The organism is Microbacterium oxydans (assembly GCF_006540085.1).
Taxonomy (GTDB): Bacteria; Actinomycetota; Actinomycetes; order Actinomycetales; family Microbacteriaceae; genus Microbacterium; species Microbacterium oxydans.
This window is the reverse complement of sequence record NZ_BJOG01000007.1, coordinates 1-55468: the sequence shown is the minus strand read 5'-3', so window position 1 is coordinate 55468 and position 55468 is coordinate 1. Positions and strand designations below refer to the sequence as shown.

General features: G+C 68.7%; 60 protein-coding genes, 1 tRNA gene and 1 riboswitch (1 of these 62 cut by a window edge). Of the genes, 47 read left to right on the top strand and 14 right to left on the bottom strand.

The features are described from left to right. A protein-coding gene (gene ligD / locus MOX01_RS13445; protein ID WP_141370119.1) for a non-homologous end-joining DNA ligase crosses the window boundary here: on the bottom strand, positions 1–164 show its beginning. Its footprint begins 1837 nt before the window's first position; the window shows 164 of its 2001 coding nt (coding positions 1–164); the start codon lies at positions 162–164; the stop codon falls past the left edge of the window. Positions 165–221: 57 nt separating this feature from the next. Here ligD and ku point away from each other — a divergent pair, with 57 nt between their 5' ends. Further along, entirely contained in the window at positions 222–1031 is an 810-nt protein-coding gene (gene ku, locus MOX01_RS13440; protein ID WP_046748976.1) for a non-homologous end joining protein Ku, read from the top strand. A gap of 10 nt (positions 1032–1041) precedes the next feature. Here the strand turns inward: ku and MOX01_RS13435 are convergent, their stop codons facing one another. Both MOX01_RS13435 and MOX01_RS13430 read right to left on the bottom strand, forming a co-directional pair. Further along, a complete protein-coding gene (locus MOX01_RS13435; RefSeq protein ID WP_058631818.1) occupies positions 1042–1821 on the bottom strand; it encodes a DedA family protein in 780 nt (259 codons plus the stop codon). Between the two features lie 96 nt (positions 1822–1917). Next, a tRNA-Leu gene (locus tag MOX01_RS13430) sits at positions 1918–1999 on the bottom strand. Between the two features lie 153 nt (positions 2000–2152). Here MOX01_RS13430 and MOX01_RS13425 point away from each other — a divergent pair. Genes MOX01_RS13425 through MOX01_RS13395 form a run of 7 tightly spaced genes read left to right on the top strand, consistent with a single transcriptional unit; the run spans position 2153 to position 6631 of the window. Further along, a complete protein-coding gene (locus MOX01_RS13425) occupies positions 2153–3343 on the top strand; it encodes a TadA family conjugal transfer-associated ATPase (protein ID WP_170224272.1) in 1191 nt (396 codons plus the stop codon). Further along, the gene (locus MOX01_RS13420; protein WP_058631823.1) at positions 3340–4197 is read left to right on the top strand and encodes a type II secretion system F family protein; all 858 of its coding nucleotides are present in this window, start codon (positions 3340–3342) and stop codon (positions 4195–4197) included. The genes MOX01_RS13425 and MOX01_RS13420 overlap by 4 nt, the downstream gene beginning before the upstream one ends. 5 nt (positions 4198–4202) lie before the next feature. Further along, on the top strand, positions 4203–5132 hold the full coding sequence (locus tag MOX01_RS13415) for a type II secretion system F family protein (protein WP_230977936.1): 930 nt from the start codon (positions 4203–4205) through the stop codon (positions 5130–5132). A 22-nt stretch (positions 5133–5154) separates the two neighbouring features. Continuing rightward, positions 5155–5367: a hypothetical protein gene (locus tag MOX01_RS13410; RefSeq protein ID WP_141370117.1), complete on the top strand. Its 213-nt coding sequence runs from the start codon at positions 5155–5157 to the stop codon at positions 5365–5367. Position 5368: 1 nt separating this feature from the next. After that, the gene (locus MOX01_RS13405) at positions 5369–5770 is read left to right on the top strand and encodes a TadE/TadG family type IV pilus assembly protein (protein ID WP_046748999.1); all 402 of its coding nucleotides are present in this window, start codon (positions 5369–5371) and stop codon (positions 5768–5770) included. Further along, complete coding sequence (locus tag MOX01_RS13400) at positions 5739–6197, top strand: TadE family protein (protein WP_113682009.1); 459 nt, start codon at positions 5739–5741, stop codon at positions 6195–6197. Before MOX01_RS13405 ends, MOX01_RS13400 begins: the two co-directional genes overlap by 32 nt. 50 nt (positions 6198–6247) lie before the next feature. Further along, a complete protein-coding gene (locus MOX01_RS13395) occupies positions 6248–6631 on the top strand; it encodes a hypothetical protein (RefSeq protein WP_174799787.1) in 384 nt (127 codons plus the stop codon). Positions 6632–6640: 9 nt separating this feature from the next. Here MOX01_RS13395 and MOX01_RS13390 read toward each other — a convergent pair whose 3' ends face one another. Further along, positions 6641–7201 (bottom strand): NUDIX hydrolase, encoded by a 561-nt coding sequence (locus MOX01_RS13390; protein ID WP_058632203.1) that lies wholly within the window; start codon positions 7199–7201, stop codon positions 6641–6643. Continuing rightward, positions 7198–8457 (bottom strand): MFS transporter, encoded by a 1260-nt coding sequence (locus MOX01_RS13385; protein WP_141370265.1) that lies wholly within the window; start codon positions 8455–8457, stop codon positions 7198–7200. The genes MOX01_RS13390 and MOX01_RS13385 overlap by 4 nt, the downstream gene beginning before the upstream one ends. Before the next feature lie 121 nt (positions 8458–8578). Between MOX01_RS13385 and prfB the strand changes: the two genes are divergently transcribed. Then, a complete protein-coding gene (prfB, locus tag MOX01_RS13380) occupies positions 8579–9688 on the top strand; it encodes a peptide chain release factor 2 (protein WP_046749003.1) in 1110 nt (369 codons plus the stop codon). Positions 9689–9740: 52 nt separating this feature from the next. Here the strand turns inward: prfB and MOX01_RS19325 are convergent, their stop codons facing one another. Together MOX01_RS19325 and MOX01_RS13370 are read right to left on the bottom strand one after the other, a co-directional pair. Then, entirely contained in the window at positions 9741–10835 is a 1095-nt protein-coding gene (locus MOX01_RS19325) for a septum formation family protein (protein ID WP_170224269.1), read from the bottom strand. 198 nt (positions 10836–11033) lie between these two features. Then, positions 11034–12095, bottom strand: coding sequence for a DUF2510 domain-containing protein (locus MOX01_RS13370; RefSeq protein ID WP_061017517.1), 1062 nt, complete (start codon positions 12093–12095; stop codon positions 11034–11036). Between the two features lie 184 nt (positions 12096–12279). Here MOX01_RS13370 and ftsE point away from each other — a divergent pair, with 184 nt between their 5' ends. From ftsE to smpB, 3 genes are all read left to right on the top strand, one after another. Next, entirely contained in the window at positions 12280–13428 is a 1149-nt protein-coding gene (gene ftsE / locus MOX01_RS13365) for a cell division ATP-binding protein FtsE (protein WP_046749006.1), read from the top strand. After that, a complete protein-coding gene (gene ftsX, locus MOX01_RS13360; protein WP_046749007.1) occupies positions 13425–14339 on the top strand; it encodes a permease-like cell division protein FtsX in 915 nt (304 codons plus the stop codon). The genes ftsE and ftsX overlap by 4 nt, the downstream gene beginning before the upstream one ends. A gap of 63 nt (positions 14340–14402) precedes the next feature. Beyond that, positions 14403–14879 carry an SsrA-binding protein SmpB gene (smpB, locus tag MOX01_RS13355; RefSeq protein WP_046749008.1) on the top strand — a complete coding sequence of 159 codons (477 nt, stop codon included), beginning with the start codon at positions 14403–14405 and terminating at the stop codon, positions 14877–14879. Between the two features lie 21 nt (positions 14880–14900). Here smpB and MOX01_RS13350 read toward each other — a convergent pair whose 3' ends face one another. Both MOX01_RS13350 and lexA read right to left on the bottom strand, forming a co-directional pair. Next, the gene (locus MOX01_RS13350; RefSeq protein WP_141370113.1) at positions 14901–16781 is read right to left on the bottom strand and encodes a S9 family peptidase; all 1881 of its coding nucleotides are present in this window, start codon (positions 16779–16781) and stop codon (positions 14901–14903) included. 127 nt (positions 16782–16908) lie between these two features. Beyond that, on the bottom strand, positions 16909–17595 hold the full coding sequence (lexA, locus tag MOX01_RS13345; protein ID WP_046749010.1) for a transcriptional repressor LexA: 687 nt from the start codon (positions 17593–17595) through the stop codon (positions 16909–16911). Positions 17596–17885: 290 nt separating this feature from the next. Between lexA and MOX01_RS13340 the strand changes: the two genes are divergently transcribed. The 7 genes from MOX01_RS13340 to MOX01_RS13310 all read left to right on the top strand — a co-directional run bounded on the left by MOX01_RS13340 (position 17886) and on the right by MOX01_RS13310 (position 22750). Then, positions 17886–18254 carry a LysM peptidoglycan-binding domain-containing protein gene (locus MOX01_RS13340; RefSeq protein ID WP_046749011.1) on the top strand — a complete coding sequence of 123 codons (369 nt, stop codon included), beginning with the start codon at positions 17886–17888 and terminating at the stop codon, positions 18252–18254. Positions 18255–18335: 81 nt separating this feature from the next. After that, positions 18336–19421, top strand: coding sequence for a histidinol-phosphate transaminase (locus MOX01_RS13335; protein ID WP_141370111.1), 1086 nt, complete (start codon positions 18336–18338; stop codon positions 19419–19421). Then, positions 19418–20035: an imidazoleglycerol-phosphate dehydratase HisB gene (gene hisB, locus MOX01_RS13330; RefSeq protein WP_046749013.1), complete on the top strand. Its 618-nt coding sequence runs from the start codon at positions 19418–19420 to the stop codon at positions 20033–20035. Before MOX01_RS13335 ends, hisB begins: the two co-directional genes overlap by 4 nt. Continuing rightward, a complete protein-coding gene (hisH, locus tag MOX01_RS13325; protein WP_058632209.1) occupies positions 20032–20667 on the top strand; it encodes an imidazole glycerol phosphate synthase subunit HisH in 636 nt (211 codons plus the stop codon). Before hisB ends, hisH begins: the two co-directional genes overlap by 4 nt. Before the next feature lie 103 nt (positions 20668–20770). Further along, positions 20771–21517, top strand: coding sequence for a bifunctional 1-(5-phosphoribosyl)-5-((5-phosphoribosylamino)methylideneamino)imidazole-4-carboxamide isomerase/phosphoribosylanthranilate isomerase PriA (gene priA / locus MOX01_RS13320; protein ID WP_046749015.1), 747 nt, complete (start codon positions 20771–20773; stop codon positions 21515–21517). Beyond that, complete coding sequence (locus tag MOX01_RS13315) at positions 21501–22298, top strand: SseB family protein (protein WP_141370109.1); 798 nt, start codon at positions 21501–21503, stop codon at positions 22296–22298. The genes priA and MOX01_RS13315 overlap by 17 nt, the downstream gene beginning before the upstream one ends. 23 nt (positions 22299–22321) lie before the next feature. Further along, the gene (locus MOX01_RS13310) at positions 22322–22750 is read left to right on the top strand and encodes a hypothetical protein (protein WP_141370107.1); all 429 of its coding nucleotides are present in this window, start codon (positions 22322–22324) and stop codon (positions 22748–22750) included. On the opposite strand, the gene MOX01_RS13305 is transcribed toward MOX01_RS13310, so the two are convergent. Beyond that, positions 22743–23141, bottom strand: a complete 399-nt coding sequence (locus tag MOX01_RS13305) for a DUF1844 domain-containing protein (protein ID WP_046749018.1) — start codon at positions 23139–23141, stop codon at positions 22743–22745. The two genes, MOX01_RS13310 and MOX01_RS13305, sit on opposite strands and share 8 nt — an antisense overlap. A 231-nt stretch (positions 23142–23372) precedes the next feature. Between MOX01_RS13305 and infC the strand changes: the two genes are divergently transcribed. From infC to rplT, 3 genes are all read left to right on the top strand, one after another. Continuing rightward, on the top strand, positions 23373–24014 hold the full coding sequence (gene infC, locus MOX01_RS13300; protein WP_082108707.1) for a translation initiation factor IF-3: 642 nt from the start codon (positions 23373–23375) through the stop codon (positions 24012–24014). 72 nt (positions 24015–24086) lie between these two features. Then, complete coding sequence (gene rpmI / locus MOX01_RS13295) at positions 24087–24281, top strand: 50S ribosomal protein L35 (RefSeq protein ID WP_017828564.1); 195 nt, start codon at positions 24087–24089, stop codon at positions 24279–24281. 34 nt (positions 24282–24315) lie between these two features. Further along, complete coding sequence (gene rplT, locus MOX01_RS13290) at positions 24316–24702, top strand: 50S ribosomal protein L20 (RefSeq protein ID WP_017202428.1); 387 nt, start codon at positions 24316–24318, stop codon at positions 24700–24702. Between the two features lie 8 nt (positions 24703–24710). Here rplT and MOX01_RS13285 read toward each other — a convergent pair whose 3' ends face one another. Then, positions 24711–25163, bottom strand: a complete 453-nt coding sequence (locus tag MOX01_RS13285; RefSeq protein WP_141370105.1) for a ribosomal maturation YjgA family protein — start codon at positions 25161–25163, stop codon at positions 24711–24713. Between the two features lie 57 nt (positions 25164–25220). Between MOX01_RS13285 and MOX01_RS13280 the strand changes: the two genes are divergently transcribed. From MOX01_RS13280 to argH, 20 genes are all read left to right on the top strand, one after another. Next, positions 25221–26033, top strand: a complete 813-nt coding sequence (locus tag MOX01_RS13280) for a TrmH family RNA methyltransferase (protein WP_045263330.1) — start codon at positions 25221–25223, stop codon at positions 26031–26033. A gap of 36 nt (positions 26034–26069) precedes the next feature. Beyond that, entirely contained in the window at positions 26070–26741 is a 672-nt protein-coding gene (locus tag MOX01_RS13275) for a response regulator transcription factor (RefSeq protein ID WP_046749021.1), read from the top strand. Between the two features lie 3 nt (positions 26742–26744). After that, positions 26745–28121, top strand: coding sequence for a sensor histidine kinase (locus MOX01_RS13270; protein WP_141370103.1), 1377 nt, complete (start codon positions 26745–26747; stop codon positions 28119–28121). Further along, positions 28118–29080, top strand: a complete 963-nt coding sequence (locus tag MOX01_RS13265; RefSeq protein ID WP_046749023.1) for a TAXI family TRAP transporter solute-binding subunit — start codon at positions 28118–28120, stop codon at positions 29078–29080. The genes MOX01_RS13270 and MOX01_RS13265 overlap by 4 nt, the downstream gene beginning before the upstream one ends. Before the next feature lie 251 nt (positions 29081–29331). Next, the gene (locus MOX01_RS13260) at positions 29332–30081 is read left to right on the top strand and encodes an amino acid ABC transporter ATP-binding protein (protein WP_082108708.1); all 750 of its coding nucleotides are present in this window, start codon (positions 29332–29334) and stop codon (positions 30079–30081) included. A 64-nt stretch (positions 30082–30145) separates the two neighbouring features. Beyond that, positions 30146–31063: a glutamate ABC transporter substrate-binding protein gene (locus MOX01_RS13255; RefSeq protein WP_046749024.1), complete on the top strand. Its 918-nt coding sequence runs from the start codon at positions 30146–30148 to the stop codon at positions 31061–31063. A 79-nt stretch (positions 31064–31142) separates the two neighbouring features. Further along, positions 31143–31790 (top strand): amino acid ABC transporter permease, encoded by a 648-nt coding sequence (locus MOX01_RS13250; protein ID WP_046749025.1) that lies wholly within the window; start codon positions 31143–31145, stop codon positions 31788–31790. After that, positions 31787–32689, top strand: coding sequence for an amino acid ABC transporter permease (locus MOX01_RS13245; RefSeq protein ID WP_141370101.1), 903 nt, complete (start codon positions 31787–31789; stop codon positions 32687–32689). The genes MOX01_RS13250 and MOX01_RS13245 overlap by 4 nt, the downstream gene beginning before the upstream one ends. Positions 32690–32731: 42 nt before the next feature. After that, positions 32732–33772, top strand: a complete 1041-nt coding sequence (gene pheS / locus MOX01_RS13240) for a phenylalanine--tRNA ligase subunit alpha (protein WP_141370099.1) — start codon at positions 32732–32734, stop codon at positions 33770–33772. Continuing rightward, positions 33772–36291 (top strand): phenylalanine--tRNA ligase subunit beta, encoded by a 2520-nt coding sequence (pheT, locus tag MOX01_RS13235; RefSeq protein WP_141370097.1) that lies wholly within the window; start codon positions 33772–33774, stop codon positions 36289–36291. The genes pheS and pheT overlap by 1 nt, the downstream gene beginning before the upstream one ends. A 75-nt stretch (positions 36292–36366) precedes the next feature. Then, positions 36367–37089: a ribonuclease FAU-1 family protein gene (locus MOX01_RS13230; protein WP_052748799.1), complete on the top strand. Its 723-nt coding sequence runs from the start codon at positions 36367–36369 to the stop codon at positions 37087–37089. After that, a complete protein-coding gene (locus MOX01_RS13225) occupies positions 37086–38048 on the top strand; it encodes an NAD-dependent epimerase/dehydratase family protein (RefSeq protein WP_141370095.1) in 963 nt (320 codons plus the stop codon). The genes MOX01_RS13230 and MOX01_RS13225 overlap by 4 nt, the downstream gene beginning before the upstream one ends. A gap of 6 nt (positions 38049–38054) precedes the next feature. Next, a riboswitch (TPP riboswitch) is annotated at positions 38055–38149 on the top strand. Then, complete coding sequence (thiM, locus tag MOX01_RS13220; RefSeq protein WP_141370093.1) at positions 38140–38988, top strand: hydroxyethylthiazole kinase; 849 nt, start codon at positions 38140–38142, stop codon at positions 38986–38988. Its footprint overlaps the riboswitch before it by 10 nt. Next, positions 38985–41135, top strand: a complete 2151-nt coding sequence (locus tag MOX01_RS13215; RefSeq protein ID WP_141370091.1) for a bifunctional hydroxymethylpyrimidine kinase/phosphomethylpyrimidine kinase — start codon at positions 38985–38987, stop codon at positions 41133–41135. The genes thiM and MOX01_RS13215 overlap by 4 nt, the downstream gene beginning before the upstream one ends. A 239-nt stretch (positions 41136–41374) precedes the next feature. Then, the gene (gene argC, locus MOX01_RS13210; protein WP_058632221.1) at positions 41375–42427 is read left to right on the top strand and encodes an N-acetyl-gamma-glutamyl-phosphate reductase; all 1053 of its coding nucleotides are present in this window, start codon (positions 41375–41377) and stop codon (positions 42425–42427) included. Next, positions 42424–43581, top strand: a complete 1158-nt coding sequence (gene argJ, locus MOX01_RS13205; protein ID WP_113681465.1) for a bifunctional glutamate N-acetyltransferase/amino-acid acetyltransferase ArgJ — start codon at positions 42424–42426, stop codon at positions 43579–43581. The genes argC and argJ overlap by 4 nt, the downstream gene beginning before the upstream one ends. Then, a complete protein-coding gene (argB, locus tag MOX01_RS13200) occupies positions 43578–44495 on the top strand; it encodes an acetylglutamate kinase (RefSeq protein WP_045263191.1) in 918 nt (305 codons plus the stop codon). Before argJ ends, argB begins: the two co-directional genes overlap by 4 nt. Beyond that, positions 44492–45697 carry an acetylornithine transaminase gene (locus tag MOX01_RS13195; RefSeq protein ID WP_141370089.1) on the top strand — a complete coding sequence of 402 codons (1206 nt, stop codon included), beginning with the start codon at positions 44492–44494 and terminating at the stop codon, positions 45695–45697. Before argB ends, MOX01_RS13195 begins: the two co-directional genes overlap by 4 nt. Further along, on the top strand, positions 45694–46623 hold the full coding sequence (gene argF / locus MOX01_RS13190; RefSeq protein ID WP_058632223.1) for an ornithine carbamoyltransferase: 930 nt from the start codon (positions 45694–45696) through the stop codon (positions 46621–46623). Before MOX01_RS13195 ends, argF begins: the two co-directional genes overlap by 4 nt. Beyond that, on the top strand, positions 46623–48053 hold the full coding sequence (gene argH, locus MOX01_RS13185; RefSeq protein WP_046749036.1) for an argininosuccinate lyase: 1431 nt from the start codon (positions 46623–46625) through the stop codon (positions 48051–48053). Before argF ends, argH begins: the two co-directional genes overlap by 1 nt. Before the next feature lie 47 nt (positions 48054–48100). On the opposite strand, the gene MOX01_RS13180 is transcribed toward argH, so the two are convergent. Further along, positions 48101–48697, bottom strand: coding sequence for a DUF1349 domain-containing protein (locus MOX01_RS13180; protein WP_141370087.1), 597 nt, complete (start codon positions 48695–48697; stop codon positions 48101–48103). A 60-nt stretch (positions 48698–48757) separates the two neighbouring features. Between MOX01_RS13180 and MOX01_RS13175 the strand changes: the two genes are divergently transcribed. Then, entirely contained in the window at positions 48758–49402 is a 645-nt protein-coding gene (locus tag MOX01_RS13175) for a SatD family protein (RefSeq protein ID WP_141370085.1), read from the top strand. After that, positions 49399–50241, top strand: coding sequence for a hypothetical protein (locus MOX01_RS13170; protein WP_141370083.1), 843 nt, complete (start codon positions 49399–49401; stop codon positions 50239–50241). Before MOX01_RS13175 ends, MOX01_RS13170 begins: the two co-directional genes overlap by 4 nt. A 6-nt stretch (positions 50242–50247) precedes the next feature. On the opposite strand, the gene MOX01_RS13165 is transcribed toward MOX01_RS13170, so the two are convergent. Next, on the bottom strand, positions 50248–50604 hold the full coding sequence (locus tag MOX01_RS13165) for a MerR family transcriptional regulator (protein ID WP_058632227.1): 357 nt from the start codon (positions 50602–50604) through the stop codon (positions 50248–50250). Between the two features lie 53 nt (positions 50605–50657). On the opposite strand from MOX01_RS13165, the gene MOX01_RS13160 reads away from it, so the two are divergent. Genes MOX01_RS13160 through MOX01_RS13150 form a run of 3 tightly spaced genes read left to right on the top strand, consistent with a single transcriptional unit; the run spans position 50658 to position 53759 of the window. Beyond that, entirely contained in the window at positions 50658–51611 is a 954-nt protein-coding gene (locus tag MOX01_RS13160; protein ID WP_141370081.1) for an aldo/keto reductase, read from the top strand. Positions 51612–51651: 40 nt separating this feature from the next. After that, a complete protein-coding gene (gene tyrS / locus MOX01_RS13155; RefSeq protein WP_174799785.1) occupies positions 51652–52953 on the top strand; it encodes a tyrosine--tRNA ligase in 1302 nt (433 codons plus the stop codon). A gap of 11 nt (positions 52954–52964) precedes the next feature. Further along, positions 52965–53759: a DUF4184 family protein gene (locus MOX01_RS13150; RefSeq protein WP_141370079.1), complete on the top strand. Its 795-nt coding sequence runs from the start codon at positions 52965–52967 to the stop codon at positions 53757–53759. Here the strand turns inward: MOX01_RS13150 and MOX01_RS13145 are convergent. Then, complete coding sequence (locus MOX01_RS13145) at positions 53744–55132, bottom strand: CoA transferase (RefSeq protein WP_141370076.1); 1389 nt, start codon at positions 55130–55132, stop codon at positions 53744–53746. The genes MOX01_RS13150 and MOX01_RS13145 overlap by 16 nt on opposite strands. Positions 55133–55468 lie beyond the last annotated feature (336 nt).

The window sequence follows — 55468 nt, the reverse complement described above, 5'->3', positions numbered from 1 at the left end:
ACGGGGCGGCCGTCGAGGAGGGGGAGCAGCAGAGGTGCGATGGCCGTGTAGTACGCGATGACCTCGCCCTTGGTGGTGCCGGTCTCGGGGTAGACGACCTTGTCGAGGTTCGTCACGCGCAGGCGGCGGCCGTCGACCTGGACGATCTGCGCATCTCCCACCATGGAGCCAGCGTAGTCAAGGGCTGGTCGTGACGGCTGTGGCTGGTGTCTACTGGTGTGATGAGGACGATCTGGAAGGGCGCACTGACGTTCGGGCTCGTGAACGTCCCGGTCAAGGTGTACTCCGCGACCGAGGACCACGACGTGCCGCTGCATCAGGTGCATGAGAAAGACGGCGGTCGCATCCGCTACCAGCGCACCTGCGAGGTCTGCGGAGAGACCGTCGCCTACGCCGACATCGACCGCGCGTACGTCGAGGAGGGCCAGACCGTCGTCCTCACGAAGGACGACCTCGCCGCGCTCCCCGCCGAGAAGAGCAGGGAGATCGACGTCGTGGAGTTCGTGCCTTCCGACCAGGTCGATCTGCTCACGCTCGACAAGCCGTACTACCTCGAACCCGATTCCAAGTCACCGAAGGCGTACGTCCTCCTGCGCAAGACGCTCGAGCAGACCGACCGCACGGCGATCGTGCGGTTCACCCTGCGGCAGAAGACGAGGCTCGCCGCGCTGCGCGTGCGGGGGAAGGTGCTCGTGCTGCAGACGCTGCTCTGGGCCGACGAGGTGCGCGAAGCCGCGTTCCCCGCGCTGGACGAGGATGTGCGGATCTCGAAGAAGGAGTTGGAGCTCTCGGCGTCGCTCGTGGACAGCTACTCGGCGGACTTCGATCCCGAGGAGTTCGTCGACGAGTACCAGAAGGAGCTCCGCACGCTGATCGACGCGAAGATCGAGGCAGGCGAGACGTTCGACGTCGCGGAGACCTTCGGCGAAGCCGAGAAGGCGGCCGAGGGCGGCGAGGTCATCGATCTCATGGAGGCTCTGCGTGCGAGTGTCGCCCGCTCGAAGGAGGAGCGCGCCAAGAACGCGGGCTGACCGACCGCGGTCAGTGCTTGCCGTCGCCGTCCAGGTCGGGAGCGCGGTCGAACACGTCGGCGTCGAGCACGAGCTCCTGCGCCTCCTCAGCGTCGGTGACGACGTCTTCCCCTGCCGCGGCAGCCTTCTTCGCCTTGTGGCGCTCCGACAGGTAGTGCCACAGCGTCACCAGCGCCGTGCCGCCGACGGCCGCGAGCAGGATGAGGTCGATGTAGTTCTCCACGAACGTCGCGACCGGCGGGATGAACCCGATGAGGTAGCCGAACATGGTGAGCCCGAAGCCCCACAGGATCGCACCGATCAGGTTGTAGAGCGTGTACTTGCGCCACGGCATGTGACCGACACCGGCGGCGACCGGGGCGAACGTGCGCACGATCGGCACGAAGCGCGCGAGGATCACGGTGATGCCTCCGAAGCGCTCGAAGAACGCGTTCGTGCGCTCGACGTTCTTCTTGCTGAAGAGTCCCGACTCCTTGCGCTCGAACACGGCCGGTCCGCCCTTGTGCCCGATCACATAGCCGACCTCGCCGCCGACGAAGGCCGCGAGGCCGATGAGCAGGGCGACCCACCAGACGTTGATGCCGAAGACACCGTGCTCGGAACCCGCGATCGGGTGTGAGAGAAGGCCCGCGATCACGAGCAGCGTGTCGCCGGGAAGCAGGAAACCGACGAGCAGACCGGTCTCCGCGAAGACGATGAAGCACACCACGAGGAGCGCCCACGGCCCGGCGGTCCCGATGATGGTGGCGGGGTCCAGCCAGGGGATGAGAGCGGTCGGTGCGTGCAGCATGGTTTCGAGCACTGGGAGAGTCCCGTCGGTCGTTATTGGTCGGCGGTGTAGCAGAGCGATGTCATGGCGACCGGAGAAGGCTGCCGTCGTCTCTCGTGCGGAAGGTGGGACTTGAACCCACACGCCCTGGGGCACAGGAACCTAAATCCTGCGTGTCTGCCAATTCCACCACTCCCGCGCGGTGGGATAAGTCTACTGATCGCCGAAACCGGGTATCTGGGGATCCGCCCGCAGTCCGAGCCGGGCCGGGACTCTGCGGAGGGGATGGGACTCCAGGTCGGCTTGTGGATAACTTCGGAGGCCGCGCGTCGAATATTGCGAGGATGCCTGAGTGATTCGTCCGTCCGCCCTCGTCGCCGAGCGTGTGCGTTCGCGTCTGCGCGCCGAGGGCATCGACCCGTCGATCGATCCGGACGGGGCCTGGCGCATCGCCCACGCCGAGGTCCGCCGACACGACGATCTCGCCCTCGCCCGCGGTGAGGCGTTGATCGACGATGAGGCCGCATGCGTGCGGGAGGTCCTGGCGACCTTAAGCGGATTCGGCGCGCTGCAGCCGCTGCTCGACGATCCACAGGTCGAGGAGATCTGGCTGAACGGCGCAGGGCACGTGCACGTCGCGCGCGAGGGCACGGCCGAGCGGACCGACGTCGTGCTCGATGAGGTGTCGGTGCGCGACCTCGTCGAGAGGATGCTCCAGTCAACGGGGCGGCGCGTCGACATCAGCCAGCCGTTCGTCGACGCTTCGCTGCCGGACGGGTCCCGTCTGCACGTGGCCATCGCCGATGTAGTGCGCGGTTCGTGGGCTGTCAACATCCGCAAGTTCCTCCCGAAGTACCGATCCCTCGCATCGCTGACGGATCAGGGCATGATGCCTCGCGGTGTCGCGGATCAGCTGCGCGTGGCGATGGACGCCGGCCGCAGCGTGATCGTCTCCGGAGCGACGCACGCAGGCAAGACGACGATGCTCGCCGCGCTGCTGGCTTCCTGCGCCGACACCCAGCGCATCGTGACAGTCGAGGAGACGTTCGAGCTGGCCGTTCACGGACCCGATCTCGTCTCACTCCAGGGACGCCAGGCGAGCCTGGAGGGTACGGGGGAGATCACGTTGCGGCGACTGGTGAAGGAGGCGCTGCGTATGCGACCGGACCGTCTCGTCGTCGGCGAGGTCCGGGACGCGGAAGCCCTGGACCTCGTGCTCGCCCTCAACACGGGGGTTCCCGGCGCCTGCACCGTGCATGCGAACTCCGCGGCGGAGGCGATCGAGAAGCTGACGATCCTCCCGCTCCTGGCCGGGCGCAACATCGACCGCGCGTTCATCGCGCCCGCGCTCGCCGCGTCGATCGACCTGGTCGTGCACTGCGTTCGAGACCGGGCAGGTCGGCGATACGTCCAAGAGGTCATCGCACCGACCGGTGACGTCGACGAAGGCAGAGTCCGGACCGAGCAGGTGTACCGGGTGGTAGACCGCGGGGATGTCGTCGTGGAGCGCATCGCCGCTCGCCGGGTCGGAGCCTCACCGTGACGGTCTTCGTCGGTGCCCTCCTCGCGGCGGGGGTGCTGCTGTGCGTCTCCCCGTGGATGTGGCCGCCTTCCGACGATGCCGTGATGACGATGAGGCAGGGGCGACTCGCCCGTCTGATCGAGGAAGCGGGCATGGAGGGGCTGTCGCAACGTGGACTCCTCGCCATCGTCGTCGCAACCGGACTGATGACGGCATCGGGTGCATGGCTGCTGACGGGGATCCCCGTGCTCTCCGTGCTGGCCGGTCTTGCAGGCGCGACTGCGCCGATCGTGTTCCTGCGAGGGCGACGGATGCGCCTGCGACGGTTGCGTCGCCAGCTCTGGCCGGACGTGTGCGATCTGCTGATCGCGTCGATCCGCGTTGGCTTGTCGCTTCCCGACGCGGTGGCCGGTCTGGCGGAGTCCGCGCCGAAGATGCTGCGGCCGGCGTTCATCGTGTTCGCGCGGGACCTGCGGGCGAGCGGCAGGTTCGAGACCAGCCTCGATCGACTCAAGACGACGCTGTCCGACCCCATCGGCGACCGCATCGCCGAGACGCTGCGGATGGCGCGTCAGGTGGGCGGCACCGAGCTCATCAGCGTATTGCGGGCACTCTCCAGCTCGGTGCGGGCGGACGCGGCTCTCCGTGGGGAGGTCGAGGCGCGGCAATCCTGGATCCGCGGTGCCGCCGTCCTCGGTGCCGTCGCCCCGTGGGTGATCCTCGGCCTGCTCGTGCTCCGACCGGAAGGGGCGGCGGCGTACGGCACTCCCGAAGGCGTGCTCGTGATCTGTCTGGGCGCGGCCGTCTCTGTGGTCGCCTTCCACATCATGGTCCGCATCGGTCGACTCCCCGAGCCTCGGCGGTGGTTCGGATGAGCGGGATGACGGCTCTCGCGAGCGCCGTCCTGATCGGGTGCGGCTTCGCCGCCGGGGTGCTGAGCGCGCTTTCCGCGCTTCCACGGTGGAGGGCGGCATCGCTGGCCGTAAGGATCGGTCCTTACGTGCGCGACGTCGTCGCCGATGATCGTCTGCCACGAGGTGTCCTCCCGGCCGCGGGCGCGCTGCCCGCGAGTTCGCGGACGCTGTGGGAACGCGCACGAAATGCGTTCGAGAGTCTGCTCGGCGGGGGAGAGCCCCTCCGCCGGCGTCTGGCACAAGCCGGCGTGCGGACCGACCCTGCGGCGTTCCGCGGCAGGCAGCTCGGGTGGGGCCTCGCCGGGATAGGGGTGGGGGCGATCGGGGTGACCGTGCTCGCACTCACGGGCCGCCTCTCCTTGCCGACGGGCGTGCTGCCTCTGCTGTGCGGGGCGGCGGCGGCCGCCGCCTACGACCTGCAGCTCTCCGCGCGGGCCAAGGCGCGACGGGTGCGGCTCACGGATGAACTGCCGACGACACTCGAGTTCCTGGCCCTCTGTCTTTCCGCGGGGGAGGGGTTCCTCGATTCGCTGCGCCGGGTGTCCGAGGTGGGCTCCGGCGAACTGACCGCCGAACTGCGTCACGTGGTGCTCGCCGTGGGCACCGGGTCGCCGCTGGCCGACGCGCTGAACGAGATGGCGCGACGTCTGCAGCTTCCCGGCCTGTCACGTGTCGTGGATCAGGTGATCGCCGCACTCGAGCACGGTGCACCGCTCGCCGCAGTGCTGCATGCCCAGGCGTCGGATGCACGGGAAGACGCGAAGCGTGTGCTGATCGAGCAGGCGGGGCGCAAGGAGATCCTGATGCTCCTCCCGCTCGTCTTCCTGATACTTCCGCTCTCCGTGCTCTTCGCCGTCTACCCCGGGCTCTTCATCCTCCGTCTCGGCATCGGCTGACCCCTCAACGAAAGGATCCACCATGACGACACCCACCTGTGACCGCGGGCGACTCACATCGACGGGAACCACTGCTCGGCTCCGCGCATTCATCGCGGATGAAACCGGGGACGTCCCCGGCTGGGTCCTCGTCACGTTGATGACCGCCGGGTTGGTGGTGCTCATCTGGGCCGTCGCGGGCCCCGCGCTCACGTCGCTGTTCGAGCAGGCGATCCAGCGGGTGTCGGGACTCTGAGATGGACGACCGGCGTGTGTGCGCGGATGATCGCGGGTCGGCTCCGGTGGAGTTCGTGCTCGTGGGCACCCTCCTGACCGCGCTCACGCTCGCGGTGCTGCAGCTCGCATTCGCGGTGTACGTGCGCAACGTGGTCCACGATGCCGCCGTCGAGGGGGCCTACCACGCTGCACTCGCCGACACGACGCCGCAAGAGGGCGTGGATGTCACCCGGGAGGTCATCTCGCGCGCGGTCGGGTCGGAGTACGCCGATGACGTCCGCATCGGAGTCTCCGGTATCGCGCCGCACGAGACGGTCGACGTCCGAGTCCGTACGACGTTCCCCCTGCTGGGGTTGATCGGCATTCCCCTCGCGATGGAGGTGGAGGCGCATGCACCTGCCGAGACGTTCGGGGAGGAATGACGAGGGATCGGCTGCCCTCGAGTTCATCGCAGCCGGGGTGATCCTGCTGGTCCCGCTCATCTACCTCGTGATCGCGCTCGGCACCATCCAGGAGCAGACCTTCGGAGCGGAGGCGGCAGCGCGGCACATCGCCCGTGTGATCGCCCGTGCTCCGGACGCGACGACGGCCGCGGAACGGAGCGACGCTGTGCTCGCCGGCATCGTCGAGGAGTACGGTCTGGACGAGGACACGGTCGACCTGACGCTCTCCTGCACACCGCAGTCTCTCGAGTGCCCGGCGGCTGGCGCGACGATCGTCGTCTCCGTCTCCACGCGGGTACGGCTGCCCCTGATGCCGGAGGTGATCGGCCTCGACAGGTCAACCGCGGTCGCCGTTCAGGCCGAGGCCGTGCAGAAGATGTCCAGACAGTGGGGTACCGAACGGTGACGCCGGGCCGTCGCACCCTCGGCGCCGGGATCGAGCATGACGAGGGGAGTGTGCTTCTCCTCACGCTCGGGTATGTGCTGCTCGCGCTGGCCGTGATCTTCGTGTGTGTCTGCGCCACCGACCTCTACATCGCCCAGAAGCGGTTGGATGCGCTCGCCGATTCCGCTGCGCTCGCCGGGGCTGACGGGTTCACGCTGGTGGTTCGCGACGGCGGCGCGCGAGCCGAGCTGACCGACGCCGGTGTCGAAGAACAGGCCGCGTCGCTCGTGGTAGCGGTGCCGGGCGATGCTTCGCTCACCGCTGCCGGAACGCCCGACGGCGTCACGGCGCGCGTCACCGTCGCCGCACAATGGCATCCGCCGTTGGTGTCCCTGTTCGTGCCTGACGGAGTCCCGCTCGAGTCGACGGCCACCAGCCGCACGGCGCTGCGGTGAGAACCCCGCTCAGCGGGGGTTCTGCAGCTGCGTGAGCAGTCCGGTGAGACGGGGCACGAGCTGGGGTGGCACCTCCGCTGGCAGGGCATCGACGGGCCACCAGCGTAGATCCTCCGACTCCTCGCTCACGGTGAGCGCCGACTCTCGGTCGACCACGACGGCGATCCCGATGTCGAGGTGCGAGGCGCATGCGCCGAAGCGCGAAGACAGGCCGTGGTGGTCGAGGTCATAGGCGAGCGGCGGGTCTACCGGGTCCACCACGATCCCGGTCTCCTCACGCAGCTCCCGCAGCGCGCCGACCATGACCGATGCGTCGCCGTCCTCGACGTGGCCTCCCGGTTGCACCCAGAACTGCCCCTTGCGGTGGAACACCAGCAGCGTGTGCTGGAACGTGGCATCGAACACCACACATGATGCCGTGAGGTGGTCAGGGCCTGCCTCACGGTGCACAGGCCCGCCGTCGGCATCGAAGAACGAGGCGAAGTCCGCCTGCGCTGCGCGGTCTCGTGCGGATCGGGGGACGAAGGTCGAGACGAGGCGATGAGCATCCGCCTCGAGGTTCGGGATCATTCCGGGTCTCCTTCCGGTGGCTCTTCGCTGGACTCGGGTCGTGCTCGGGGGACGAACTGCGGGATCCAGCGCAGGAAGCCGAGAGCACCCACCAGGCCGATGACGCCCATGGCGGCCGCGGCGAACGGGAGCGAAGCCACGGCCGTGATCCCCGAGACGAGCAGCGGGGCGATCGCGCCGCCGGCATCGGTGAGCGTGCGCCACGAACCGAGGAAGGCGGCGGGATCCCGCTTCGGCGCGACATCCGCCCCCAGAGTCAGCAGGATGCCGCTGGACAGTCCGTTGCCGACGCCCAGGACAGCGGCGAACATGCCGAACCACAGCACAGCCGCATCCCCGTCGTGCGTGAACGACAGCGCCAGGAAACCCGCTCCCATGAGCACCATCGCCGGCATCGCCGCCCACAGCCGGCCGAAGCGGTCCATCACCTGGCCGCTCGCATAGAAGAGCGCGAAGTCGATGGCCCCGGAGACGCCGACGACGAGGGAGATGGTCGAGGCGTCCAACCCCAGGGACAGCCCCCACAGGGGGAGCACGACCTGGCGGGCCGACCGGACGGCGGAGAGCGAAGCGGCGGCGAGGCCGAGGCGTCCGAGCACCGCACGCTGGCGCCACATCGTCTGGAAGATGCCGAGGCGCTCGACCGTGGGGATCGAACCGCTCACGGCCTCGCCGGAGTCCTCCGCATAGCGCTCGCGCGTGGCCGTCGTGACCGGCGGGACCATCTTCTCCGGATCGGGCCCGAAGAGGACCAGCGCGACCATCACCACGAGGCAGCCGAGGAAGAACCAGATCGCTGCGCTCTCGCTGCCGAAGAGCTGAAGCAGTCCTGCCGCGATGAACGGACCGACGAAGATGCCGAGGCGGAAGCTCCCGCCGAGCAGCGAGAGCGACCGCGCGCGGAAGGCGACAGGAACCCGCGTGGTCATGAACGCATGCCGGGCGAGACCGAAGGCCGCCGCGCAGATGCCCAGCAGGAACACCGAAGCCGCCAGCACACCGAGCGACGGCGCGAACACCATTCCGATGCCGGCGACGATCGAGATCACCCCGGCGATCACCATGGTGTAGCGCTCGCCGATCCTGCCGACCGCCCATCCGGCGGGGAGGTTCCCGCACAGCTGGCCGATGACGAGGCACGAGGCGACGAGGGCGGCGAACGCCACATCCGCTCCCATGGAGGCCGCGAGCACCGGGATGAGCGGGATCACCGCACCCTCGCCGAGCGAGAAGAGGATGGTCGGCAGATACACCATCGGTCCGAACTGTCGAAGGACCGTCGATGCGCTGCTCACGACTTCACGCTACTCCCGTTGTCCGGAGCTCCCGGACGATGGCGTCCCCGTGCGGGCAGGCGGCACGTTAGGCTGAGGTGTCATGCTCGAACTAGATCTCTCCGCCGAAATCCAGGCGCTCAGGCACACCTTCGGCGACATCAGCGAGGTCGTCGATGTCTCCCGTCTCCGCGACGACATCGCGCGTCTCAGCGAGGAGGCCGGCGCTCCCGACCTCTGGGACGACACCGAGAACGCGCAGAAGGTGACCAGCGCCCTCAGCCACCGCCAGTCGGAGCTCGCCCGCATCACCGGCATCGCCCAGCGTCTCGACGACCTGGAAGTGCTGGTCGGTCTCGCGAACGAGATGGGCGACGAGGACTCAGCGCAGGAGGCCCGCACGGAGCTCGCTGCGCTGACCGATCTGATCAACCAGCTCGAGGTGCAGACGCTCCTCGACGGCGAATACGACGAGCGCTCCGCGATCATCACGATCCGCTCCGGGGCCGGCGGCGACGACGCCACGGACTTCGCCGAGATGCTGATGCGCATGTACCTGCGCTGGGCCGAGCGGCACAAGTACCCCGTCAAGGTCATGGACACGTCTTACGCGGAGGGCGCCGGCATCAAGTCCGCGACCTTCGAGATCGACGCTCCCTACGCCTTCGGTACCATCTCGGTCGAGGCCGGAACGCATCGTCTCGCCCGCATCAGTCCGTTCGGCTCCGCCGACAAGCGGCAGACGTCGTTCGCCGCCGTCGAGGTCATCCCGCTGATGGAAGAGGCCACAGAGGTCGACATCCCGGAGAGCGACATCCGCGTCGACGTGTTCCGCTCCTCCGGCCCGGGTGGGCAGTCGGTCAACACGACCGACTCCGCCGTGCGCCTCACGCACCTCCCGACCGGCATCGTCGTGTCGATGCAGAACGAGAAGTCGCAGATCCAGAACCGTGCCGCCGCCATGCGCGTGCTGCAGACGCGACTCCTGCTGCTGCAGAAGGAGCAGGAGGCTGCGAAGAAGAAGGAACTCGCGGGCAACATCACCGCGAGCTGGGGCGATCAGATGCGCTCGTACTTCCTCTACGGCCAGCAGCTGGTCAAGGACCTCCGCACCGGCCAGGAATCCGGCAATCCGGCTGCGGTGTTCGACGGCGACCTCGACGACTTCATCTCGGCGGGTATCCGCTGGCGCAAGCGCAAGACCGAGGACTGAGTCCACGAAGAAGGCCCCGGAGCGATCCGGGGCCTTCTTCGTATCGTTGTGGTCAGCGACCGGAGTCCCGCAGGGTGCCGGTCACATCGTCATAGCTGAAGAGGATGCACTGCACGGTGCGGTCCCCCTCCCGGATCCACGTGCCCTTCGTCGGCTGGTAGTTGTAGAAGTCGAGCTCCGAGGCCTCGTACGAGGTGCCGACGTACGCCTGGAACGCCTCGTAGCAGCCGTTCCACGCGGTCTCGGTGAGGGCGTCGTCGCCCGGGAACTCACCGTCTTCCACGTCGTAGATGAAGAAGACCTCGTCGGTGTGCGGCTGCTCGCAGGGCACGACGGGCAGCTCGAAGACGAGCTCGTCCTCGTCGTACACGACCAGGGGCAGACAGTCACCGACCTCGAGATCGGCGAAGGTCGTCATCTCGGCGCCCTCGATCGCGGACGGGTCCGGACGTTCCGTGGACGTGCCTCCATCCGTCGGCCGTTCGCTCGGGATCGCGGACGAAGCACCGTCCGACGATGTCGCGGCGAGCAGCAGCAGCGACACGGCAGCCGCGAGCACGGCTCCGATCACAGCGAGGGCGAGACCGGTGATGCCCGGCCACTTCCGCCCGCGCAGGAACAGGGAGACGAGCGACATCACGAACCCGACGGCGAGGAGTGCCCACCCGGCGATCGCGATCACGGGGATGCATGCGCAGACGACGCCGATGACCACGGCTGCCAGGCCGATGATGCCCACGACAGGGACGCCGGGGCGGGCTTGCGGGGTGGAAGGCGTGGGCCACGAGGCTGCCGGATACCCGCCGTATGGAGCGGAGATCGCACCGTTCGAGGGCACCGTCCCGGCGGGGGAGGCAGGCATCTGGTGCGCGAGCGTGTACGGCGGGGCGAAGGGCGCGGGTTCGAGGTCGGCCACGGTCCCGAGGGGCTGACCCGTGGCGGCGGTCGTCGGGACCCCGGGGTCCGTCGCCGCTGCGGGCGCCGTCGGGTCAGCAGCGACGTGCGCGTCCTCGGCAGTCGAGGTCGTGACCTCCGATTCCGTGACGGCAGCGGGGTGCCCGGTGACGACATACTCCGTCCAGCTCAGCCCATCCCACCACCGTCGGTTCCCGGAGCCGTCGTCGTACCAGCCGGCAGGTGTTGTCATCAGGCGTTCCCGTGCGTCTTTCTCGGTCGGCGATTGCGTGGTGAGGTCGTCCTCGCGACGCCGGCCGTTCTGCGAGGGGCGGCCGTCAAAGATGACGGTAGCGCCGGGGACGCCCCTGTGTCGAATACCGGTTAGATCACACGAAGAAGGCCTCGAGAGCATTGCCCTCGAGGCCTTCTTGAATTGAGCTGACGTCGCTCAGGGAACGAGGCAGGCCGTGATCGCCTCGGTATCGCTGAGCACCTCGGCGACACCGTACAGAGCGTCCGTGTCGGTGAGGTTGCCGTCGCTGTCCGCGATCGTGCGCAACGTCGCGTTGTCGAGATCCGAGGCCACGAGCAGATCCGCGAGGCAGGACACCTGGGGCTCCGTGTACCCCTCAGCGCCCGACGAGGCGAGGATGGCGGTCAGTCCCTGCGCCACCTCCGGCGAGGTCGGACGCACACCGGCGTCGGGCCCCTCGCTCTCCGGCGGTGCCGATGCCTCGATCGAGGGGGAGGAGGTGGGCAGCTTGTCGATCTCCTCGCTCACGCCCTGTGCGAAGGCGAAGAGGTAGACGAACGACATGATGATCCCGATGATGGTGCCGACGACCGCGAGGACGAGGCCCGCGATGCCCGGCCACTTCTTGCCCTTCAGGAAGAGCGAGATCAGCGAGACGACGAAGGCGGCCGCGAGCAGCACGAAGCCGATGAACCCGACGACCGGGATGAAGACCAGGATCGTGCCGAGCGCAGCGACACCGAGACCGACGAGCCCCAGGACCGAGAGCTTCTTCGGCTCCTCGGAGACCGGCTGCCCGTAGGGGGCGGCGGTGGGGTAGCCCGTCGTGGTGCCGGGGTACGCAGGTGCGACGCCGGGGTAGGCGTCCGTGGACTGTCCGGGCGCGGCTGCCGGGTATGCGGGAGGGGCCGCCGGCGCGGAGTAGGCGCCGAGGTCGTCGCCGAGCGGGGTCGTCGCGGCGGTCGCACCCGCAGCATCGACATCGCCCTGGTCCGCGGGGGCCGAGGAGCCGTGCTCCTCGGGAATGATCACCGTCTCCTCGGACGGACGGATCACCGTGTCTTCGATCGCCGTGTCTCCGATCACCGTCTCCTCGATGACCGTGTCCTCGATCGGCGTGGTCTCGGAGACGTTCGGCTCCTCAGAGGCCGACCCCGCATCCGTCGCCTCAGGGGCGAAGTGCTCCGTCCACTGCTGGCCGTCCCACCAGCGCTGCCGTCCGGATCCGTCGTCGTACCAACCTGCAGGTGTCGTCATGGCTCCCCCTCGAAAGAATTCGGCGACCGCTTCGTGCGGTCGGCATCTTCATGTATAGCAGTGGCAGGTGACGCGGCAGTGGCGTGTGCATGGGGAGCAATCCCCATCCGGGCCGAGGGATGACGTGCCTGTGCGGGGTGTCGCTCGCCGTCAGGGAAGCGCCCGCGCTTAGGCTCGTAGCGCCATGATTCGGTTCGAGAACGTCACGAAACGCTACCGCGGGACGTCGAAGCCCGCCCTCTCCGGTGTCGACTTCGAAGTGCAACGCGGGGAGTTCGTCTTCCTCGTCGGGGCCTCGGGTTCCGGCAAGTCGTCCTGCCTTCGCCTCATCCTGCGCGAGGACGTCCCCACCTCGGGACGGGTGGCGGTGCTCGGGAGGGACCTGCGAGCTCTCGCGAACCGCAAGGTGCCGTACTTCCGCCGCCATATCGGGTCGGTGTTCCAGGACTTCCGGCTCCTCCCGTCGAAGACCGTCCATCAGAACGTCGCGTTCACGCTCCAGGTGACCGGTGCCTCCCGCGGCTTCATCCAACAGGCGGTGCCTGAGGCTCTCGCTCTGGTGGGCCTCGACGGCAAGCAGAAGCGGATGCCCCACGAACTGTCGGGCGGTGAGCAGCAGCGCGTCGCCATCGCGCGCGCTCTCGTCAATCGGCCCCAGGTTCTGCTCGCCGATGAGCCGACCGGAAACCTCGACCCTGCGACCTCGGTCGACATCATGCAGCTGCTCGCCCGCATCAACGCGGGGGGCACCACGGTGCTGATGGCCACCCACGAGGCCGGTTTCGTCGATCAGATGCAGCGCCGCGTGATCGAGCTGCGCGACGGCGAGATGGTCCGCGATGAGGTGCATGGCGGATACGGCGACACGTCCAACATCCCGCGCCTCGTGCCAGAGGAAGTGCGTGGCGCGGCAGCCGCTGCCGCACTGACCGCCGTCCAGGAGGTGCAGCGCCAGACCGCCGATCTCTCGGTGGTGCGTGCCGCACTCGCAGAAGAGCTCGCCAGTCAGCGTCAGGCTGCGGCAGCAGTCGATCGCGACGGGGAGACGGTGGTTCCGCCCGCCCCGCGCACGGTCGAAGCGCCGGAGCCGCAGCCCGCGGTGCAGGAGGGCGCAGCTGCGAACGTCGTCGAGCCCCCCGCCGTGGTCGAGCCTCCCGCTGCCGTCGAACCTCCCGCGGTGGTCGAGCCGCCTTCGGCCGTCGAACCCGCTCCGGCCGCACGCCCGCGAACGCATCCGATCGTCCTGCCGACGGTCGACGTCGCCGAACTCGGTGTCGCGGATCGCCTCGGTCTCTCCGACGAGGACGACGAGGAAGTGGGCCCGACCTCATGAGAATCGGACTCATCCTGACCGAAGCCCTCGTCGGACTCCGGCGGAACATCTCGATGGTGATCTCCGTCGTGCTAGTCACCTTCGTGTCCCTGACCTTCGTGGGCGCCGCGATCCTCATGCAGGGGCAGATCGGCGTCATGCGCGGCTACTGGGCCGAGCGCGCCCAGGTGGCTGTGTACATGTGCTCGGCCGTGTCGGAATCCGAGACGTGTCTCGACGGTGCGGCGAGCGAGGAGCAGGTCGCAGCCGTGCGTGCGCAGCTCGAGGGCGACGCGCTCAAACCGCTCATCAGCTCGATGACCTTCGACACCAAGGAAGAGACCTACGCCAAACTCGTCGACCAGCTCGGCGCGGACCAGGCGAGCGTGCTCACTCCCGACCAGGCCTTCGAAGTGTTCTTCGTGACCATGAAGGATCCCGGCCAGTCCCAGGTGCTCGCCGAAGCCTTCAGCGGACAGGCTGGGGTCGAGCAGGTGAAGGATCAGCTGCAGTACCTGGAGCCCCTGTTCTCCGCTTTGACCGTCGCGACCTACATCGCGGTCGGGATCGCCGTACTCATGCTCATCGCCGCGACTCTCCTGATCGGCACGACGATCCGCCTGTCCGCGTATGCGAGGCGCAAGGAGATCGGCATCATGCGCCTCGTCGGAGCGTCCAACCGCTTCATCCAGACCCCGTTCGTGCTGGAGGGCGTGTTCGCGGCCTTCCTGGGGTCGGCCCTGGCCAGCGCCGCGGTCGTCGCCGGCGTGCACTTCGGCGTCAACGGCTATCTGCGGGGAAGGGTGCCGTTCATCACGACGTGGGTCACGATGCAGGACGCGGCACTGGTCGTCCCGGTGCTGATCGGCATCGGAGTGATCCTCGCCGCCCTGTCCGCGGGCTTCGCGATCCGACGCTGGCTGCGCACCTGATAGCCTGAAAGGCTGCTCGGTCGGATCGATCGATCGGGCTCATCACGGCAACAGGAGAGCATCATGCCCAGGGAACGCGGAGAGAAGGTCGTCGCGACCAATCGTCGCGCACGTCACGACTACGCCATCGAGAAGTCGTACGAGGCGGGGATGGTGCTCACCGGCACCGAGGTCAAGTCGCTGCGTCAGGGACGAGCCAACCTCAGCGACGGCTACGCGTTCGTCAAGGGGAACGAGGTCTTCCTCGACTCAGTGCACATCCCGGAGTACTCGCAGGGGCATTGGACGAACCATTCGGCCAAGCGCATCCGCAAGCTGCTGCTGCACCGTGAGGAGATCGCGAAGATCGCCCACGCCGTCTCGGCAGGGGGATACACCCTCATCCCGCTGAAGCTGTACTTCTCCGACGGTCGCGCCAAGGTCGAGATCGCCCTCGCCAAAGGTAAGCGCGAGTACGACAAACGACAGACCCTGCGTGAGCGTCAGGACACCCGCGAAGCCGACCGCGCCATGCGTCTGCGCAACCGCGTGGGGGAGTGACCCTCGCGGGGGAAGCCGTCCTCACAGACGCGGCTCGAAGCCGAACACACGGCCGAGGAACGTCAGCTCGCGCTCGAGGGCGTCGACGATCGTGTCGGCGCTGCGGAATCCGTGCCCCTCGGCGGGGTACAGCACATACTCGTGGTCGACTCCGCGTGCCGCGAGCGCGTCTCGGATCGCCTCGGACTGCGAGGGCGGAACCACGCGATCCTCGCCGCCCTGCAGCAGCAGCACGGGCGCGTCGATCCGGTCGGCGTGCGTGAGCGGTGAACGCTCCACGTACAGGTGCTCGTGCTCGGGGAGGGGGCCGACCAGACCGTCGATGTACGACGCCTCGAAATCGTGGGTCTCCGCGACGAGCATGCGCAGATCGGCGACCCCGTAGCGGCTGATCCCGGCAGCGAAGGCTCCGCCCCGCACCAGCGCCGACAGCACGGTCCAGCCGCCGGCCGACCCGCCGCGGATCGCGATCCGGTCGGGGTCGGCCAGGCCCGCGTCCGCCAGACCGCGGGCCGCGGCGATCACGTCGTCGACATCGACGATGCCCCACTGGCCGTCGAGACGTTCACGGTACGAGCGGCCGTACCCCGTGGATCCTCCGTAGTTCACGTCGAGCACGCCGATGCCGCGGCTCGTGTAGAACGCGATCGCCTCGGACGCCGCCCCGGTGACGTGCGCGGTCGGCCCCCCGTGCACGAGGACGATGTAGGGCGGGAGCTCGTGATCGGGAGCCGTCGCGTGCGGGTTCGCCGGCGGGTACGCGAACGCGTGCACCTCTCCGTGCGGGCCCTGGATCTCGATCGGCATCGCAGCGGGCATCCACTGCGGATCGACCGGTTCGCCGCCGCGCACCGCCACGGTGGCACCCGATACGACGTCGACGCACCACAGCCCGGCGTTCGCACGCGAACCGTTGCCGGAGAGGAGCACGCGGGTGCCGTCGACATCGTCGACGCTCACATGGCCGTCTCCGGGGAACGAGATGACGTCGACGCGGTCGTCGGCAGCATCATCGGCATCGATCACCACGACCTCGTCGCGCCCGTTCGTCCGGACGGCGACGACGCGGCCGTCGTCGAGCAGCTGATACCAGCGGTTGCCGAGGACCCAGAGCCCATAGCCCGTGTCGGCGTCCGAGGGTGAGACCTGCCGTGCGGTGCCGACCGGGACCACACCGTCCAGGGAGATGCGCTGCAGGGCCCAGCGCCCACCCGGATCATCGGCGAAGAGCAACTCCGAGTCGCTCAGCCACTCCGGCTGCAGCGCCGCCCGTGAGGGGATCGTGCGCGGAGTGTCCTCACCGACCTCGGCGACCTGCACGTGCGCGTCCTCCCACGGCATGCGGCCCCTGTCCCACGCGACCCACGCGGCGCGGGTGCCGTCGGGGGAGAGCGCGGGGTGGGCGAAGAAACCATCGCCCTGCACGATCACCGTGATCGCGGACGCATCCTCGGCTGCGGAGCCGTCGAGCGGGATCTCGACGATCGCTCGGAGATGCGGCGTGCGGGAGAGGTCTTCGCGCACGGCCAGCAGTCGACCGGACTGCACACGCAGGCCGCCGTGGGAGGGCCCGGGAGGGGTGAGAGCAACGGGCTCGCCTCCCACGCTCAGACGATGAACCCGCTGGTCGTTCGCGTCGACGAAGTAGAGCGTGCCGTGCTCGTCCGCCGTCCACGCACCCCCGCCGTACTCGTGCACACGTGAGCGTGCGCTCCAGGGGGAGGGGAGGATCTCGGCTCCGGAGGAGCTCCGCACCGTCACGCGGCCCTTCTGGGCAGGCACCGACTCGCCCCACCAGATCTCCGAGCCGACGAAACGGGCGCCGTCGATGCGCGGTGAAGACGCGGCGACCGAGGCGGCGGAGAACGGGGATGACCAGGAACCGTAAGGGGACGACGACATGTCTCGAGCCTATGCGGCGTCGCACCGCGTGTGCGGCCACGCCGTGGGCCCGACCACTGTGGAAGCGCGCGAAGGGAAGACGGTCACCTACACGACCAGGCCCGGTCCGCGCTGACCGGATCGAGGGTCAGACGGCGCGGAGCACCGCCACGACCTTGCCGAGGACGACGGACTCGTCGCCGAGGATGGGTTCGAATGCCGAGTTGCGGGGGAGGAGCCAGGTGTGGCCGTCCCGGCGGCGCAGCACCTTGACCGTCGCCTCGCCATCGAGCATCGCCGCGACGATCTCGCCGTTCTCCGCGCTGTTCTGGGAGCGGACCACGACCCAGTCGCCGTCGCAGATGGCGGCGTCGATCATCGACTCGCCGGAGACCTTGAGCATGAACAGGTCGCCCTTGCCCACCAACTGGCGGGGGAGCGGGAAGATCTCCTCGACCTGCTGATCCGCGGTGATCGGCACGCCGGCGGCGATCCGTCCCACCAGGGGGACGAGCGCGGCGTCGCCTACGGGAGTCGCGACGTCGGCCGGGTTCTCGGTGCTGGCGCCCGGCAGATCGATGAGCACCTCCATCGCCCTGGTCTTCCCCGGGTCGCGGCGCAGGTAGCCACTCAGCTCGAGCTGTCCGAGTTGATGGGTGACGCTGGAGAGGGACTTGAGACCGACGGCGTCTCCGATCTCGCGCATGCTCGGCGGATAGCCGTGGTTCGCGATCGAGTTCTGGATGACCTCGAGGATCGCCATCTGCTTCGGGCTGAGGCTCTTCCGGCGGCGCGTGCGCGGTGCCTCCGACTCGGCGGCAGAGTTCTCGCTCATGGTGCTCCTTCAGTGCGTGATCCGACGTCCCTCTTCGAATGTCGGAGGCCCGTGGTGGGGTGTCCTTATCGAAACCGTATCCGAGAATCGGGCCGATCTGGAAGATCTGTTCGAGCGTGTCGGCCTCTTTCCCCGGTGTGGTTTCGAAGAATACTTGACAGATGTTCGAACTCGAAGATATCTTCGGTACGTAGCTTCGCATTCCCGGCTCCCGGCCGAGTCGTGAATGCGAACGCTACGCCAACTTCCCCGGCAGCCTCACCGCTCCGGGACAGGCTAAGGAGCACCACATGAGCAGCATCGGCTTCAGCACCGCAGCAGTCATCCCGGCATCGCCCCGTCCTTCGACGAGACTCCGGCTGACGACGCGTGGTCGCGCTGTACTGCTCGCCCTGGCGTCGGTGCCCCTCGCCGCCGGCATCGCGTTCGCGGCGCTCAGCGGCGGCAGCGCGGTCGCGTCGGGTGCCGACACCGCACCCGTCGGCGTCGAGACCGTCACCGTCATGCCCGGTGACACGCTCTGGTCCATCGCCACCGGCGTCGCGCCCGACGCCGACCCGCGCGATGTGATCGGCGACATCAGCCGGATGAACCTGTTGCGCGGTGGGGAGCTGCAGATCGGGCAGACTCTGGCGATCCCGGCTCAGTACGCGCGCTGATCCGGCGGAGGGCTCAGACGAGGAGTTCCTGGGGCGGCGACTTTGCGTCATCAACCTCAAGCGCCGCCTAGCATGGGAAGGGTGACCCTCTCCCTCAACGATCTCCCGCTACGTGACGATCTCCGCGGATTGAAGCCATACGGTGCTCCACAGGCGCCGCTTCCCATCGCGCTCAACGTGAATGAGAACACGCATCCGATCCCCGATGCGGTGGCGAGCGACATCCTCGATGACATCGCCGTCGCGATCCGTGATGTCAACCGCTACCCGGATCGTGAGTTCACCACGCTTCGCGAGTCTTTCGCGGAGTACCTGGGCCACGGTCTCGTCCCCGAGCAGATCTGGGCGGGCAACGGGTCCAATGAGGTGCTCCAGCACATCCTGCAGGCCTTCGGTGGCCCTGGTCGCACGGCTTTCGGGTTCGCGCCGACCTATTCGATGTACCCGCTCATCGCGCAGGGCACCGGTGCGCGGTGGATCGCCGGCACGCGTCAGCCCGACTACACCATCACTCCGGAGGAGGCGGCCGAGCAGGTGCGGGCCGCCGAGCCGGACGTGGTCATCCTCTGCTCTCCCAACAACCCCACCGGCACGCCGCTCGGACTCGACGTCATCGAAGCGGTGTACGAGGCCGCCAGGGGCATAGTGATCGTCGACGAGGCCTACCAGGAGTTCGCGCCGCATGACGCGGTCTCCGCACTGACGCTGCTCGACGGGCGGCCGCGTCTGGCCGTCTCGCGCACGATGAGCAAGGCCTTCGCGTTCGCCGGGGCCCGTGTCGGGTATCTCGCGGCCGACCCGGCGTTCATCGACGCGCTGCGGCTGGTGCGTCTGCCGTACCACCTGAGCGCACTCACCCAGGCGGCGGCCATCGCGGCGCTGCGCAATGCCGACGTCATGCTCGGCATGGTCGAGGAGATCGTCGAGCAGCGCGACCGCATCACGGCGACTCTCGAGGCGCTGGGTTACCAGCCGCACGAATCCTGGTCGAACTTCGTGCTGTTCGGTGGAATCTCCGACCCGAAGGCCACCTGGCAGCAGTTGTACGACCAGGGGGTGCTGGTACGCGATGTCGGCATCCCAGGACACCTGAGGGTGAGCGCGGGCACCGAGGCCGAGACCACCGCGTTCCTCGATGCTCTGGCCTCGATAGGATCGGCTTCATGAGCACTTCCGCACCGACCCCGCGCACCGCGAGCCGTGTGCGCCGCACGTCGGAGTCCACCGTCGAGCTCGAGCTGAACCTCGACGGGACCGGCGCGAGCCACATCGACACCTCGGTGCCCTTCTTCGACCACATGCTCACGGCGTTCGCGAAGCACTCGCTGACCGACCTCACAGTGCGCGCCTCCGGTGACACCCACATCGACGCACACCACACCGTAGAAGACGTCTCGATCGTGCTCGGACAGGCGATCCTCGAAGCCCTCGGCGACAAGTCCGGCATCTCCCGGTACGGAGACGCCCTCGTCCCCCTCGACGAGGCGCTCGCGCAGGCCGTGGTCGACATCTCGGGCCGCCCGTACCTCGTGCACACGGGGGAGCCCGAGGGGTTCGAGCACCACCTGATCGGCGGACACTTCACAGGGTCGCTCGTCCGCCACTCCTTCGAAGCCATCACGTTCAATGCCGCTCTCACGGTGCACGTGCGTGTGCTCGGCGGCCGAGACCCGCACCACATCGCGGAAGCGGAGTACAAGGCGTTCGCGCGTGCGTTCCGTCAGGCGAAGGCGCTGGATCCGCTCGTCGACGGCATTCCGTCCACCAAGGGCGCGCTGTGACGTCGGCTCCTCGCGTCGCGGTGTTCGACTACGAGTCGGGCAACGTCCACTCGGCCGTCAAGGCTCTCGTGGCTGCCGGTGCCGACGCCGTGCTGACGCGCGACCGCACCACCGCCCTCGAGGCGGACGGCCTGGTCGTTCCCGGCGTCGGCGCGTTCCAGGCGGTTCGCGATGCCCTGCGTGCGCACGGAGGCGACGAGATCATCGACCGCCGTCTGGCCGGTGGCCGTCCCGTCCTCGGCATCTGCGTCGGGATGCAGGTGCTGTTCGAGCACGGCGTCGAGCGTGGGCGTGATACCGCAGGGCTCGGAGAGTGGCCCGGAGCCGTCACCGAGCTCAACGCGCCGGTGCTTCCGCACATGGGCTGGAACACCGTCGCGCCCGGTTCCGACAGCGTGCTCTTCCGCGGCATCGAGCAGGAGCGCTTCTACTTCGTGCACTCCTACGCCGCCCAGTCCTGGCAGCTCGATGTCATTCCGCCGTTCCCGGAACCCGTCCTGACCTGGACGACCTACGGCGATCCCTTCCTCGCCGCCGTGGAGAACGGCCCGCTGTCGGCGACGCAGTTCCACCCGGAGAAGTCCGGCGAAGCAGGTATCCAGCTGCTGCGCAACTGGGTCGAGAGTCTCTGACGACGCCCGCCGGCGTCACCCGTTTTGTTCCCCGCCGCCCGGCGGACTACCCTCGGTTCTCGTGCCCGCACCGGGCCGAAGAGCTTCCCGATCCAAGGACCCCATGAACGACTTCGCGCAGTCCCCCTCGCTCACGCTCCTTCCCGCGGTCGATGTCGCCGGGGGCAAGGCCGTCCGACTGACTCAGGGCGAGGCCGGAACCGAGACCAGCTATGGCGACCCGTTGGACGCCGCAGGGGAGTGGGTGTCGCAGGGCGCCTCCTGGATCCACCTGGTCGACCTCGACGCGGCCTTCGGTCGGGGCAGCAACGCGCCGATCCTACGCAAGGTCATCAAGCAGTTCAAGGGCGTGAACATCGAGCTTTCGGGTGGTATCCGCGACGACGCGACGCTGGAGGCGGCTCTGGAGAGCGGCGCGACGCGGATCAACCTGGGCACGGCGGCGCTGGAGAATCCGGAGTGGGCTGCCGACGTGATCGGCCGTTACGGCGAGGCGATCGCCGTCGGTCTCGATGTGCGCGGAACGACGCTCGCCGCCCGCGGATGGACCAAGGAGGGCGGGGACCTCTGGGAGGTGCTCGACCGCCTCGAAGACGCCGGCTGCAGCCGCTACGTGGTCACCGACGTCACGAAGGACGGAACCCTCCGCGGTCCGAACCTCGACCTTCTCCGTGAGGTCACCTCCCGCACCCCGAAGCCGGTGGTCGCGTCAGGCGGCATCTCGAGCCTGGACGACATCGCCGCGCTCCGCGACCTCGTGCCGTTGGGCGTCGAGGGCGCGATCGTCGGCAAGGCACTCTACGCCGGCGCCTTCACGCTGGCTGAGGCACTGGATGTCGCAGGAGACTGACGCGCACGCGTGCGGCACGGAGCCGCACAACCACGGCGATTCAGCAGGCGTCCCGTGGGAGGGGCGCAGCTTCGAGTCGAATCCGCACGCCGCGGACGACGGTTCCGCCGACCCCGCGCTGCTGGCGGCGCTGCTGCGCTTCCGCGCCGGCGAGGGCAGCCAGTCCGAGGTCGTCGACGCCTTCCGTGCCGCCCGTGTGCTGGTGCCCCTCATCGCGGAGAAGGGGGAGGAGGGGATCGCCCCCAACGGCCTCACCGTTGACAAGACGCAGGAGCTCTCCATCGTCACGGTCGCGGCTCCGGATGGTCGGCGCGTGCAGCCGGTGTTCTCGTCGGTCCAGGCGATGCAGGCGTGGGACCCGACGGCGCGACCCATCCCCGTCGAGGCTATCCGCGCGGCGCTGGCCGCCTCGTCGGAGGACACCGACCTGATCGTGCTCGACCCGACGTCCGACACCGAGTTCGTCATCCGGCGTCCTGCCGTGTGGGCGATCGCTCAGGAGCAGCGCTGGGAGCCGAGCTTCCTGTCGACCGAGGTGTTCACGGCGCTGCAGGAGAGCGTGGCCCACGAACTGGCCGTCATCGACGTGGCTGTGGCTTCCGGGGACCCCGACGCCCGTCTGCGCGGGCCCGAGCTCATCGTGGTCCTCGAGCTGGTCGACGGACTCGAACGCGAGGTGCTCGACGCCGTGCTCTCGCGTCTCGCGTCTCGCTGGGCATCGGACGACCGGATCGCCGTGCTCGTCGACTCCCTCACCGTGAAGCTCCGCCGCAGCGCCTGAACCGCTTCGCTACGCTCGGGGACATGCCCCGGACTCTGTTGCGAGCCCTCGCCGCCGTCGTGCTGCTCGGAGGCACCGTCGCCGGCACTTCCGGCTGCGTGGTCAACGCGTGCCCGGCGATCGCCTACATCAGCACGGTCGTCGTCGACGTGAGCGCCTTCCCGGCGGCGACCGACCTCCAGTTCTGCGCGGACGGGCAGTGCTCACCGGGGCCGGGGGAGGATGCGAGCTCGTCCGCGAACCTGTTCTCGGCGTCTCCGTCGGCCGACGGCACGTGGAGCATGTCCTTCGACATGTCCACGCCCGACCTGGTCGACATCCGGTTGTTCGATGCGCAGGGTGCCGTCATCCATGAGTCGGAACAGGAGATCTCCTGGACTCGCACCGAAGGGCAGTGCCCCGGCCCGGCCTCGGCCGACCCTCTGGTCGTCGAGCCCGCGGCAGCTAGTTGACCGGGCCGGTCCACTTCTCGCCCGGTCCCTTGCCGATCGGATCGGGGATCGTGGACGCCTCGCGGAAGGCGAGCTGGAGTGAGCGGAGACCGTCGCGCAGGGACCGCGCGTGCATGTCGCTGATCTCCGGAGCGCCGGCGGTGATGAGCCCGGCGAGGGAGTTGATGAGCTTGCGCGCCTCGTCGAGGTCGAGCTGCGCTGCGGCGTCCGGATCGTCGGCGAGCCCGAGCTTGACGGCTGCCGCGCTCATGAGGTGCACGGCGGCGGTGGTGATCACCTCGACTGCGGGTACATCGGCGATGTCGCGGGTGGCCGACGATGCGGCCTCCTCCTGACGTGCCCAACGCTCTTCGCGCTCGCGTGCCGCCTCGTCCGGTGCCTGGTTCGTCACTTCGCCTTGCTTTCTGTTAGACTTTGGCGGGCTCCGGAGCGTCATGCTCCGGAACGAAAGAGGATTCACTTCCCACCCGCGCTTGCCGTTCAAGGCTACCGGGTCTTGCACTCCACCGGCTCCGTTCGAAAGAAGGAGCCGGTAGACAGGGTGCGGAGCCGGCGTCTGAATGCCGGTGGGTGGGGACGATTCCGATTTCGCCCGTGATGCAGACAGCGTCGCGGTGGCCGAATCACATCGTCTAAGGAGTTCCGCATCAGCGATCCCCGTACCAATGAGCGCATCCGCGTCCCCGAGGTCCGCCTCGTCGGCCCCGCGGGTGAGCAGATCGGCGTCGTCCGCATCGAAGCCGCACTGCGCCTCGCGCAGGAAGCCGATCTCGACCTCGTCGAGGTCGCCCCGAACTCGAAGCCGCCCGTCGTCAAGATCATGGACTACGGCAAGTTCAAGTACGAGGCCGCCCAGAAGGAAAAGGAAGCTCGCCGCAACCAGGCGAACACGATCCTCAAGGAAGTGCGCTTCCGTCTGAAGATCGAGGCTCACGACTACACGACCAAGCTCAAGCGTGCCGAGGGCTTCCTCAAGGCCGGCGACAAGGTCAAGGCCATGATCCTGTTCCGCGGTCGCGAGCAGTCGCGTCCCGAGCAGGGTGTGCGTCTGCTGCGCAAGTTCGCCGAGGATGTCGCCGAGTTCGGCACCGTCGAGTCGAACCCGACCATCGACGGTCGCAACATGGTGATGGTCGTGGCTCCGCTCAAGAGCAAGTCCGAGGCGAAGCAGGAGCAGAACGCCGTGCGCGATGCTCAGCGCGCGGACAAGAAGCAGGCTGCGCGCGAGGCGAAGAACGAGGCCGCCGCCACCACTGCGGAGTAGTACCCGCCCCAGAACTCCCGCACCGCGGGTTGACACCGTCGCCTGAGAAGGCGCCATACGAAGGAAGAGAAGATGCCGAAGCAGAAGACCCACTCGGGTGCTAAGAAGCGCTTCAAGATCACCGGCAGCGGAAAGCTGAAGAAGCAGCAGGCCGGGATGCGCCACAACCTCGAGCACAAGTCGAGCCGTCGCACGCGTCGTCTGAACCAGGACCAGGTCCTGTCGAAGGCTGACACCAAGGTCGCGAAGAAGCTTCTCGGTCGCTGACGCGCGCCGAACGCACGAATAGGAACACAGGAAAATGGCAAGAGTCAAGCGGGCAGTAAACGCCCACAAGAAGCGCCGGGTTATCCTCGAGCGCGCCTCCGGTTACCGCGGACAGCGTTCGCGCCTCTACCGCAAGGCCAAAGAGCAGGTCATCCACTCGCTGGTCTACTCGTACCGTGACCGTCGCAAGCGCAAGGGCGACTTCCGTCGTCTGTGGATCCAGCGCATCAACGCTGCGGCCCGCCAGAACGGCATGACGTACAACCGCTTCATCCAGGGCCTCGGCCTCGCGGGTGTCACGGTCGACCGTCGCATGCTCGCCGACCTCGCGGTCAACGACGCTGCCACGTTCACGACGCTGGTCGAGACGGCGAAGAAGGCTCTTCCCTCCGACGTCAACGCGCCGAAGTCGGCTGCGTAAGCACCTCTTCACACAGGGCGCTCTCCTTCGGGAGGGCGCCCTGTGGCGTTTCCCGGCGTGGCGAGGACTGCCGCGCGGCTGACCGCGAGGTCGACGAGAGCGGCCATGGCGACGGCACCCGCGTAGACGAGGATGTCGCGTCCATCGAATCCGGAGCCGAGGACGAGGCGGATCGGGGGGAGTGCCGATCCCCACTCACGAGGGATACCGGTGAGCTGGAACAGTTCGACGCCGGCGCAGAACACGAAGGCGACGAGGGCCGGCGCGAAGGGGCGCCACCGCGCGGCGATCAGGGCGACGAGCAGATAGATGAGCACAGCGTACAGCGCATCGCCGATGACGTCGCCCACGACCCCGCCCGCACTGCGATGGATGACGAGCCCGATCGCGACCGTCGCGACGGCGAGCACTGCGAGGACGATCCGCCGACGGGAGCTCCTCACCGCGGCATCGATCGTCATGCAGGCACCCTACCCGGATGGTGCGGGAGAGGGCCGTGCGTTCCCTAGACTGTGATCGTGCTGGAGAACCCCCGTTCGCCCCGAGTCCGTGCTGTCGCGAAGCTGACCAAACGCAGCGCGAGGACTGAGACAGGCCTGTTCCTTCTGGAGGGCCCGCAGTCGGTGCGCGAGGCGCTCACCTACCGTCCCGAGGCGATCGTCGAGCTCTTCGCGACGCCGAACGGCTGGGAGCGGCACCCCGACATCCGCGCGAAGGCCGCAGAGGCGGACATCGAGGTCGAGTACGTCACCGAGTACGTGCTCAACGCCATGGCCGACACCGTCACACCGCAAGGCCTCGTCGCCGTCGTGCAGCAGACGCCGACGTCGGTGCGCGACATCTTCGACGCCTCGCCGCGACTGGTGGCGATCTGCGAGGAGGTGCGGGATCCAGGGAACCTCGGCACGATCATCCGGGCAGCGGATGCCGCGGGTGCGGATGCCGTCGTCCTGACCGGTCGCACCGTCGATCCGTACAACCCGAAGGTGGTGCGCGCGACCACAGGGTCCCTGTTCCACCTTCCCGTCTCGGTCGGGGGCGACCTCGCCGAAGTCGTGAAGCGTGCTCACGCCGCAGGTCTGCGCATCCTCGCGGCGGACGTGAAGGGCGATGACCTGCTGGAAGCGCGCGCGGAGGGCGTGCTGGCCGAGCCGACGGGATGGCTCTTCGGCAACGAGGCGCGCGGACTCGAAGACGAGGCGCTGGATCTCGCGGACCGCGTGCTCAAGCTTCCGATCTTCGGCCGAGCCGAGTCGCTCAATCTGGCGACGGCCGCCAGCGTCTGCCTGTATGAAAGCGCATTCGCTCAGCGGGCGACGTCCGTCGACTGAGGTGACGGACGCCGGGGGAAGCGGGAAGCGGAGTCGATGAGGATTCTGATCGTCGAAGACGACGACCGGGTCGCAGGCGCACTGGAGGCGTTTCTCGCCCGGTCCGGGTACGCGACCGTCCGCGCGGCGGATGGAGCGTCTGCACTGGGTCTTCTCGGAGCGGACACCGAGGTGGTGCTGCTCGATCTCGGCCTGCCCGACGTCGACGGGGTCGACCTGTGTCGCCGGATCAGGGGCCGCTCCGAGGTCCCGATCGTGATCGTGACCGCCCGCAGCCAGGTCGCGGAGCGCATCAAAGGGCTCCGCGCCGGAGCCGATGACTTCGTGGTGAAGCCCTACGATGTGCACGAGCTCCTGGCGCGGATCGAGGCGGTGACACGGCGATCCAGGCCGATGAGGCCCGAGGCGGATGCGCGCGTCCTGCTCCACGGAGGCGGCGTGCAGGTCGATCTGATCGCTCGCCAGGTGCTGGTCGACGGCGCGGCCATCGACCTCACGCGCAAGGAGTTCGACATCATCGCCGTCCTGGCCCGCTACCCGGGAGTGGCGGTGCCGAAGGACCGGCTGATCCGCGAGGTGTGGAACACCGACTGGCGAGGATTCGGCCATTCTCTGGAGGTGCACGTCGGGGCGATCAGGAAGAAGACCGGGGTCCGCGGGGTCATCGAGACGGTCCGCGGGGTCGGCTATCGGCTGGCAGGGTCCTGAGTCGTGCGTCGTCGCCTCATCCTCGTGTTCCTGATACCGCTCGTCGCGATCCTGGCCGGACTCGGCGGTGCCGCGGGGTGGAGCGCCGCCCAGAGCGTGCAGCAGGCCTTCTATGCGCAGCAGATCGGCGACCTCGGCTACTTCGTCACGAGCGCGCGCCAGGCTCTGCGTTCCGGCAGTGCTGCCGTGATCGAGGCGGAGGTGGAGCGGTTCCGCGAGGTCTACGGGATCGAGGTGACCGTGTTCGATCTCGGGGGCGGCGTGTGGGCCGCAGCGGATCAGGACCCGGCGGTGCTTCGCGAAGACGATGCCGAGCGCGTCAAGCTGGCGCTCTCCGGTCGACGAGCTGAGCAGCCGACGGTGGTGTTCCCGTGGAGCGTCTCGGATTCCGCATTGGCCGAGCCGGTGTTCGATGACGGTGACGTGATAGGCGCCGTGCTCGTCGCCGGAGATGTGGCGGCTCCGCGCGCCGCGATCCTGCACCAGCTCCTGCTCATCTCGGCGATCGCGGGCGTGCTCATCGCGCTCGGCGTGCTCCTGGTGTTCCGGCTCGCGCGTTGGGTGCTCTCGCCGGTGCGCCGACTCGACGAGGCCATGGTCGCGATCGAGCGCGGCGAGATGGACGCGCGCGTTGCTGCGGACGACGGTCCGCCGGAGCTCCGCCGCATGGCGCAGGTGTTCAACGGCATGGCCGACGAGATCGAACGGGTGATGACGAGGCAGCAGGAGTTCGCGCTCAACGCCTCACACGAACTGCGCAACCCCCTCAATGCTCTGCTCCTGAGAGTGGAGCATCTGGCGACGGGACTCGGCGACGAGTGGCAGGGCGACGTCGAGGAGACGAGGGAGGAGGGGCGCCGGATGACCCGCATCCTCGAGACACTTCTCGGCCTCGCGCGCGGCGGCCGTGGCGACTCGACCATCTCCGCTGTGGATCTGGCGACTCTGGCCGCTCGTCGCCGGGAAGCATGGCGCGATGTCGCGGCTCAGCGCGGAGTCGGGCTGCGCTCCACCGGTGTGTCATCGGTGATGAGCGTGACCGACCGCACGATCGTGGAGAGCGCGCTGGATGCCGTGATCGACAATGCTGTGAAGTTCTCGCCCGAGGGGGCGCACATCGAGATCGGGGCGAGACGGGAAGGAAGCGTCTGTCGGATCACGGTCCGCGATCACGGCCCGGGCCTCACCGACGAGCAGGCAGCTGCGGCGACCGACCGGTTCTGGCGCAACGCCGACACCGGGGACACACCGGGGTCAGGACTCGGGCTGGCGATCGCGAGCGATCTGCTGGAGACGATCGGGGGAGAGCTGGCGGTCTCTTCGGCGCAGGGTGGCGGACTCGAGGTCGCGCTCGTCCTGCACGACGGGTCCACGCCATGAGGTCGGCCGCCAGGGGACTTCTCGCGGGAGGACTCGCGTTCGTGCTGCTGACCGGGTTGACCGCGTGCGTCCCTCGCTCCGACGAGTGGAGCGACGTCGAGTACGCGATCGCCAGCGGGGGCTCGACCGGTGTGTACTACGACTACGGCAGCCACCTGGCGGAAGAGCTGTCGGACCGGCTCGACCTCCGGATGGTCGCGCAGGAGACCGCGGGATCGGTCGACAACCTGCTGCGGGTGAGTTCGGGCGAGGCCCTGCTCGGATTCGCGCAGGGGGATGCCGCCGCCGACGCGGTGTCGGGCACCGGCGCCTTCGAGCGGCCGTTGGAGGTGGAGGCTCTCGCCCGCCTGTACGACGAGTACGTTCAGGTCGTGGTGCGGGGGGATTCGGACATCGACGACATCGGCGATCTTGCCGGCCGCACCATCTCCCTCGGCGCCGAGAACTCCGGCGTCAACGTGATCGCCGGCCGAGTGCTCGACGCGGCAGGCGTCGCGCTCGATTCCGTCCGCGACCCCCAGCTCGACCTCAGCGCGTCGATCGGTGCGATGGAGCGTGGTGAGATCGACGGCTTCTTCTGGGTGGGGGGCCTGCCCACTCCCGGCGTGGCCGAACTGTCCTCGCGGGCTCCGGTGCGTCTGCTCCCGATCGAGCCCGAGTGGGTCAATGCCGTGAACGAACGGTACTCGCATGCCTATCGGCAGGCCGATGTCCCCGCGGGGACATACGGCCTGCCGGACTCCGCGCCGACGATGGCCGTTCCCAACTATCTCGTCACCGCCGCGTCCACGCCGGATGCCGTCGTGCACGATGTCCTGGCCGGGCTCTTCGACGCGCGACTGCGCATCGCGGGGGAGGTGCCGACCGCGGCGCTGCTGGATCGGCGCTCGGCGATCTTCACCGGTCCGGTCCCTCTCCACGATGGTGCGATCGACTACTACCGCGACCTGCGCGGTTGACTGCTCAAGAAATCCTCAAGAAGTCTGACAGCGGGGCCGGCGCTCTGCCATTGTGAGGTCGATCGCGCACGATCGTCGCCTGCTGCACAACTGTCGTTGGGGCATCGCAGCAGGACGATTCCGCGGCCCGTGGGGGCGGGCCGCGGGGTACCCATGCACAGCAGCATTGGTGCCGCGATCAGGTGATTACGAACGTGTAAATCTCACCGAGGTGCCTGGAGACCCGCGCCCGACGTGGCTAGTTTGGAGAAATGATGACCTCTGATACCCCGCTCGTCGTGGTCGAGAACGTCCAGAAGCACTACGGCGACTTCCAGGCGCTCACCGACATCGATCTGACCGTGAACTCGGGGGAGGTCGTCGTCGTGATCGGCCCGTCCGGCTCTGGGAAGTCGACACTGTGCCGCACGATCAACCGCTTGGAGACGATCACCAGCGGGAGCATCCGCATCGACGGCAAGGAGCTCCCGGCCGAGGGCAAGGGCCTGGCTCATCTGCGCGCCGACGTCGGCATGGTCTTCCAGTCGTTCAACCTCTTCGCCCACCTCACGATCCTCGAGAACGTGACTCTCGGACCGATCAAGGTGCGCGGCATCAAGAAGGCCGACGCCGAGAAGGAGGCGATGATGCTGCTCGAGCGCGTCGGCGTGGCCCAGCAGGCCTCGAAGCTCCCTGCCCAGCTCTCCGGTGGTCAGCAGCAGCGCGTGGCCATCGCCCGCGCTCTCGCGATGCAGCCCAAGGTGATGCTGTTCGACGAGCCCACCAGTGCGCTCGACCCCGAGATGATCAACGAGGTGCTCGACGTCATGGTCGAACTCGCCCAGGACGGGATGACGATGATCGTCGTCACGCACGAGATGGGCTTCGCGCGCAAGGCCGCCGACCGCGTCGTGTTCATGGCGGACGGACGGATCGTGGAGGAGGCGACTCCCGAGGAGTTCTTCACGCACCCGAAGAGCGATCGCGCCAAGGACTTCCTCTCGAAGCTCCTCACGCACTGACGCGCCCGCACACTCACACACTCACACACAGACCCTGCACACACAGCACACGAAGGAGACGCACATGCGACGCACACGGACACTGGCAGGCATCGGAATCGCGGCAGCCGCGCTGCTGACGCTCACCGCCTGCAACAGCGGAACCCCGTCCAGCACGGGGGCCCCGGAAGGCGGCGACGAAGGTGACTCCTCCAGCAGCACGCCCTGGACCGTCCTGACCGACGTCAGCATCGACGGCAGCCCGACGTTCGACCGGATCGAGTCGTCCGGAAAGATCAAGGTCGGCGTCAAGGAGGACCAGCCCGGTCTCGGCTACCTCGACCCCGTGACCGGTGACCGCACCGGATTCGACGTCGACATCGCCCGCTGGATGGCGGCATCGCTCGGTGTCGACCCGGAGAAGATCGAGTTCCAGGCGATCGCCTCCGCGAACCGCGAGCAGGCCATCGTGAACGGCGACATCGACTACTACGTCGGCACCTACTCCATCACCGACAAGCGCAAGGAGCAGATCTCCTTCGCCGGTCCGTACTTCGTCACCGGTCAGGGCCTCCTCGTGGCAGCTGACAGCGATATCAAGAGCGTCGACGACCTCGACTCCTCGACGACCGTCTGCTCGGCGACCGGCTCGACGCCGATCCAGAACATCAAGACGAACTACCCCGACGTGCCCACCAAGGAGTACGACACGTACTCGAAGTGCGTCGAGGACCTGAAGAACGGCCAGGTGGACGCGGTCACCACCGATGAGGCGATCCTCATCGGCTACGCGGCTCAGGACCCGGACAACCTCAAGGTCGTCGGTGAGCCCTTCAGCGAGGAGCGCTACGGCATCGGCGTCGCCAAGGGTGACGACGCCCTCGTGGAGTACTTCAACACGCAGCTGACCGACGGTGGCGAGATCTGGCAGCAGATCTTCGACAACAACCTCGGTGCCTCCGGCGTCAAGGCGACGCAGCCCGAGGTCGACCCGGTCGGTTGATCTCCGCGGGGCGGTCGGCATGGTCGGCCGCCCCGCTCATGCAGGACACTTTCGAGAACCCGAATCGACAGGAGCAGCAGTGGGAGTCATCTCCGACCACCTCGACCTCTGGGGAGAGGCACTGTGGGGAACCATCGTGCTGTTCCTCGGCGGCGGCATCATCGCGCTGGTCCTCGGACTCATCGTCGGGGCCGCACGTGTCTCGCCGGTTCCGATCGCCCGCGCCGTCGGTGGCGTGTACGTGAACTGGATCCGCAACACACCGCTGACCCTGGTCATGTTCTTCTTCGCCTTCTGCCTTCCGATCCTGCTGGGGGAGCGGGTGAACTCCCTGCTGCTGGCCGTGATCGCGCTCGGCATCTACACCGCGACCTATGTGGCGGAGGCGCTGCGAGCCGGCATCAACACCGTGCCGGTCGGCCAGGCGGAAGCCGCACGGGCGATCGGCCTGAACTTCGGCCAGGTCATGCGCTACGTGGTGCTGCCGCAGGCGACGCGCTCCGTCGTCCCGCCCATGATGAGCGTGCTCATCGCCCTCATGAAGAACACCACGGTGGCCGCAGGGTTCTCGGTCGTCAACCTCGGCACCATCCGCGCGGCGCTCAGCGAACGCGGTGAGAACGCGCTCGTCGTGCTCCTGTGGGTCATGGTCCTGTTCGTGGTGCTGGTGCTGCTGCTCGCCTGGGTGCAGCGCGTTCTCGAGAACAAGTGGAGGATCGCGCGATGAGTTCCGTCCTTTTCGACGTCCCCGGCCCCCGTGCCGTCGCCCGCAACAGGCTCATCGGAGTCGCCACGGTGCTCGTGGTCCTCGCGGTGCTCGGCTGGGTGGTGTGGAGGCTGTTCGCCACCGGGCAGTTCTCCGCAGAGAAGTGGAACATCTTCACGTTCTCCGCGGTCTGGGTCCGCTTCGGCGAAGGCCTGCTGGCCACGCTGGCCGCGTTCGCGGTCGCCGGCGTCGGATCCATCGTCCTCGGTTTCCTTCTCGGCATCGGCCGCCTCTCGGAGCACGCCTGGGTGCGTGAGCCGGTCCGGTGGATCATCGAGGTGCTGCGAGCGGTGCCCGTGCTCATCCTGATGATGCTGCTGTACTACGGCCTTCCGGTGATCGGCGTGAAGATGCCGCCGTACTGGGCCGTCGTGATCGCCCTCATCGTCTACAACGGCTCCGTGCTCGCCGAGGTGCTCCGTGCCGGGATCGAGTCGCTGCCGCGCGGGCAGAAGGAGGCCGGCTACGCGATCGGACTGCGGAAGACCGGGGTGATGTACTTCATCCTGATCCCGCAGGCCGTCCGGGCCATGATGCCGGTGATCATCGCGCAGCTCGTCGTGGCGCTCAAGGACACCGCGCTCGGCTTCATCATCACGTACAAGGAGCTCCTCTACGTCATCAACCAGATCGGCAACCAGGCGCCCTACGGCTCCCCGCTGATCCCGGCGGCGATCGTCGGCGGATCGATGTACGTGGCCGTGTGTCTCCTGCTCTCCTACATCGCCTACCGCCTGCAGAAGCGTGCCAAGCGCTCGCCGAAGGCAGGGCCTGCGGTGCCGGATCCCCGCCAGCACGGAGGCGAGACCAACACCTCGCTCATCGTGCTGCAGGGAGATGGGTCCGAGAAGGCGCGCTGATCCGCGAAAGGGACCCGCACGCCCCCGGTAGACTCGATTCTCGTGTCAGAGTCTCCTGAAATCACCCCGGAAGCGGTCGAGTCCGCTGTTGCCGATGCCCTCGCGGCGATCGCCGCAGCCGCCGACACCGCCGAGCTGAAAGCGGCCCGCGCCGCACACGTCGCCGACGGATCGCCGCTCGCGGTACTGAACGCCTCGATGCGCCAGGTCGCTCCCGAGAACAAGGCCGCATTCGGCAAGCTCGTGGGCCAGGGACGCGGGCAGGTGACACAGGCGCTCGCCGCCAAGGAAGCGGAGCTTGCCGCCGCCGAGGTCGCCGCACGTCTCGAAGCGGAGCGGATCGACATCACGGCTCTTCCCTCGCGCACGCGCGTCGGCGCCCGCCATCCGCTCACGCTCCTGCAGGACCAGGTGTGCGACATCTTCGTCGGCATGGGCTGGGAGATCGCGGAGGGACCGGAGCTCGAGCACGAGTGGTTCAACTTCGACGCACTGAACTTCGATGTGGACCACCCCGCACGCCAGGAGCAGGACACGTTCTACGTGGACCCGCCCTCGCGTCACCTCGTGATGCGCACGCACACGAGCCCGGTGCAGGTGCGCTCGATGCTCGACCGCGAGGTGCCCATCTACGTGCTGTGCCCCGGCCGGGTGTATCGCACCGACGAGTTCGACGCCACGCACCTGCCGGTGTTCACGCAGTTCGAGGGACTCGTGATCGACAAGGGCATCACGATGGCGCACCTCAAGGGCACGCTCGACCACTTCGCGAAGCTGCTCTTCGGCCCCGAGGCCAAGACGCGCTTCCGCACCAACTACTTCCCCTTCACCGAGCCGTCCGCCGAGCTCGATCTGTGGCACCCCACCTTCAAGGGCGGTGCGCGCTGGATCGAGTGGGGCGGCTGCGGCATGGTCAACCCGAACGTGCTGCGCGCGGCCGGGATCGACCCGGAGGAATACAGCGGCTTCGCGTTCGGCATGGGCATCGAGCGGGGCCTGATGTTCCGCAGCGACGTCCAGGACATGCGCGACATGGCCGAGGGTGATGTCCGATTCAGCGAGCAGTACGGGATGGTGGTGTGATGCGCGTCCCGCTTTCGTGGTTGCGTGAGTACGTCGATCTGGCAGCGGACGCCACGCCCGAGGATGTCCTCGCGGCCCTGGTGACCGTCGGCTTCGAAGAGGAGGACGTGCACCGCTTCGACATCACGGGCCCCGTGGTGGTCGGCCAGGTCGTCTCGCTCGAGCCGGAGCCCCAGTCCAACGGCAAGACCATCAACTGGTGCCAGGTCGACGTCGGCGAGGCGAACGGCGGCATCCGTGGCATCGTCTGCGGCGCGCACAACTTCGTCGTCGGGGACAAGGTCGTCGTGACCCTGCCCGGTGCGGTGCTGCCCGGTCCGTTCCCGATCGCCGCCCGCAAGACCTACGGTCATGTGTCGGACGGCATGATCGCCTCTGCGCGCGAGCTGGGACTCGGTGACGAGCACAACGGCATCGTCGTGCTGTCCGACCTCGGCATCGATGCGCCCGTCGGCACCGACGCGATCGCCCTGCTCGGCCTCGACGACGTCGCGGTGGAGATCAACGTCACGCCCGACCGCGGTTACGCCTTCTCCCTGCGCGGGGTGGCTCGTGAGTACGCGCACGCGACCGGAGCGACCTTCCGCGACCCGGCGGAGCGCGATTTCGCCGAACTCCAGCCGGGCACCGGCCACACGACCATCGTCGACGACGTCGCACCTGTGCGTGGGAACGTCGGCGCCAGCGAGTTCGTGACCCGCGTCGTCCGCGACGTCGATCCCTCACGTCCGACTCCTCCGTGGATGGTGGCGCGGCTCAGCCTCGCCGGCATGCGGTCGCTGGGCGTGCTCATCGACATCACAAATTACGTGATGCTCGAGCTCGGACAGCCGCTGCATGGCTACGACCTCGACAAGCTCACCGGGGGGATCACGGTTCGCCGCGCACACGAGGGCGAGAAGATGACCACCCTCGACGGCGTCGAGCGCGCGCTGCACACCGAAGACCTGCTCATCACAGACGAGTCGGGTCCGATCGGCCTGGCCGGCGTCATGGGCGGCGGCACGACGGAGATGAGCGACTCCACCCGGAACGTGATGATCGAGGCGGCGAGCTTCGACCCGACCACGATCGCCCGTTCGGCTCGTCGTCACAAGCTGCCCAGCGAGGCGTCCAAGCGTTTCGAGCGCGGCGTCGACCCGCTGATCCCCTTCGTCGCGGCCCGGCGCGCGGCCGACCTCATGGTCGAGTTCGCCGGGGGCACGCTCACGGAGGAGGGCGGCGCGCTGTTCGCCGAGGTCTTCGTCGCGGAGATCGAGCTGCCCGCCGGCTTCGTGCAGGGGCTTATCGGCGTCGACTACACCGATGAAGAGATCACCGGTGCGCTGACGACGATCGGCGCGGAGGTCAGCCCTTCGACCGGCTCAGGGACCCAGGGCGGGTGGACGGTCATCCCGCCGACCTGGCGCCCCGACCTCACCGACAAGTGGACGCTCGCCGAGGAAGTCGCCCGCATCCACGGGCTCGACCGCATCCCCTCGGTGCTGCCGACGCCTCCCTCCGGGCGCGGCCTCACCGCGCACCAGCAGGGCCGCCGCCGCGTGGCCGATGCTCTGGCTGCTGCGGGGCTGGTCGAGACGCCGTCGTTCCCGTTCACCACGGAGGCGCAGAACGATCTGCACGGCTCCGCGTCGGGCGAGCACCTGCCGAGCATCCGTCTGGCGAATCCGCTCGACGGGCAGGCGCCGTACCTGCGCCGGTCGCTGATCCCCGGTCTGCTGCAGACCGCGCACCGCAACATCTCCCGCGGGCTCACCGACCTCGCGATCTTCGAGACCGGGGTGGTCTTCCTGCCCGAGCCGGGTGTGCAGTACGGCACCGATGAGGTGCCGCCGCTGGGGGAGCGTCCTTCCGACGAGACGCTCGCGGAGCTGAACGCCTCGATCCCGCCACAGCACCGGTTCGTCTCCGGACTCCTCACCGGCCATGTCGCACCGCGCCAGCCCGGTCGCCCCGCCGAGGCCGCCGGCCTCGTGGAGGCTCTGGACGCGGTCCGTGTGATCGCGGCAGCCGCCGGGGTCGACATCGACGTGCTACAGGCCGAACGCGCCGCCCTCCACCCGGGGCGCACCGGGTCGCTCCTGGTGGCAGGCGAAGAGGTCGGATACGTCGGCGAGCTGCACCCCGCTGTCGCCGAGGGGGCCGATCTTCCCGGGCGCGCGACCGTGTTCGAGCTCGACCTCGACCGCATCCTGTCGCTTGCCGGCGGACGGGTCGTCGCGGCTTCGCTGTCGACGTTCCCCGCCGCTACGCAGGACGTGTCGCTCCTGGTTCCGGCCGGGGTCCCCGCCGCGGATGTGCAGGCCGCCCTCGCCGAAGGTGCGGGCATGCTGCTGGAGTCGGTGCGCCTCGTCGACGACTACCGCGGAGAGGGCGTTCCGGAGGGTTCCAAGAGCCTGACCTTCGCGCTGAGGTTCCGGGCGGATGACCGCACCCTCACCGCGGCGGAGGCCACGGAGGCCAAGCTCGCCGGAGTCGAGGTCGCTGCGCAGCGCTTCGGAGCGACGCTGCGCGACTGAGGATCGATCCGCGGTGTGAGGCGGACCGTGTCGTCGCTCGGACGATCCGGGCCGTCGCCGGAGTACCGTGGCGGGATGAGAATCCTCCCCCAGGGCACTCCGGCCGCCGTCCCCGACGGGGCGCGACCGCTCGGCGAGGGGCCGTTCCTCGAGCCCGGCGCACAGATCGACTGGCACTATCGGAAACCGGGGTGGCAGCCGGGAGAGCCGTCCAGGATCTCGCCGATGCGCGTGGTCCGTGATGATGAGCGCGGTCTCGTGGCCTGGCTCGCTCCGGGGACCCTCCAGGAGGCGCCGGGATCCAGCGACGGTCAGCGCGTGCGGGAAGTGCCTCTCGCCCGGCGCTGGCTCGAGCCGCGGACGCGCATCGTGGAGCGCTGGCGGGGCAACGGGGTGCTGTGCATCGCCCCTGCGGGGATGCCGTGGTCGATCTGGCTGTTCTGGAGCGACACCACCGGGCCGGACTGGGCGTTCTCCGGGTGGTACGTGAATCTCGAGAACGCGCATCTGCGGACAGACCGGGACACCTTCTCGTCCGACCATATCCTCGACGTCGAGATCGATCCGGCGGGCGGCATCCACCTCAAGGACGAGGATGAGCTCGTCGCCGCGATCGCCCAGGGACGGCTCAGCTCCGAGCAGGCCGCGCAGATCGAGCGGCACGCGGACGCGGCCATCGCGTCGTTCGAGGCCGACGACTGGCCGTTCGACTCCGCGTGGACCCGCTGGCGGCCCGACCCCGCCTGGACGGTTCCGGTGCTGGCAGGCCTTGACCGGTTGGGTGCAGGCACACCATGACGGATGTTCTGATCCTGGGCGGCACCGGGTGGCTCTCCGGGCGCATCGCCGGTCACTGGCGCGACCACGGAGCCACGGTCACCTGCCTCGCTCGAGGCACACGGCCCGCGCCGGAGGGAACGGTCCTGGTGCGTGGCGATCGCGAGGAGGCTTCGACCTACGCCGACCTCGCACGACGGGAGTGGGACCACGTCGTCGACATCTCCTCCCAGGCGGCGCATGTCGATCGGGCAGTCGAGATGCTGGGCGATCGAGCGGCACGATGGACGTACGTGTCATCCGTGTCGGTGTACTCCGATGACGAGACGGTCGGTGCGGACGAATCGGCTCCACGACACCCGGCGGCGGTTCTCGGCGACGAGTACGAGTACGCGGCGCAGAAGGTCGCCGCCGAGGACTCCGTCGCCCGATTGGGGGAGCGGGCACTCGTGGTGCGTCCCGGCCTGATCGTGGGCGACGGAGACCCGAGCGACCGCTTCGGCTACTGGAGTGCCGCGTTCGCTCGTGCCGACGCTGACGCCGTGCTGCTGCCCCCGCTGGACGGGCGGAGCGCTCAGTTGATCGACGTCGACGATCTGGCGGAGTACATCGTCACCGCGCGAGGCAGCGGAGCCGTCAACGCCGTCGGCGACGAGAGGCCTCTCGCGGATGTGCTGCGGATGGTCCGCGCTGCATCCGGGAACACCGGGGCGACCGTCGTCGCGGACGAGGAGTGGCTCATCGCGCATGACGTGGACCACTGGGCCGGCCCGCACTCCCTGCCGCTGTGGCTCCCGCCCGAGATGACGGGATTCATGACCCGCTCGAACGCGGCATTCCATGAGACCGGTGGGACGCTCCGTCCGCTCGTCGACACGATCGAGCGCGTGCTCGCCGACGAACGGGAGCGCGGACTCGACCGCGAACGACGTGCCGGGCTCACGCGGGCGCAGGAGCAGGCGCTGCTGGCCGATCGATAGACTGCGGACAGTGACACGGGGTGCCGCGATCCGCGGCTGAGAACAGACCCGTCGAACCTGATCTAGTTCGTACTAGCGAAGGGATGTCGCGATGAGCGATCTTCTGCGTCCTGATTCCACACACGATCTCGCCGAAAAGGCTGCGGTGCTGCTGGGGGTGTTGCGTGAGGCGCCACCGCTGACGCACTGCATCACCAATGCCGTGGTCACCGGCTTCACCGCCAACGTGCTGCTGGCGCTCGGGGCTGCTCCCGCCATGGTCGACATCGTCGGTGAGGCCGGCATGTTCGCCGGTGTCGCCTCGGGGATGCTGGTCAACCTGGGGACGCCCACCCCGGAGCAGCGCGCGGCGGCTCTGGAAGCCGTCACCGGTGCGAGGGCAGCCGGTACGCCCTGGGTGCTCGACCCCGTCGCGGTCGGTGCGCTCCCGGTGCGCACCGCACTCGCGCGTCAACTCGCCGAGCAGCGTCCGACCGCGATCCGCGGCAACGCCTCGGAGGTGCTGGCTCTCGCGGGCTCAGCGCCGGTGGGGCGAGGTGTGGATTCCACCGACAGCACCGAGTCCGCGGCCGAGGCCGCATCGGCGCTGGCTCGGACGACACGCGGTGTGGTGGCCGTGTCCGGCCCGATCGATCTGCTCACCGACGGCGAACGCGTGCTGCGGTTGTCCAACGGGCACGAGCTGCTCACGAGGGTCACGGGCGGCGGTTGTGCTCTGGGCGCGGTGATGGCGGCCTTCCTCGGCGCTGCGCGGGCGACAGGGCACGACGCGCTCACGGCGGTCGCGTCGGCGAGCCTCGTGTACACGATCGCGGCGGAGCAGGCAGCGGAGCGGTCCACCGGGCCGGGGAGCTTCGCCGTCGCGCTGCTGGATGCCCTCGCCGCGGTGGATTCCGCTGACATCAGGGTCCGTGCCCGCGCCGAAGGCGGTGCCCTGTGAACGCCGACCTCTCGCTCTACCTCGTCACGGATGCGGAGCTGTGCGGAGACCGGGGCGTCGTCGAGACCGTCCGGCACGCGGTGGAAGGCGGGGTGCGCATCGTGCAGCTGCGCGACAAGGACGCGACCGACGAGGAGACGGTCGAACAGCTGGTCGCGCTGTCGCAGGCGATCGACGGTCGGGCGCTGCTCGTGGTGAACGATCGGCTGGGCGCGGCCGTGGCTGCTCGTGAGCGTGGAGCCAGGGTCGATGGCGTGCACCTCGGTCAGGGCGACGCCTCGGTGCTGCGCGCCCGTGAGGCACTCGGACCCGACGCGTTGATCGGCCTCACCGCCAACACTGCCGCGCACCTCGACGCGGTGCGGGCCCTCCCGGCCGGGACGGTCGACTACCTCGGGGTCGGCGTCATCCGTCCCACCCTCACGAAGCCGGATCACCCCGTCCCGCTCGGGGTGGAGGGCTTTCGCGACATCGTCCGGAACAGCCCGCTCCCGTGCGTGGCGATCGGCGGCGTCGGCATCGACGACACCGAGTCCCTGCGCGATGCCGGGGCATCGGGGCTGGCCGTCGTCTCGGCGTTGTGCGCGGCTGACGATCCGGCCGCCGTAGCGACGCGGTTCCTGCGACGCTGGCGCTCCGGCATCGTGCCGCGAGTGCTCAGCATCGCCGGGAGCGACCCGTCCGGAGGTGCGGGCATCCAGGCCGACCTCAAGTCCATCGCCGCGAACGGCGGGTACGGGATGGCTGTGCTCACGGCGCTGACCGCGCAGAACACGCAGGGCGTGCGCGCTGTGCACGTGCCGCCGGTCGACTTCCTCCGCGCGCAGCTCGATGCCGTGTCGGACGACATCGTGATCGACGCCGTGAAGATCGGGATGCTCGCCGACGCCGAGGTCATCCGCGCAGTGGGGGCGTGGCTCGACCGCGTGCGCCCGCCTGTCGTGGTGCTCGATCCCGTCATGGTCGCGACCTCCGGCGACCGGCTGCTGGATCCGGAGGCGGAGCGAGCACTGCACGGACTCCTCGCGCGGGCGACTCTGGTCACTCCGAATCTCGCCGAACTCGCGGTGCTCGCCGGTCGGGAGATCGCCGACTGGGAGGATGCCATCTCCGCGGCGCACGAGCTGTCCGCCCGGATCGATGCGGCCGTCCTGGTCAAGGGCGGCCATCTCGTCGGGGATGAGGCCCCCGATGCGTTGGTCGACGCGGCGCGCGGTCTGCGCAGAGACTTTCCAGGACGACGGATCACGACCGGAAACACCCATGGCACCGGCTGCTCGCTGTCGTCCGCGCTCGCGACCCTGCTCGCGCGGGGGCACGACGCAGAAGCGGCCGTCGGCGCCGCGCGCATCTGGCTTCGCGAAGCCCTGCGGGCGGGGGACGCGTTGCGCGTCGGCGGTGGGCACGGGCCGATCAACCACTTCTCCGGACTCTGGGAACGGGCGGGAACAGAGGCCCGTCCGGTCGCGGACGACATCGCGGCGGACTGGTGGCACGACATCAGGGAGATCCGCACCGCGATCGACGAGCTGCCCTTCATCCGCGCGCTCGCCGACGGGACGCTGGAGCGCGGACCGTTCCTGTCCTATCTCGCCCAGGACGCGCTGTACCTGCGCGAGTACGCCCGTGTGCTCGCGGAAGCGTCCCGGCTCGCGCCGACATCCGATGAGCAGGCGTTCTGGGCGGAGTCGGCACGCGGTTCGATCGTGGGCGAGCTCGAGCTGCACGCGTCGTGGTTGACTCCGACGCAGGGGGTGAGCGCGGACACGTTCTCCGCCGAGCCGGGGGCGGCCACCACCGCCTACCTCGATCACCTGCGCTCTGTCGCGTTCGGTGGGGACTACGCCGAGATCGTCGCGGCCGTCCTCCCGTGCTTCTGGCTCTACACCGACCTCGGCCGACGCCTGCACGCCGGGGCCTTCGGTCAGTACGCGCAGGATCCCCAGCACCCCTACGCCTCGTGGCTGGTGACCTACGCCGATCCCGCGTTCGAAGAGGCGACCGAGACGGCGATCGCCTACGCCTCCGAAGCGGCGGCAACGGCTGATGCCGCGACCCGCGCCAGGATGCGCCACGTCTTCGAGGTCTCGAGTGCCCACGAACTCGCCTTCTTCGCCGCACCGCTGGAGCCCTCACCCCGCAGATGACGAACCGGATTTGCGGTGGCAGCCGAGGCCGCGCTACTGTCGCGACATGCCTTCGGCCGCCACCGCTTCTCCGACGCTCGCTCCGAGCGTCATCGCTGTGCGCCGACGCCGCGGCCGCCGACTGTAGGCGACCCCGCCCTTCTGCCCGTGCGCGCACGGCGGTCGAGTGCCGGTGTCGCCGCCTCCGGCCCCGTCCACGGTCCCGATTTCCTCGAGGGCCTGACCGTTAAGGTAGAAGCATGACGTATTCCGTCGCCGTCTCCGGCGCATCCGGCTACGCAGGCGGCGAGATTCTGCGCCTCCTGGCCGCCCATCCCGACATGGAGATCCGCACCGTCACGGCGCATTCGAACGCCGGGCAGCCTCTCGTCGACCACCAGCCGCACCTGCGCTCACTCGCACACCTCACGCTGCAGGACACGACACCGGAGATCCTCGCCGGCCACGACATCGTGTTCCTCGCCTTGCCGCACGGGCAGTCGGGGCAGTACACCGATGCGCTGGGCGATGTCCCGCTCGTGATCGATGCCGGCGCCGACCACCGACTCACGTCCGCCTCGGCGTGGGATGCGTTCTACGGCGGCGACTTCCACGAGCCGTGGACCTACGGTGTGCCCGAGCTCCTCATCGACGGGGTCAAGCAGCGTGAGCACCTCCGTGGAGCCACGCGCATCGCGGCGCCGGGATGCAATGCCTCCACCGTGAGTCTCAGCCTCGCGCCCGGTGTGGCCTCCGGGGTGATCGACCCCTCCGACATCGTCTCCGTGCTCGCCGTCGGACCGTCCGGCGCGGGGAAGAGCCTCAAGACGAACCTGCTCGGCAGCGAGATCCTGGGCACCGCCAACCCCTATGCGGTCGGCGGCACCCACAGACACATCCCCGAGATCCGTCAGGCGCTCGCCGCGGCGTCCGGGGTGGAGTCCGACGGCATCCGGATCTCGTTCACGCCGGTGCTGGTGCCCATGTCGCGCGGGATCCTCGCCACGTCCACCGCACCCATCGTCGACGGTGCGACGGATGCGCAGATCCGTGACGCCTGGCAGAGCGCCTATGGCGACGAGACCTTCGTGCAGCTGCTGCCCGAGGGACGCTTCCCCCGCACGGCCGACGTGCTCGGAGCTAACACCGCGCTGATCGGCCTCGCGATCGACCGGGCCGCGAACCGGGTCACGGTCGTCACCGCGGTCGACAACCTCGTCAAGGGCACCGCCGGCGCTGCCGTCCAATCCATGAACATCGCGCTGGGTCTTCCCGAAGCCCGCGCCCTCTCAGTGAACGGAGTAGCGCCGTGAGCGTCACCGCCCCCGCAGGATTCGAAGCGGCCGGTGTCGCCGCCGGGCTGAAGTCGACCGGGAAGCCCGATGTCGCCGTCGTCGTCAACCGCGGACCTCGCAAGGTGGGTGCCGCGGTCTTCACCAGCAACCGCGCCAAGGCGAACCCGATCATCTGGTCGCAGCAGGCAGTGGCCGACCGGGTCGTCGAGGCCGTGGTGCTCAACTCCGGCGGTGCGAACTGCTTCACCGGCGCGTTCGGGTTCCAGACCACCCACCAGACGGCGGAGAAGGCGGCCGAACTGCTCGGCGTCAGCGCCGGGGATGTGCTGATCTGCTCCACCGGTCTTATCGGCACCGGGGACGAGACGTTCCGCTCGCGTGTGCTGGCCGGCACCGAGCAGGCGATCGCCGAGCTCAGCGCCGACGGCGGGGAGAGCGCGGCACAGGCCATCATGACCACCGACACCGTTGCGAAGACCGCCGTGATCAGCCGTGATGGCTGGACGATCGGCGGTATGGCGAAGGGCGCGGGCATGCTCGCGCCGGGACTCGCCACGATGCTCGTGGTGATCACCACCGATGCCGTCCTCGAGCCGCTTCAGGCCGATGAGGCGCTGCGCCGTGCGACAGGGCAGACGTTCGACCGTCTCGATTCCGACGGCTGCATGTCGACGAACGACCAAGTCACGCTCCTCGCCAACGGGGCATCCGAGGTCGTGCCGGACCTCGACGACTTCACCGCCGCGCTCATCGAGCTCTCCCAGGAGCTCGCGGTCAAGCTGCAGGGTGATGCCGAGGGCGCGAGCCACGACATCACGATCGAGGTGCAGCATGCGGTGACCGAGCAGGACGCCGTCGAGGTCGGCCGGTCGGTCGCGCGCAACAACCTCTTCAAGGCAGCGATCTTCGGCAACGATCCGAACTGGGGGCGGGTGCTCGCGGCGATCGGAACGACGAATGCGCAGTTCGACCCCTACGACGTCGACGTCTGGATGAACGGCGTGCGCGTCTGCAGCCAGGGTGGTCCGGACCGCCCCCGCGAAGAGGTCGACCTCACCCCGCGCGCCACGCACCTCGTGATCGACCTCAAGGTCGGGGAGTCGACGGCCACGGTGCTCACGAACGACCTGACCCACGACTACGTGCACGAGAACAGCGCCTACGCCTCATGACCGACATCCAGGACACCACGCCGGACGTCGCCGCGCAGAAGGCCACGACGCTCATCGAGTCGCTGCCGTGGCTGAAGAAGTTCCGCGACCAGATCGTCGTCATCAAGTACGGCGGCAACGCCATGGTGTCGGAGGAGCTGCAGGACGCCTTCGCCCAGGACATCGCCTACCTCCGCTACGTCGGGGTGCTTCCGGTCGTGGTGCATGGTGGAGGGCCGCAGATCTCCAACATGCTGCAGCGGCTCGAGATCCCGAGCGAGTTCAAGGGCGGCTACCGCGTCACCAACACCGAGGCGATCAGCGTCGTGCGCATGGTGCTCACCGGTCAGGTCAACCCGCAGCTCGTGTCGAAGATCAACTCGCACGGCCCGATCGCGACCGGCCTCAGCGGGGAGGACGCCGGACTCTTCGGAGGGCGCCGTCGTGGTGTCGTGATCGACGGCGAAGAAGTCGACCTCGGTCGGGTCGGCGACGTCGTCGAGGTCGATCCGACGCCCGTGCTCGACCACCTCGCCGCAGGGCGCATCCCGGTGGTGTCGAGCATCGCGCCCGATCTCGATCACCCCGGTCAGTCGCTCAACGTCAACGCGGATGCCGCGGCAGCCGCTCTCGCGGTCTCGTTGCACGCGCGAAAGCTCGTCATCCTGACCGACGTGCCGGGGCTGTATGCCGACTGGCCCAACCGCGACTCGCTCGTCTCCCATCTGACGTCGGATGCGCTCATCCAGATGCTTCCGACGCTCGAGTCGGGGATGATCCCGAAGATGCGGGCCTGTCTCGACGCGGTCGAGGGCGGCGTCGACGCGGCGGCGATCATCGATGGGCGGGTGCCGCACTCGGTGCTCGTCGAACTCTTCACCAGCAAGGGAATCGGGACCGAAGTGGTCCTGGGAAAGAACGAGGTGACGGCATGACCGTCTGGCAGGACGATGCGGCACGCGATCTCGTGCTCAACGCGGGGGAGCGGCTCGCGCTGCTGGTCCGCGGTGAGGGCTCGTACCTGTGGGATGCCGACGGCCGACGCCACCTCGACTTCCTCGCGGGCATCGCGGTGACCTCGCTCGGGCACGCGCATCCGGCCTTCGTCGAGGCGGTCTCGACGCAGGCGGCCACGCTCGCGCACGTGTCGAACTACTTCGCCACCCCGCCCCAGCTCGCGCTCGCGGCACGCCTGAAGCGTCTGGCCGGTGCCGGCATCGACGGTCGCGTGTTCTTCTCGAACTCGGGTGCCGAGGCCAACGAGGCCGCGTTCAAGCTCGCGCGTCTGCACGACGGCTCCGAGCGGCCGCGCATCCTCGCTCTCGAGAACGGCTTCCACGGTCGTACGATGGGCTCGCTCGCGCTCACCGCCAAGGTCTCGATGCGCGCGCCGTTCGAGCCGATGCCCGCCGGGGTCGAGCACATCCCCGCCACGATCGAGGCTCTCGAGGCCGCGATGGATGACCGCGTCGCCGCGATCATCGTCGAGCCCATCCAGGGCGAGGCCGGAGTGGTCGAGCTGCCGGAGGGCTATCTCGCCGCTGCGCGCTCGCTGACCCTCGCTCACGGCGCCCTGCTGATCGTCGACGAGATCCAGACCGGTGCCGGTCGTACCGGTGAATGGTTCGGGTTCAGCCACGAGGGCATCACCCCCGATGCGATCACCCTCGCCAAGGGCATCGGCGGCGGCTTCCCGATCGGCGCGCTGGTCACCTTCGGCAGCGCCAGTGCGCTCTTCACCCCGGGATCCCACGGCTCCACCTTCGGCGGCAACCCGCTCGCGACCGCGGTCGCGGACGCGGTCCTGGCTGAGATCGAGAGTGGCGGCCTGGTCGAGAACGCCGCCCGTCGTGGTGCCGAGCTGCGCGAGATCCTGCTCGGCATCGACTCGCCGCTGATCGACGGTGTGCGCGGACGTGGTCTGCTCATCGGCGTGGCGCTGACCGCGCCCGTCGCCGGTGAGGTCGTCGCGGCCGCCCAGGCGCGCGGTCTCATCGTCAACGCCGCCAACCCCGAGACGGTTCGCATCGCACCGGCTCTCACGATCGGCGACGCCGAGCTCGCCGAGTTCCGCGAGCTGTTCACGGCTTCGCTCGCCGACGTCCAGGCCTCTGCTGCCGGAAAGGTATCCGCATGACCCGCCACCTGCTGCGTGACGACGATCTGACCCCCGCCGAGCAGGCCGAGATCCTCGATCTCGCGATCGAGCTGAAGAAGGACCGGTGGGCCGACAAGAGCCTGGCCGGCCCCCAGACCGTCGCGGTCATCTTCGACAAGTCCTCCACGCGCACTCGCGTCTCGTTCGCGGTGGGGATCGCCGACCTCGGCGGTTCGCCGCTGATCATCTCGACAGCGAGCAGCCAGCTCGGCGGCAAGGAGACCCCGTCCGACACCGCTCGCGTCCTGGAGCGCCAGGTCGCGGCCATCGTGTGGCGCACGTATGCGCAGTCGGGTCTCGAGGAGATGGCGGAAGGTACGCGTGTGCCGGTCATCAATGCGCTGTCGGATGACTTCCACCCGTGTCAGCTGCTCGCCGACCTGCTCACGATCCGCGAGCACAAGGGCGACCTGAAGGGGCTCACGCTGACGTTCTTCGGAGACGGGCAGAGCAACATGGCGCACTCCTACGCGCTCGCCGGTGTGACTGCGGGCATGCACGTGCGCATCGCGTCGCCCGAGGACTACGCTCCTCGTGCGGATGTCATCGAGGCCGCCGATCGACGCGCCGCCGAGACCGGCGGGTCGATCACCCTCTTCACCGACCCGGTCGAGGCCTCTGCCGGTGCCGACGTCGTCGTGACCGACACCTGGGTGTCGATGGGCAAGGAGGAGGAGAAGCTCGCACGCATCCGCGACCTCGGCGGCTACAAGGTCACTCCGGAGACGATGACCCTGGCCGATCCTGAGGCGATCTTCATCCACTGCCTCCCTGCCGACCGCGGCTACGAGGTCGATTCCAGCGTGATCGACGGTCCGCAGAGCGTGGTCTGGGACGAGGCCGAGAACCGCCTGCACGCGCAGAAGGCGCTGCTGGTCTGGCTCCTCGGCAAGAAGGACGCGTGATGAGCGACGCGACGCACGAAGGCACCAACGAAGGCGCGCTCTGGGGCGCCCGCTTCGCCACAGGGCCCTCGCCTGAACTGGTGGAGCTGAGCCGTTCCACCCACTTCGACTGGATCCTCGCTCCGTACGACATCGCGGGCTCCCACGCGCACGCCACCGCGCTCGAAGCGGCCGGGTACCTGGAACCGGACGAGGCGCGGCGGATGCACGAGGGGCTGGACGCGGTCGCGCGCAAGGTCGCCGACGGCACTCTGCGCCCCGTGCCGACAGATGAGGACGTCCACGGCGCGCTGGAGCAGGCGCTGATCGTCGAGCTCGGGCCGGAGCTCGGCGGGCGGCTGCGTGCCGGTCGCAGCCGCAACGACCAGATCGCCACGCTCGTGCGCATGTACCTGATCGACCATGCGCGAGTGATCGCCCGCGACATCCTCCGGGTGATCGATGCCCTGGTCGCTCAGGCCGAGGCTCATCCGACGGCGATCCTTCCCGGCCGCACGCATCTGCAGCACGCACAGCCGGTGCTGCTCGCCCACCACCTGCAGGCGCACGGGTGGCCGCTGGTGCGTGAGCTCGAACGTCTCGTGGACTGGCGTCGTCGCGCCGGTGTCTCGCCGTACGGCGGCGGAGCGCTGGCCGGTTCCACCCTCGGGCTCGATCCCGCACTCGTGGCGACCGAGCTGGGCCTCGACCGCCCCGCGGAGAACTCGCTCGACGGCACGGCGGCTCGCGATGTCGTGGCGGAGTTCGCCTTCATCACGGCGATGACCGGCGTCGACATCTCGCGCCTGTCCGAGGAGATCATCCTCTGGAACACCCGCGAGTTCGGCTTCGTCACCCTCGACGACGGCTACTCGACGGGCTCGAGCATCATGCCGCAGAAGAAGAACCCCGACATCGCCGAGCTCGCTCGGGGCAAGTCGGGGCGTCTGATCGGAAACCTTTCCGGCCTGCTCGCCACCCTCAAGGGCCTCCCGCTCGCGTACAACCGCGACCTGCAGGAGGACAAGGAGCCGGTCTTCGACTCGGTGCAGACCCTCGAGGTGGTGCTTCCCGCGTTCGCCGGGATGATCGCGACGCTGCGTTTCGACACCGAACGGATGGCGGCGCTCGCGCCTCAGGGGTTCTCCCTTGCGACCGATGTCGCCGAGTGGCTCGTGAAGCGCCGCGTGCCGTTCCGGGATGCGCACGAGATCTCCGGTGCGCTCGTGCGGGCGTGCGAGGAGCGGGGGATCGGGCTGGAGGATGCTTCCGATGAGCTGCTGCTCTCGGTGTCGCCGCATCTCGTGCCCGAGGTGCGCGAGGTCCTCACGATCGAGGGCTCCGTCGGGTCGCGGACCGGGATCGGCGGCACCGCACCGGAACGGGTCGCCGAGCAGCGCGCGGAACTCGTCGCGCGCGCACAGGCGGCAGCCCACGCCCTCGGCATCTGACCGGAGGCTTCTGACCGGAGGCGTAGGCGGCCGCCGTCGCTGCCTGCTCAGTGCAGGTCGGCGTCGGCCTCCGACCGTTCCCAGCGCGTGAAGCGCACGGTGAGGCCGGCGCGGGTCGGTGCCGCGAGGAACGGACCGGCTGCCGCGGCTGCCTGTCCGTCGAATGGGGCGACCCTGACGAGTCGCCAGGGGCCGTCGTCGGCGCGGGCGCGAACGATCAGGGAATCCGCCCAGCGGCTGACGCGCACGGTGATCTCGTTCTCGAGCCACTCGTCGACCTGGCCGACGGACCAGTCGGAGACACCGGCTGTGACCACGGCGCCGAGTCCCAGATGGCCGTCGGCGTACTCGAGACCCGTCTTCACCCAGTGCTCCTCGTCGATGCGCACGAAGACGCCTGCCTGGTCGAACTGGCCGTCCCACGGTGCGCGGAAGGAGACCTCCATGGCCTCGCCGACCCCGAGCGGGGCGAGCAGGGCGTGCTCGGTGTCGTGCACGAAGCCGTAAGCGGTGTGCCGCCAGGCATCGCTGCTCTCCACCGCGGTGACATCGAGCGGAGTCGTTCCGGCGGGTAGCGCGGCGGGGGAGGTCGGAGCGTTGGTCCAGGTTCCGTCGGACCAGGGGATCATGTGCGATTCAGGCATGATCTCAAGATATAACCAATTGACGCATAAGTCGAGGGTTATTCGTGATATGGTTATGCCATGGTCATCGCGGTACTCGCAGACATCGTGGGTTCTCGTCGTCTCGACGATCGCACAGCCGCGCAACGCGTGCTCGACGACACCATAGCCGACGTCGAAGCAGACCTCCCGTTGGCGGCGCAGCCGCTCACGCCCACCGTCGGCGACGAGCAGCAGGGTGTCTATCTCGATCTGGCCGACGCCATGGTGTCGCTCCTGATGATCCAGCTGCGGCTGCCGGACGGTATCGCCTTCCGCTTCGGCATCGGGGTGGGGGAGGTGCGCCCTGTCGAGTCCGTGCACGGTGAACTCGCCGACGGACCGGGCTGGTACGCGGCCAGAGCGGCGATCGAGACCGTGCACGCGCGAGAGAGTCGCGCCGTGCCGCGCACGCGGTCGTGGATTGTCGGGTCATCCGGGCAGGATGAGGTCATGGAGAGCACGATCGCGGCATCGAACGCCTACCTCCTCGTCCGCGATGAGCTGGTGGGGGCGATGAGCGAGCGGGAACGACGGCTCGCCTACGGTCGTCTGCTCGGTCGATCCCAGCAGGAACTCGCTGCGGAAGAGGGCATCACCCAGCCCAGCGTCTCCAAGTCGCTGCGCAGTGCGGGAACGGCTGCGCTCATCGAGGGCGTAGCCGCGCTTCGAGGGGCGCGCGCATGATCGTCGCGGGGTTCCTCCTCCTGGCGGTCGGCGCCGCCGATCTGGTGCGTCAGTTCGCGCCCCGCCGCTGGGTCGGCTATCTCGTGATCGCCGTCATCCTGCTCCTGCTCGGCAGCGTCGGTGATGCCCTTCTTCCCATGGTGTTCGCCCTCGTCGTCGGCGCGCTCTGGGTGTGGTGCATGCCGACGGAGCGTCCGGCGCCCCTGGGGTTCTGGCCGGCCGTCCTGCTCGCGGTTCTGAGTGTCGGAGCCGTCGTCTGGCTCGGCGCCCGATCCGACTCCGGTCTCATCGGTGCGATCTGGCACCTCCGGTCGCCGTTCGGGGAGATTCCGTTCGATCTCGCCATGCTCGCGCTCGGTGCCGGGGTCTTCCTCCTCGAGTCGTCGAACCTCGTGGTGCGTGCGGCACTCGATGGCGAGCACACGTGGCTTCCCCGTGACCCGGCGATGCCGACCGCGGAGGCAGCGCCTGTCGTGGCCGGAACCGTGGAAACAGGAACCACCGAAGCAGACACCGTCCAGGCAGACACCGTCCAGGCAGACACCGTCGAGGAGGAGGGTGCCGAGACGGCACCCGCACCCCGCGATCCGCGCAGCGGCTTCAAAGGCGGTCGACTGATCGGACCGCTGGAGCGCATCCTCGTCCTCATCCTCACCCTCGCCGCGGCGTATCCGATCCTCGCCGCGATGCTCGCGGCGAAGGGCATCGTCCGATTCCCCGAGATCTCCCGCGATGGCGAGACCGGCGCCCGCGCCGAGTACTTCCTCGTCGGTAGTCTGGTGAGCTGGGTGATCGCGCTGGGTGCCGCTTTCCTGGTGTGGTGGGCGGCGCACAGCTGAGCGACCTCAACTCAGCGATCGATACCAGTCCAGCTTCTCCGCGAGGCGTCGCTGCTGCGCGAGGACCTCGGCGAGCTGCTGTTCGACCGTCGCCGCATGCTCTTCGAGGAGTGCGATCCGTTCGGGGATCGTCTCCTCGCTCCGACAGAGCTGTCCGTAGCGGCGCAGTCGTTCGACCGGCATGCCCGTCTCGCGAAGGCACTTGAGGAAGTCGAGCAGCCCGAGGTCGGCGTCGGTGTAGGCGCGATGCCCGCCGGCGGTGCGGGTGACCGTGGGCAGGATGCCTTCCCGTTCGTAGTACCTGAGCGTGTCGATGCTGAAGCCGGAACGCGCTGCGGTCTCCGCCGGGGTGTACGTCGTCATCTCCTGAGCATAGGTCTTGACCTGGAGTGCGCTCCAGGTCGCACAGTGAGGTCATGACCACTCGGAACACACCCGCATCCCCGCTCGTCCTCGGCGCGATGTCCTTCGGCACGCTCGTCGACGAGGACACCTCCTTCGCCCTGCTCGACCGTTTCGTCGAGCGGGGCGGCACCTGGATCGACACGGCAGACTGCTACAGCTTCTGGGCGAGCGAGAGCGGACACGGGGGAGCGTCGGAGGAAGTCATCGGACGCTGGCTCGCGGCACGACCAGGCGCCCGGCAGCAGGTGCGCATCTCCACCAAGGTGGGAGCGGAGCCGCTGTGGCCCGGCTCCTGGCCCGAACACCGGACCGGGCTCTCGCCACGCGCGATCGGTGCCGCCGTCGAGGGGATTCTCGATCGCCTCGGCGTCGACAGGATCGACCTGCTCTGGTTGCACCAGGAGGACCGCGCCGTCGCGATCGCGGACACCGTCGACGCCCTGGCCGCGCTCACGTCTGCCGGCACGGTGAACCGTGTCGGCGCCTCCAACCATCCTGCCTGGCGCATCGAACGCGCCCGCGCTCACGCCAAGTCGATCGGCAGCGTCCCCATCGATGCCTTCCAGCTGAACAGCACCTACCTGCGCACCCGACCGGGCACCCTCCCACCCGGTGTGGCGCATCCCTTCGGCGTGCTCAGCGATGAGCAGCGGGACTTCGCCCGAGACAACGGCATCGAGGTGTGGGCGTACACGCCGTTGCTCTCGGGGGCGTATGACAACCAGGCCAAACCGGTACCCGAGGTGTACGACCACCCGGGGACCACGCGACGGCTCGCGGTGCTGGAGGAGATCGCCGCCGCTCGCGGAGTCGGCAGAGGGCAGATCGTGCTGGCCTGGCAGCTCGCACGGGGGATCCGCCCCATCGTCGGGGGAAGCAGAGTGGAGCAGTTGGACGCCGCCATGGATGCGGCATCGATCTCGCTGACGGCGCAGGAGTTCGACCGTCTTGACACGCCTGTCTGAGCGGAATTCGAGGCTGTACCGCGCTGATAGCCTGGAGCGCGTGTCAACTCCCGATCTGACGACCGCACCCCAGGCGATCGATCCCGCGTTCGAGAACGTGTGGGACGAACTCGTGTGGCGTGGCCTGGTCCATGTGTCCACCGACCAGGAGGCGCTGCGCGCCCTGCTCGCGGGAGACCCGATCACGTACTACTGCGGTTTCGATCCGACGGCGGCGAGTCTGCACCTCGGAAACCTCGTGCAGCTGCTCACGCTGCGTCGCATCCAGCTCGCCGGTCACAAGCCGCTCGGTCTCGTCGGCGGCTCGACCGGTCTGATCGGCGACCCTCGTCCGACGGCCGAGCGCACGCTGAACACGCGGGAGACGGTCGAGGACTGGGTCGGACGCCTGCGTGCCCAGGTCGAGCGCTACCTCAGCTTCGAGGGTGAGAACGCCGCCCGCATCGTGAACAACCTCGACTGGACGGCGCCGCTGAGCGCGATCGACTTCCTGCGCGAGATCGGCAAGTACTTCCGTGTGGGCACGATGCTCAAGAAGGATGCGGTCGCGGCGCGACTCAACTCCGATGAGGGCATCAGCTACACCGAGTTCAGCTACCAGATCCTGCAGGGCATGGACTTCCTCGAGCTGTACCGGCAGTACGACTGCGTGCTGCAGACCGGCGGCTCGGATCAGTGGGGCAACCTCACCAGCGGCACCGAGCTCATCCGCCGTGCCGAGGGGGCGTCGGTGCATGCCATCGGCACACCCCTCATCACGAACAGCGACGGCACGAAGTTCGGCAAGAGCGAGGGCAACGCCATCTGGCTCGACGCCGACATGTGCAGCCCGTACCGGATGTACCAGTTCTGGCTGAGCACCGCGGACTCCGACGTGATCGAACGGCTGAAGGTCTTCACATTCCTCACCAGGTCGGAGATCGAGGAGTACGCCGAGCTCGTGGCCGCGGAGCCGTTCCGCCGAGCCGCTCAGAAGAGGCTGGCGCTCGAAGTTGTGGCGACCGTGCACGGTGTGGAGGCGACAGCTGCCGTGATCGCAGCTTCCGAGGCTCTCTTCGGCCAGGGAGACCTGACCACGCTCGATGCCGAGACGCTCCGCACTGCTCTGGAGGAGCTGCCGAATGCGACCGTCGGCGCCGGCACCCCGGTGGTCGAGGCCCTGGTGTCGACGGGGCTCGTGTCGAGCCTGTCCGAGGCGAGGCGCGCGATCACGCAGGGCGGCGTCACGCTCGACGGCGAACGCGTCGACGACGAGACGGCGACGGTCCAGGGCTCGCTTCCCGGCGGGGTCTCCGTGCTCCGCCGTGGCAAGAAGACCCTCGCCGGCCTCTTCGTCGGCTGAGCCCGAGCTCGATGCCGTTCACGCCCAGCCACGCCCTGGTAGCGCTGCCGTTCATCCGCACGCCGCTCGTGCCGGCTGCGATCGCGATCGGCGCGATGACCCCGGACCTGCCGTTGTTCGTGCGTGGCGTAGGACTGAACTACTCGTTCACGCACACGTTCGGCAATGTCGTGTGGACAGGGCTTCTCGCGTCCGTGCTGTTCCTGATCTGGCGGGTCGTGCTCCGTCCGGCTGTTCCCGAACTCGCTCCGCTCTGGCTGGCTCGGCGGTTGCCTGAGGAATGGAATGACAGGGGTCTCACGGCGGCAGGAGCTGCAGTCGGTGTGGGGCGCACGCGCGCGTATCCGTTCCTGCTCGCGGCGTCGTTCGTGATCGGTGTTCTCTCGCACATCGTGTGGGACCTCTTCACGCATGAGGGACGGTGGGGCGTGCACCTGATCCCCGGCCTCGACGACATGTGGGGACCGCTGCCAGGGTTCAAGTGGCTCCAACACGGTTCGAGCCTGATCGGCCTCGGGGTCATCGGCATCTGGGCTCTGCTCCGGCTCCGTCGGCAGACACCGCGTCAGGGCGTCACGCAGTCATCGCCGCCGTGGGTGCGCGTGGCGTGGTGGATCTCGCTCCCCGGGTTCCTCGTCATCGCGTGGGTCGGGGGTCTCGTCGTCTTCGGCCCCCTCGACGCTGAGTTCACCGTTCAGCACCTCGCGTATCGGGTGCTCCCTCCGGCCTGTGCCCTCTGGGGTGCGCTCACCGTGGCGCTCTGCATCGCGCTGTCGGTGCGAGGACGCCGTCACCAGACGGGCTGATCGGACCCCCAAGCGTGCGGGGCCGCGAACTCGAGTCCCGTCAGTGCGGGTCGAGCGGTCACCACTGCGCTCCCGTCGACACCGAACCGGGCGACGTGCGGCCGCACGTCGAACTCGACCTCGGCTCCGGCCATCCCGCGACGCGGCATCCCGAGCAGTTCCGCCGCGATGCGACGAAGCGATGTGCGGACCACGCACGAACGCTCCTCTCGGCGGTGCCCCCGGAGCAGAGAGGTCACAGCAGCAGCGAGCAGATAGCCCGCGCTGTGGTCGAGAGCCTGCGCGGGAAGTGCGCCGGGACGATCACCGTCGACCGATTCGATGAGCGCGATGCCGGATTCCGCCTGCACGAGGCTGTCGAAACCGGCTCGCTCCGGTTCCTCCGTGCCCCAGGCGCTCAGTTGCGCGACCACCAGGCCCGGGTATCGGCGCACGAGCAGGTCGGGGTCCAACCCCAGCCGGTCGAGTGACGCCGGACGGTATCCGAGCACGACGGCATCGGCGCGCGCGAGCAGATCATGGAAGCGAGCGCTCCGCGCGTCCAGCACGGCCGACCGTTTGCCATGGCCCGTATCGAGGTGCTGCCACTCAGGCTCTGACAGCGTCGGCGGATCGATGCGCAGCACATCGGCACCGAGCAGGGCGAGTGTCCTCGTGCACACCGGGCCGGCGATGACCCTTGTCAGGTCGAGGACGCGCATGCCCTGAAGTGGTCGACGGCCCGCACGCACGGAACGTCCAGCGGCGGGTTGGTCGAGCGCATCGGACATCCCGTCCGGTCGGCTGATCTCCAGGAGCGGACGCTCTCTGGCGGCACGATCGAGGGCGGGATCCTCCGCAGCGACGACGACAGCGAGCCCGCCGGCAGCCGTGATCTCGCGGACGGCATCGTGAGAGTCCCGTTCGGCGAGGGTACCCCCGACGAGATCGCCGCTCGCACCGTCTCGCAGACCGAGTCCCGCACGCAGCGCCGCCGCGTGATGGGGATAGTTCCCGTGGGTGCGGATCCATCCGTCTGCCGTCCGCCAGAACCCTGAGTACTCGGACCAGACCGGGGGAGCGACGCCATCGATCGTCAGAACACGGTCACTGCGGAACGCGACCGCGATCCGATCCGGATCGAGCGAAGCCGGGATCCCGCCGGCAGCAAGCATGGCTGCGCTCACGCTCGCCCAGGCGAGGTCAGCGGTGGCCAGTCGCGAGGGAAGTGGGGCCGCACGGAGCGGTCGGACCGCGTCGTCGTCGTCACCGAGGCCGAGCTCCCGCCTGATGCGCGCGAGCAGCTGAGCTGCCGCCCGCCCCTCATGCGCGCCGCCGTCGGCGTCCATCGAGAACAGGCCTGGGGCGGGGAGGTGATCAGCTGAGTCCGGCATGGCGTGATCGTACTGCGGGTGCGCTTCGACACCGAAACTCCCCCTGACCCGCAGGAAATCAATCGACGAGTCAAGGCGACACGCCCGGGTGGGGTGGCCCGATTTGCCAGATCCCCGGGACCCGCGTAACTTATTACTTGTTCGCCCCACAGGGAAGCGGAGGAGCCAAGAGCTTCACCCCCCTCAAGCGGAGAACCACTCCCGATCCACTCTCACTTGAGAGAACAGGCGCTTGCGTCTAGGATAGGGACTCCACCTCTTCTGCGGCTGTCATCAGCTGCGCTGCGGATCTCTGATTCGCACAGCGCGCCGATTTGACAAGCGGGACAAGGTGGG

Excerpts from the sequence above, each read along its gene's own strand:
- ku (WP_046748976.1), top strand. The coding sequence starts at position 222 with ATGAGGACGATCTGGAAGGGCGCACTGACGTTCGGGCTCGTGAACGTC.
- MOX01_RS13435 (WP_058631818.1), bottom strand. The coding sequence starts at position 1,821 with ATGCTGCACGCACCGACCGCTCTCATCCCCTGGCTGGACCCCGCCACC.
- MOX01_RS13415 (WP_230977936.1), top strand. The coding sequence starts at position 4,203 with ATGACGGCTCTCGCGAGCGCCGTCCTGATCGGGTGCGGCTTCGCCGCC.
- MOX01_RS13410 (WP_141370117.1), top strand. The coding sequence starts at position 5,155 with ATGACGACACCCACCTGTGACCGCGGGCGACTCACATCGACGGGAACC.
- MOX01_RS13405 (WP_046748999.1), top strand. The coding sequence starts at position 5,369 with ATGGACGACCGGCGTGTGTGCGCGGATGATCGCGGGTCGGCTCCGGTG.
- MOX01_RS13400 (WP_113682009.1), top strand. The coding sequence starts at position 5,739 with ATGCACCTGCCGAGACGTTCGGGGAGGAATGACGAGGGATCGGCTGCC.
- MOX01_RS13390 (WP_058632203.1), bottom strand. The coding sequence starts at position 7,201 with ATGATCCCGAACCTCGAGGCGGATGCTCATCGCCTCGTCTCGACCTTC.
- MOX01_RS13385 (WP_141370265.1), bottom strand. The coding sequence starts at position 8,457 with ATGGTGTATCTGCCGACCATCCTCTTCTCGCTCGGCGAGGGTGCGGTG.
- prfB (WP_046749003.1), top strand. The coding sequence starts at position 8,579 with ATGCTCGAACTAGATCTCTCCGCCGAAATCCAGGCGCTCAGGCACACC.
- MOX01_RS19325 (WP_170224269.1), bottom strand. The coding sequence starts at position 10,835 with ATGACAACACCTGCCGGCTGGTACGACGACGGCTCCGGGAACCGACGG.
- MOX01_RS13370 (WP_061017517.1), bottom strand. The coding sequence starts at position 12,095 with ATGACGACACCTGCAGGTTGGTACGACGACGGATCCGGACGGCAGCGC.
- ftsE (WP_046749006.1), top strand. The coding sequence starts at position 12,280 with ATGATTCGGTTCGAGAACGTCACGAAACGCTACCGCGGGACGTCGAAG.
- ftsX (WP_046749007.1), top strand. The coding sequence starts at position 13,425 with ATGAGAATCGGACTCATCCTGACCGAAGCCCTCGTCGGACTCCGGCGG.
- smpB (WP_046749008.1), top strand. The coding sequence starts at position 14,403 with ATGCCCAGGGAACGCGGAGAGAAGGTCGTCGCGACCAATCGTCGCGCA.
- MOX01_RS13350 (WP_141370113.1), bottom strand. The coding sequence starts at position 16,781 with ATGTCGTCGTCCCCTTACGGTTCCTGGTCATCCCCGTTCTCCGCCGCC.
- lexA (WP_046749010.1), bottom strand. The coding sequence starts at position 17,595 with ATGAGCGAGAACTCTGCCGCCGAGTCGGAGGCACCGCGCACGCGCCGC.
- MOX01_RS13340 (WP_046749011.1), top strand. The coding sequence starts at position 17,886 with ATGAGCAGCATCGGCTTCAGCACCGCAGCAGTCATCCCGGCATCGCCC.
- hisB (WP_046749013.1), top strand. The coding sequence starts at position 19,418 with ATGAGCACTTCCGCACCGACCCCGCGCACCGCGAGCCGTGTGCGCCGC.
- priA (WP_046749015.1), top strand. The coding sequence starts at position 20,771 with ATGAACGACTTCGCGCAGTCCCCCTCGCTCACGCTCCTTCCCGCGGTC.
- MOX01_RS13315 (WP_141370109.1), top strand. The coding sequence starts at position 21,501 with ATGTCGCAGGAGACTGACGCGCACGCGTGCGGCACGGAGCCGCACAAC.
- MOX01_RS13310 (WP_141370107.1), top strand. The coding sequence starts at position 22,322 with ATGCCCCGGACTCTGTTGCGAGCCCTCGCCGCCGTCGTGCTGCTCGGA.
- rpmI (WP_017828564.1), top strand. The coding sequence starts at position 24,087 with ATGCCGAAGCAGAAGACCCACTCGGGTGCTAAGAAGCGCTTCAAGATC.
- rplT (WP_017202428.1), top strand. The coding sequence starts at position 24,316 with ATGGCAAGAGTCAAGCGGGCAGTAAACGCCCACAAGAAGCGCCGGGTT.
- MOX01_RS13285 (WP_141370105.1), bottom strand. The coding sequence starts at position 25,163 with ATGACGATCGATGCCGCGGTGAGGAGCTCCCGTCGGCGGATCGTCCTC.
- MOX01_RS13275 (WP_046749021.1), top strand. The coding sequence starts at position 26,070 with ATGAGGATTCTGATCGTCGAAGACGACGACCGGGTCGCAGGCGCACTG.
- MOX01_RS13265 (WP_046749023.1), top strand. The coding sequence starts at position 28,118 with ATGAGGTCGGCCGCCAGGGGACTTCTCGCGGGAGGACTCGCGTTCGTG.
- MOX01_RS13260 (WP_082108708.1), top strand. The coding sequence starts at position 29,332 with ATGATGACCTCTGATACCCCGCTCGTCGTGGTCGAGAACGTCCAGAAG.
- MOX01_RS13255 (WP_046749024.1), top strand. The coding sequence starts at position 30,146 with ATGCGACGCACACGGACACTGGCAGGCATCGGAATCGCGGCAGCCGCG.
- MOX01_RS13245 (WP_141370101.1), top strand. The coding sequence starts at position 31,787 with ATGAGTTCCGTCCTTTTCGACGTCCCCGGCCCCCGTGCCGTCGCCCGC.
- pheT (WP_141370097.1), top strand. The coding sequence starts at position 33,772 with ATGCGCGTCCCGCTTTCGTGGTTGCGTGAGTACGTCGATCTGGCAGCG.
- MOX01_RS13230 (WP_052748799.1), top strand. The coding sequence starts at position 36,367 with ATGAGAATCCTCCCCCAGGGCACTCCGGCCGCCGTCCCCGACGGGGCG.
- MOX01_RS13225 (WP_141370095.1), top strand. The coding sequence starts at position 37,086 with ATGACGGATGTTCTGATCCTGGGCGGCACCGGGTGGCTCTCCGGGCGC.
- thiM (WP_141370093.1), top strand. The coding sequence starts at position 38,140 with ATGAGCGATCTTCTGCGTCCTGATTCCACACACGATCTCGCCGAAAAG.
- argC (WP_058632221.1), top strand. The coding sequence starts at position 41,375 with ATGACGTATTCCGTCGCCGTCTCCGGCGCATCCGGCTACGCAGGCGGC.
- argB (WP_045263191.1), top strand. The coding sequence starts at position 43,578 with ATGACCGACATCCAGGACACCACGCCGGACGTCGCCGCGCAGAAGGCC.
- MOX01_RS13195 (WP_141370089.1), top strand. The coding sequence starts at position 44,492 with ATGACCGTCTGGCAGGACGATGCGGCACGCGATCTCGTGCTCAACGCG.
- argF (WP_058632223.1), top strand. The coding sequence starts at position 45,694 with ATGACCCGCCACCTGCTGCGTGACGACGATCTGACCCCCGCCGAGCAG.
- argH (WP_046749036.1), top strand. The coding sequence starts at position 46,623 with ATGAGCGACGCGACGCACGAAGGCACCAACGAAGGCGCGCTCTGGGGC.
- MOX01_RS13180 (WP_141370087.1), bottom strand. The coding sequence starts at position 48,697 with ATGCCTGAATCGCACATGATCCCCTGGTCCGACGGAACCTGGACCAAC.
- MOX01_RS13175 (WP_141370085.1), top strand. The coding sequence starts at position 48,758 with ATGGTCATCGCGGTACTCGCAGACATCGTGGGTTCTCGTCGTCTCGAC.
- MOX01_RS13170 (WP_141370083.1), top strand. The coding sequence starts at position 49,399 with ATGATCGTCGCGGGGTTCCTCCTCCTGGCGGTCGGCGCCGCCGATCTG.
- MOX01_RS13165 (WP_058632227.1), bottom strand. The coding sequence starts at position 50,604 with ATGACGACGTACACCCCGGCGGAGACCGCAGCGCGTTCCGGCTTCAGC.
- MOX01_RS13160 (WP_141370081.1), top strand. The coding sequence starts at position 50,658 with ATGACCACTCGGAACACACCCGCATCCCCGCTCGTCCTCGGCGCGATG.
- MOX01_RS13150 (WP_141370079.1), top strand. The coding sequence starts at position 52,965 with ATGCCGTTCACGCCCAGCCACGCCCTGGTAGCGCTGCCGTTCATCCGC.
- MOX01_RS13145 (WP_141370076.1), bottom strand. The coding sequence starts at position 55,132 with ATGCCGGACTCAGCTGATCACCTCCCCGCCCCAGGCCTGTTCTCGATG.